This window comes from Rhodococcus sp. DN22 (assembly GCF_036669995.1).
Lineage (GTDB): Bacteria > Actinomycetota > Actinomycetes > Mycobacteriales > Mycobacteriaceae > Rhodococcus_F > Rhodococcus_F erythropolis.
In genome coordinates this window covers 5,412,272-5,469,942 of the sequence record NZ_CP133326.1, presented here as the reverse complement: position 1 = coordinate 5,469,942, position 57,671 = coordinate 5,412,272, and the positions used below count along the sequence as shown (strand labels likewise).

The 57,671-nt window shown below is 62.0% G+C and carries 53 protein-coding genes (2 of these 53 running past the window's edge); 32 read left to right on the top strand and 21 right to left on the bottom strand.

Features of this window, described 5'->3' with window-relative positions; all coding sequences use genetic code 11:
- The 3 genes from RA302_RS25070 to RA302_RS25060 all read left to right on the top strand — a co-directional run.
- On the top strand, positions 1-441 hold the 3' portion of the coding sequence (locus RA302_RS25070; RefSeq protein WP_007732778.1) for an SDR family oxidoreductase. Its footprint begins 363 nt before the window's first position; 441 of the gene's 804 nt are visible here — the last part of the coding sequence; its start codon lies beyond the left edge, outside the window; the stop codon is at positions 439-441.
- A gap of 55 nt (positions 442-496) precedes the next feature.
- Positions 497-1,618, top strand: a complete 1,122-nt coding sequence (locus RA302_RS25065) for a DUF5938 domain-containing protein (protein ID WP_003940189.1) — start codon at positions 497-499, stop codon at positions 1,616-1,618.
- A 73-nt stretch (positions 1,619-1,691) separates the two neighbouring features.
- On the top strand, positions 1,692-3,212 hold the full coding sequence (locus RA302_RS25060; RefSeq protein ID WP_030536954.1) for an AMP-binding protein: 1,521 nt from the start codon (positions 1,692-1,694) through the stop codon (positions 3,210-3,212).
- Between the two features lie 2 nt (positions 3,213-3,214).
- On the opposite strand, the gene RA302_RS25055 is transcribed toward RA302_RS25060, so the two are convergent.
- Together RA302_RS25055 and RA302_RS25050 are read right to left on the bottom strand one after the other, a co-directional pair.
- Positions 3,215-4,771, bottom strand: coding sequence for an alpha/beta hydrolase (locus RA302_RS25055; protein ID WP_030536955.1), 1,557 nt, complete (start codon positions 4,769-4,771; stop codon positions 3,215-3,217).
- A 78-nt stretch (positions 4,772-4,849) separates the two neighbouring features.
- Entirely contained in the window at positions 4,850-5,617 is a 768-nt protein-coding gene (locus RA302_RS25050; protein WP_030536956.1) for a MerR family transcriptional regulator, read from the bottom strand.
- A gap of 175 nt (positions 5,618-5,792) precedes the next feature.
- Here RA302_RS25050 and RA302_RS25045 point away from each other — a divergent pair, with 175 nt between their 5' ends.
- From RA302_RS25045 to RA302_RS25030, 4 genes are all read left to right on the top strand, one after another.
- On the top strand, positions 5,793-6,743 hold the full coding sequence (locus RA302_RS25045) for a TauD/TfdA family dioxygenase (protein ID WP_030536957.1): 951 nt from the start codon (positions 5,793-5,795) through the stop codon (positions 6,741-6,743).
- A gap of 142 nt (positions 6,744-6,885) precedes the next feature.
- Positions 6,886-8,016, top strand: a complete 1,131-nt coding sequence (locus RA302_RS25040) for an ABC transporter permease (RefSeq protein ID WP_030536958.1) — start codon at positions 6,886-6,888, stop codon at positions 8,014-8,016.
- A complete protein-coding gene (locus tag RA302_RS25035) occupies positions 8,013-8,699 on the top strand; it encodes an ABC transporter ATP-binding protein (protein ID WP_003939803.1) in 687 nt (228 codons plus the stop codon). The genes RA302_RS25040 and RA302_RS25035 overlap by 4 nt, the downstream gene beginning before the upstream one ends.
- A 27-nt stretch (positions 8,700-8,726) precedes the next feature.
- On the top strand, positions 8,727-9,278 hold the full coding sequence (locus RA302_RS25030) for a TetR/AcrR family transcriptional regulator (protein WP_007732757.1): 552 nt from the start codon (positions 8,727-8,729) through the stop codon (positions 9,276-9,278).
- A 9-nt stretch (positions 9,279-9,287) separates the two neighbouring features.
- On the opposite strand, the gene RA302_RS25025 is transcribed toward RA302_RS25030, so the two are convergent.
- Complete coding sequence (locus RA302_RS25025) at positions 9,288-9,662, bottom strand: hypothetical protein (protein WP_030536959.1); 375 nt, start codon at positions 9,660-9,662, stop codon at positions 9,288-9,290.
- A 110-nt stretch (positions 9,663-9,772) separates the two neighbouring features.
- On the opposite strand from RA302_RS25025, the gene RA302_RS25020 reads away from it, so the two are divergent.
- The 7 genes from RA302_RS25020 (at position 9,773) to RA302_RS24990 (ending at position 16,145) form a co-directional block, all read left to right on the top strand.
- Entirely contained in the window at positions 9,773-10,447 is a 675-nt protein-coding gene (locus RA302_RS25020; protein ID WP_030536960.1) for a TetR/AcrR family transcriptional regulator, read from the top strand.
- Between the two features lie 198 nt (positions 10,448-10,645).
- Complete coding sequence (locus RA302_RS25015; protein WP_030536961.1) at positions 10,646-12,118, top strand: aromatic amino acid ammonia-lyase; 1,473 nt, start codon at positions 10,646-10,648, stop codon at positions 12,116-12,118.
- Between the two features lie 99 nt (positions 12,119-12,217).
- Entirely contained in the window at positions 12,218-13,333 is a 1,116-nt protein-coding gene (locus RA302_RS25010) for an ATP-binding cassette domain-containing protein (RefSeq protein ID WP_003940114.1), read from the top strand.
- Positions 13,330-13,980, top strand: coding sequence for an ABC transporter permease subunit (locus RA302_RS25005; RefSeq protein WP_003940005.1), 651 nt, complete (start codon positions 13,330-13,332; stop codon positions 13,978-13,980). Before RA302_RS25010 ends, RA302_RS25005 begins: the two co-directional genes overlap by 4 nt.
- Positions 13,953-14,717, top strand: a complete 765-nt coding sequence (locus RA302_RS25000; protein ID WP_230359093.1) for an ABC transporter permease subunit — start codon at positions 13,953-13,955, stop codon at positions 14,715-14,717. Before RA302_RS25005 ends, RA302_RS25000 begins: the two co-directional genes overlap by 28 nt.
- A gap of 11 nt (positions 14,718-14,728) precedes the next feature.
- Positions 14,729-15,637, top strand: a complete 909-nt coding sequence (locus RA302_RS24995; protein WP_030536963.1) for an ABC transporter substrate-binding protein — start codon at positions 14,729-14,731, stop codon at positions 15,635-15,637.
- 238 nt (positions 15,638-15,875) lie between these two features.
- Complete coding sequence (locus RA302_RS24990) at positions 15,876-16,145, top strand: hypothetical protein (protein ID WP_030536965.1); 270 nt, start codon at positions 15,876-15,878, stop codon at positions 16,143-16,145.
- Positions 16,146-16,158: 13 nt separating this feature from the next.
- Here RA302_RS24990 and RA302_RS24985 read toward each other — a convergent pair whose 3' ends face one another.
- From RA302_RS24985 to RA302_RS24930, 12 genes are all read right to left on the bottom strand, one after another.
- Complete coding sequence (locus tag RA302_RS24985; protein ID WP_155277930.1) at positions 16,159-16,317, bottom strand: hypothetical protein; 159 nt, start codon at positions 16,315-16,317, stop codon at positions 16,159-16,161.
- A gap of 121 nt (positions 16,318-16,438) precedes the next feature.
- On the bottom strand, positions 16,439-17,407 hold the full coding sequence (gene hutG / locus RA302_RS24980; RefSeq protein WP_030536966.1) for a formimidoylglutamase: 969 nt from the start codon (positions 17,405-17,407) through the stop codon (positions 16,439-16,441).
- A 23-nt stretch (positions 17,408-17,430) separates the two neighbouring features.
- Positions 17,431-18,621, bottom strand: a complete 1,191-nt coding sequence (gene hutI, locus RA302_RS24975) for an imidazolonepropionase (protein WP_030536967.1) — start codon at positions 18,619-18,621, stop codon at positions 17,431-17,433.
- Between the two features lie 37 nt (positions 18,622-18,658).
- Positions 18,659-20,332, bottom strand: coding sequence for a urocanate hydratase (hutU, locus tag RA302_RS24970; protein ID WP_007732742.1), 1,674 nt, complete (start codon positions 20,330-20,332; stop codon positions 18,659-18,661).
- 42 nt (positions 20,333-20,374) lie between these two features.
- Positions 20,375-21,811 (bottom strand): cytosine permease, encoded by a 1,437-nt coding sequence (locus tag RA302_RS24965; protein WP_003940251.1) that lies wholly within the window; start codon positions 21,809-21,811, stop codon positions 20,375-20,377.
- A gap of 204 nt (positions 21,812-22,015) precedes the next feature.
- Positions 22,016-23,380 (bottom strand): FAD-linked oxidase C-terminal domain-containing protein, encoded by a 1,365-nt coding sequence (locus tag RA302_RS24960; RefSeq protein WP_030536968.1) that lies wholly within the window; start codon positions 23,378-23,380, stop codon positions 22,016-22,018.
- Between the two features lie 16 nt (positions 23,381-23,396).
- Positions 23,397-24,470 (bottom strand): histidinol-phosphate transaminase, encoded by a 1,074-nt coding sequence (locus tag RA302_RS24955; RefSeq protein ID WP_030536969.1) that lies wholly within the window; start codon positions 24,468-24,470, stop codon positions 23,397-23,399.
- Positions 24,467-26,035: a histidine ammonia-lyase gene (gene hutH, locus RA302_RS24950; protein ID WP_007732730.1), complete on the bottom strand. Its 1,569-nt coding sequence runs from the start codon at positions 26,033-26,035 to the stop codon at positions 24,467-24,469. The genes RA302_RS24955 and hutH overlap by 4 nt, the downstream gene beginning before the upstream one ends.
- A 109-nt stretch (positions 26,036-26,144) precedes the next feature.
- Positions 26,145-26,936: an IclR family transcriptional regulator gene (locus RA302_RS24945; RefSeq protein ID WP_007732728.1), complete on the bottom strand. Its 792-nt coding sequence runs from the start codon at positions 26,934-26,936 to the stop codon at positions 26,145-26,147.
- A gap of 91 nt (positions 26,937-27,027) precedes the next feature.
- Positions 27,028-27,690 carry an IclR family transcriptional regulator gene (locus RA302_RS24940; RefSeq protein WP_030536970.1) on the bottom strand — a complete coding sequence of 221 codons (663 nt, stop codon included), beginning with the start codon at positions 27,688-27,690 and terminating at the stop codon, positions 27,028-27,030.
- A gap of 37 nt (positions 27,691-27,727) precedes the next feature.
- Positions 27,728-28,870, bottom strand: coding sequence for a CoA transferase (locus RA302_RS24935; RefSeq protein WP_003940060.1), 1,143 nt, complete (start codon positions 28,868-28,870; stop codon positions 27,728-27,730).
- A gap of 11 nt (positions 28,871-28,881) precedes the next feature.
- Positions 28,882-30,051 carry an acyl-CoA dehydrogenase family protein gene (locus tag RA302_RS24930; protein ID WP_030536971.1) on the bottom strand — a complete coding sequence of 390 codons (1,170 nt, stop codon included), beginning with the start codon at positions 30,049-30,051 and terminating at the stop codon, positions 28,882-28,884.
- A gap of 234 nt (positions 30,052-30,285) precedes the next feature.
- Between RA302_RS24930 and RA302_RS24925 the strand changes: the two genes are divergently transcribed.
- The 6 genes from RA302_RS24925 (at position 30,286) to RA302_RS24900 (ending at position 40,148) form a co-directional block, all read left to right on the top strand.
- Positions 30,286-34,932: an NAD-glutamate dehydrogenase domain-containing protein gene (locus RA302_RS24925; protein WP_230587598.1), complete on the top strand. Its 4,647-nt coding sequence runs from the start codon at positions 30,286-30,288 to the stop codon at positions 34,930-34,932.
- A 109-nt stretch (positions 34,933-35,041) separates the two neighbouring features.
- Positions 35,042-35,797 (top strand): histidine utilization repressor, encoded by a 756-nt coding sequence (gene hutC, locus RA302_RS24920; protein ID WP_024487384.1) that lies wholly within the window; start codon positions 35,042-35,044, stop codon positions 35,795-35,797.
- Between the two features lie 217 nt (positions 35,798-36,014).
- The gene (locus RA302_RS24915; protein ID WP_230587599.1) at positions 36,015-37,409 is read left to right on the top strand and encodes a serine hydrolase domain-containing protein; all 1,395 of its coding nucleotides are present in this window, start codon (positions 36,015-36,017) and stop codon (positions 37,407-37,409) included.
- A gap of 97 nt (positions 37,410-37,506) precedes the next feature.
- A complete protein-coding gene (locus RA302_RS24910) occupies positions 37,507-38,586 on the top strand; it encodes a dipeptidase (RefSeq protein WP_007732718.1) in 1,080 nt (359 codons plus the stop codon).
- Positions 38,587-38,618: 32 nt separating this feature from the next.
- The gene (locus tag RA302_RS24905) at positions 38,619-39,554 is read left to right on the top strand and encodes an alpha/beta hydrolase (RefSeq protein ID WP_030536974.1); all 936 of its coding nucleotides are present in this window, start codon (positions 38,619-38,621) and stop codon (positions 39,552-39,554) included.
- An 87-nt stretch (positions 39,555-39,641) separates the two neighbouring features.
- Positions 39,642-40,148, top strand: coding sequence for a ClbS/DfsB family four-helix bundle protein (locus tag RA302_RS24900; protein ID WP_030536975.1), 507 nt, complete (start codon positions 39,642-39,644; stop codon positions 40,146-40,148).
- Here the strand turns inward: RA302_RS24900 and RA302_RS24895 are convergent.
- On the bottom strand, positions 40,139-40,717 hold the full coding sequence (locus tag RA302_RS24895; protein WP_030536976.1) for a GNAT family N-acetyltransferase: 579 nt from the start codon (positions 40,715-40,717) through the stop codon (positions 40,139-40,141). The genes RA302_RS24900 and RA302_RS24895 overlap by 10 nt on opposite strands.
- A 214-nt stretch (positions 40,718-40,931) precedes the next feature.
- Between RA302_RS24895 and RA302_RS24890 the strand changes: the two genes are divergently transcribed.
- Entirely contained in the window at positions 40,932-41,729 is a 798-nt protein-coding gene (locus RA302_RS24890) for an SDR family NAD(P)-dependent oxidoreductase (RefSeq protein WP_030536977.1), read from the top strand.
- 1 nt (position 41,730) lies between these two features.
- Here the strand turns inward: RA302_RS24890 and RA302_RS24885 are convergent, their stop codons facing one another.
- From RA302_RS24885 to RA302_RS24870, 4 genes are read right to left on the bottom strand one after another with little or no spacing between them, the layout of a single operon-like run.
- Entirely contained in the window at positions 41,731-42,189 is a 459-nt protein-coding gene (locus tag RA302_RS24885; RefSeq protein WP_030536978.1) for a nuclear transport factor 2 family protein, read from the bottom strand.
- A 51-nt stretch (positions 42,190-42,240) separates the two neighbouring features.
- On the bottom strand, positions 42,241-43,029 hold the full coding sequence (locus RA302_RS24880; protein ID WP_020909164.1) for an SDR family NAD(P)-dependent oxidoreductase: 789 nt from the start codon (positions 43,027-43,029) through the stop codon (positions 42,241-42,243).
- Between the two features lie 30 nt (positions 43,030-43,059).
- The gene (locus RA302_RS24875) at positions 43,060-43,356 is read right to left on the bottom strand and encodes a hypothetical protein (protein ID WP_003940353.1); all 297 of its coding nucleotides are present in this window, start codon (positions 43,354-43,356) and stop codon (positions 43,060-43,062) included.
- Positions 43,334-44,497: a Rieske 2Fe-2S domain-containing protein gene (locus RA302_RS24870; protein ID WP_003940257.1), complete on the bottom strand. Its 1,164-nt coding sequence runs from the start codon at positions 44,495-44,497 to the stop codon at positions 43,334-43,336. Before RA302_RS24870 ends, RA302_RS24875 begins: the two co-directional genes overlap by 23 nt.
- A gap of 237 nt (positions 44,498-44,734) precedes the next feature.
- Here RA302_RS24870 and hsaA point away from each other — a divergent pair, with 237 nt between their 5' ends.
- The 7 genes from hsaA to RA302_RS24835 all read left to right on the top strand — a co-directional run bounded on the left by hsaA (position 44,735) and on the right by RA302_RS24835 (position 50,674).
- Entirely contained in the window at positions 44,735-45,901 is a 1,167-nt protein-coding gene (gene hsaA, locus RA302_RS24865; protein WP_030536979.1) for a 3-hydroxy-9,10-secoandrosta-1,3,5(10)-triene-9,17-dione monooxygenase oxygenase subunit, read from the top strand.
- Positions 45,902-45,939: 38 nt separating this feature from the next.
- Entirely contained in the window at positions 45,940-47,232 is a 1,293-nt protein-coding gene (locus RA302_RS24860; RefSeq protein ID WP_030536980.1) for a glutamine synthetase family protein, read from the top strand.
- Between the two features lie 65 nt (positions 47,233-47,297).
- Entirely contained in the window at positions 47,298-47,657 is a 360-nt protein-coding gene (locus RA302_RS24855) for a metalloregulator ArsR/SmtB family transcription factor (RefSeq protein WP_030536981.1), read from the top strand.
- On the top strand, positions 47,650-48,111 hold the full coding sequence (locus RA302_RS24850) for an SRPBCC domain-containing protein (RefSeq protein WP_030536982.1): 462 nt from the start codon (positions 47,650-47,652) through the stop codon (positions 48,109-48,111). Before RA302_RS24855 ends, RA302_RS24850 begins: the two co-directional genes overlap by 8 nt.
- 81 nt (positions 48,112-48,192) lie before the next feature.
- Positions 48,193-49,074 carry an SMP-30/gluconolactonase/LRE family protein gene (locus RA302_RS24845; RefSeq protein WP_030536983.1) on the top strand — a complete coding sequence of 294 codons (882 nt, stop codon included), beginning with the start codon at positions 48,193-48,195 and terminating at the stop codon, positions 49,072-49,074.
- A 1-nt stretch (position 49,075) separates the two neighbouring features.
- Entirely contained in the window at positions 49,076-50,092 is a 1,017-nt protein-coding gene (locus tag RA302_RS24840; protein ID WP_030536984.1) for a TIGR03617 family F420-dependent LLM class oxidoreductase, read from the top strand.
- Positions 50,093-50,122: 30 nt separating this feature from the next.
- Entirely contained in the window at positions 50,123-50,674 is a 552-nt protein-coding gene (locus RA302_RS24835) for a pyridoxamine 5'-phosphate oxidase family protein (protein ID WP_030536985.1), read from the top strand.
- A 79-nt stretch (positions 50,675-50,753) separates the two neighbouring features.
- On the opposite strand, the gene RA302_RS24830 is transcribed toward RA302_RS24835, so the two are convergent.
- Positions 50,754-52,286, bottom strand: coding sequence for an FAD-dependent oxidoreductase (locus RA302_RS24830; protein WP_030536986.1), 1,533 nt, complete (start codon positions 52,284-52,286; stop codon positions 50,754-50,756).
- Between the two features lie 153 nt (positions 52,287-52,439).
- On the opposite strand from RA302_RS24830, the gene RA302_RS24825 reads away from it, so the two are divergent.
- The 4 genes from RA302_RS24825 to RA302_RS24810 form a co-directional block, all read left to right on the top strand.
- Positions 52,440-53,066, top strand: coding sequence for a TetR family transcriptional regulator (locus RA302_RS24825; RefSeq protein WP_030536987.1), 627 nt, complete (start codon positions 52,440-52,442; stop codon positions 53,064-53,066).
- Between the two features lie 192 nt (positions 53,067-53,258).
- Entirely contained in the window at positions 53,259-54,422 is a 1,164-nt protein-coding gene (locus tag RA302_RS24820) for a steroid 3-ketoacyl-CoA thiolase (protein ID WP_030536988.1), read from the top strand.
- A 34-nt stretch (positions 54,423-54,456) separates the two neighbouring features.
- On the top strand, positions 54,457-56,637 hold the full coding sequence (locus tag RA302_RS24815) for an acyl-CoA dehydrogenase (protein ID WP_007732680.1): 2,181 nt from the start codon (positions 54,457-54,459) through the stop codon (positions 56,635-56,637).
- Positions 56,638-56,644: 7 nt separating this feature from the next.
- Positions 56,645-57,671, top strand: the 5' portion of a protein-coding gene (locus RA302_RS24810; protein ID WP_003940027.1) for a lipid-transfer protein. Its footprint extends 176 nt past the window's final position; 1,027 of the gene's 1,203 nt are visible here — the first part of the coding sequence; the start codon lies at positions 56,645-56,647; its stop codon lies off the right edge, out of view.

The following is a 57,671-nucleotide window of genomic DNA, read 5'->3' as shown; positions in this document are numbered from 1 at the left end:
CTCGGAACCAAACACGGACTGCGCAGCATGCGTCCGGGTGGCGTAGCCGGAACCGGCGGTTCCGTCATCAACATCTCTTCAGTGGCCGCAACCATTCCGTTTCCCGGGATCAGTGGATACTCCGCGACCAAGTCCGCGGTCGATCGCTTCACCAGAGTTGCCGCCGCCGAGTCGGGCAAGCTCGGCTACGGAGTCCGCGTCAACTGCATCTACCCGGGTCTTGTCGCCACGGAGATGGGTCTCGGACTCGCGGCGGACATGGAGAAGCTCGGTCTCTGGCCCAGCGCCGAAGCAGCAGTCGGAGACGTCATCGGCCTCACCCCGCTCGGCCGCCTCGGTGAAGTGAACGACATGGCTGACGCCGTTGTGTTCTTGTCCTCCGACGCCGCGCGATTCATCACCGGAATCGGCCTACCGGTCGACGGTGGCATGGGCATGTAACTCGCCCTTCATTCGTACGTACACCCTTCTCACGTCTTCGAAAGGTTCCACGAACATGTCCGAAAAGAAGCCCGTCATCGTTTACGGCGTCTCCGGGTACACCGGCCGTCTGGTGTGTGAATACCTGCGCGAGTTCAACATCCCGTTCATCGCAGCCGGCCGCGACGCCGCTCGCATCCAAGAGGTCCTCGACAAGATCCCTGGTTTGGACACCGTCGATCACGAGGTCGTCGAGGTCGAGCACACGGTCGAGGCTCTCACCGAATTGTTCACCGGTGCACAGGTTGTCAGCAACATGGTCGGGCCGTTCATCAAGCTCGGCGGGACCGTCGTCGAGGCTGCGTTGAATGCCGGTTGCCACTACATGGATACCACCGGTGAGCAGGACTGGGTACTCGACGTCCAGGAGAAGTTCAGCGACAAGTATCAGGAGAAGGGCCTGCTTCTCTCGCCCGGTATCGCGCAGATGTACACCACCGGTGAGATCGCGGCCAATATCGCACTGGAAACGCCGGGCCTCGATACGCTCGACATCCTCGTGCTGTGGAAGGGATTTCCCACCTACGCGTCCACTCAGACGATCTTCACCATCCTCAAGGCAAACTGGTACTACCTCGAGCAGAACAAGTACGTGCAGTGGGCGCCCGGCCAGACTTTCGACGTCGTCGTTCCGGGCCAGCACGAAACTGCGCTTGCATTGCCGTGGGGCGGAACATGCCACCCGGTGTGGTTCAAGAACGATCCGCGAGTTTCCAACGTCAAGGCTGCGGGCGGAGTGTTCGACCGCACCGTGATGGAAGGCGTTGTCGCGACGCAGAAGATCGTGGAGGAGCAGATCAAGACCCTGCCCGCCGACGAGCAGGAAGCCGCCTTGGCCGAGATCGCCGGATCGGTTCAGGCCGGTATGCCCCCTCGTGAAAATCCGCGCATCAACACCTCACTCGACTCCGTCTACGCGTCGGGCCCGCTGGGTCGCTCGCACGTCGTGATCCACGGAAACTGTAACTACAAGCAGACGGGCCTCCTGCACGCCTATGCAGCGCATTCTCTGCTCCAGCAGGCGCCGAAGCGGACCGGGCTTGCCTCGGCTTGCCAGGCGTTCGGCCATCGCGAACTGCTCGGCGCGCTACGTAGTTTCGGGCTGGCTCTGGAGCCGGAAGTAACCATCAACGCCTAACTCGTCGTCCTCGTCATCATGTTCACGGCTCCCGGCGTGTAGCGCGCCGGGAGCCCCGCCCTGGAGGCTCCCCATGCGTTTGACCGACTATCTCGACAAGGGAGCCTCTCTTGGTTCCACTGCACCGTGTTTGACGATGGGGGAGCGCACTCTCTCCTACGGCGAGGTGCAGCAGTTCAGCCGACGCTTCGCAGCTTCGCTCGCGGCTTCGGGCATCGCGGCGGGCGAAAAGGTCGCGATTTTGTCCGGCAACGACCCGATCTCGTTCTCCTGCGTATTCGGTATCAGTAGGGCTGGCGCAGTCTGGTGCCCGATCAACCCTCGCAACGAAGCTGCGGAAAACCGAGACCTGTTGGATCTGTTCGATTGTCGCGCTCTGTTCTTCCAGAAGTCCTATGCGCCGCTCGTCGACCAGATCAAGGATGCTCTTCCCCAGTTGGTGACGCTCGTCTGTATCGACGGCGAGTGGGATTCGGCACAGTCCCTCGAAAGCTGGCTCGGGGAAGACGAACTCGACGCCGCGGCGCCCGACGACGTCACCATGCTGGTCGGCACCGGTGGTACAACTGGACGGCCAAAGGGAGTGATGTTGACCGGGCACAACATCGAGACGATGACCGCACTCACCTTGATGAGTTATCCGTTCGAGGGGCGCCCGGTGTATCTGGCGCTGGCACCGTTGACTCACGCCGCCGGTGTTCTGTGCTTCCCGATCATGGCCCTCGGCGGCGAAGTGGTGATCATGCCGAAGCCCGATCTCGGGTACTTCCTCGCGAACGTTCAGAAGCACAAGGTGACTCACACCTTCCTGCCGCCGACGCTCATCTACATGCTGCTCGAGCACGAGGCCCTGTCTGCCACGGATCTCAGCTCGCTGCAATGCTTCTGGTACGGAGCGGCGCCGATCTCCCCGACCAGACTCGCGGAGGCGATCGACAAGATCGGCCCGGTCATGGCTCAGCTGTTCGGGCAGAGTGAAGCCCCCATGATGATCTCGACGATGTCACCGAAGGAGCACTTCGGCTCGGACGGCACTGTCGCAACGTCACGACTTTCGTCGGCGGGTCGACCGTCGCCGTTGGTGACCGTGGGGATCATGGACGACAAAGGCGCGCTGCTCGGACATGGCGAGCGTGGTGAGGTGGTGATTCGCAGTTCGTTGGTGATGGCGGGTTATTACAAGAACCCCGACGCAACCGCGGAAGCGTCAGCCCACGGTTGGCATCACACCGGCGATATCGGGTACCTGGACGACGACAATTTCCTGTTCATCGTCGACCGCGCGAAGGACATGATCATCACCGGCGGTTTCAACGTCTATTCGGTCGAGGTGGAGCAGGCGCTCATGGCGTATCCGGGGATTCAGGACTGCGGAGTGATCGGGTTGCCGGATGACAAGTGGGGCGAACGCGTTGTGGCAGTGGTGCAACCGCACCTCGGCGCCGACATCGACGGCGCCGAGGTGATGGCTTTCGTGAAGGCTCGCATCGGAAGTGTGAAGACTCCGAAGCAAGTCATCGTCTGGGACGATCTACCTCGCTCCAAGGTCGGCAAAGTTCTCAAGAACGAGATCAAGAGCGAGCTGACGGGCTGAGGTCACGACTCGCACACCACGTCTTCGGCCGGCAGTGAGCCGTCGAGCAGGTACGAGTTGACGGCGGCGTTCGCGCAAGTATTCGCGTAGCCGGGGAACACCGCATGAGTGCGGCCTGGAACTGTCACGAGCCGTGAGCCTTTCATCGCTTCATGCATGCCGAGGCCTTCGTCGTACGTCGTGCGGGTGTCACCGGTTGCCTGGATCTGCAAGGTCGGAACGTTGTTGTCGATGTCGATCCGCGTAGGGGCCTCACTGCGCCAGAACGCGCACGGCATGATCGTGTTGTGTGTGCCGGCAAAGATCGGCTGATCATCACGGTGCTCCTCCAACTTGTTGCGGTACCACTGGGGATCGCTCGGCATCGATACGTCTCCGCAGACGATGGCGATTGTCCCGGCATAGTCAGGACCGGTTCCCAGTTCGGTCTGGAACCATGCCTGCATCAATCCCGTCAGCTGGGGATGGATGTTCTCGACGGTCTTGCCTGCGGCGAGATCGCGCAACTGAACCAATACCTGTGCGAATGCCTCGCTTTCCTTCTCGGTGTCGCCGGTTCCGTTGACGTACATCAGGAATGGAAGGACGTGATCGTCGACGGCATGATCACCGATCTGTATCGGAGTGGTGGCCGCGTCCGAGATCAGCTTCTCGATGAGGGCGCGAACTTCGGCGGGCGTCGATCCGAGTGCATAGGTCGAGTTGTGTTCTGCTGCCCACTGCGAGAATCCGTCGATCGCTTTCTCGTTGGCCGGGCCCATGTCCTGGAACATCTCGTATCCGTATTTCTTCGGATCCGGTGCACTGTCGAGAACCACACGGTCGATCCTGTCCGGGAACATTTGAGCATAGGTTGCACCAAGGTATGTGCCGTACGACCACCCGAAGTACGACGCCTTCTCCTGGTCGAGGGCGCCACGAATCACGTCGAGGTCGCGGGCGATGTTTTGAGTATTGATGTGTGGCAGATAGTCCGGGTACTTGTCCCAGCATGTGTCAGCGGCCTCGCGTGCGAGCGCAACACTTTCGTTCCATCCCTCGTCCGTGGTGCCAGGCGAACGCATCCATGTCATCTGTTCGACGCCGCAGTCGATCGGTGTGCTCTTGCCGAGTCCTCGGGTATCCATGCCGATGACGTCGTATGCCGCTGCGACTTCCGGTGTCATTCCCGAATTCAGAATCTCGGGCAATCCCAGTCCTCGGCCACCCGGCCCACCAGGGTTGGTGAGCAGGATCCCGCGTCGCTGTGCGGGGTCGGTGGACGCGACCCGCGAGATCGCCACTTCGATCGTTTTGCCGTCAGGGACGGAATAGTCCAAAGGTACTGTGAACATGGCGCATTCACTTGCGGTCGACGTTCCGGTATCTGTGGCGCATGGCCCCCACTCGAGATCCTGTTCGTAGAACGCGCTGAGATTCGATTGTGGATCTTCCTGCGGAGTAGCAGGATCCGAGCACGCCGCCAATGCAGGTACGGCGAGCGCGGCAGCGGCGATTGTGGTAGCCAGCCACCTTCGTGGTCGAGGCATGCGTGATCTGGGCATGGTGAATCCAGTCATTGTCGTGTCCTTGCGTTGAGCCCATTTTCGGGCAGTGTTGGTCACCCCACTTCGAATGTGGGGGTTGATCAGGGTTTTTCAGAGGCGGGATTGACGGGCGGCGAACTCCGCGGCCACAGCCTTCGCGAATCTTTCCTGGGTGACGGTTCGTCGATCCGCTTGGTGTTCGCGCAGTACCGCTACCAGCCGGGTGGGGGAAGCGTCCTCCGGTGCAGCCTGTTCGGGTAGCACGCTCTCGGTGAAGTCGCAGAACTGAATGGCAAGGGCCGCAATCGTGTCCGCGTCAGCCGGTGCGTCGGCGAGGGCATACATGCGAGTTATCAATTCGATGGCCTGCTCGCGGTTCGGCTCGGCCAATACCCGGCGATGGGCGGACAGGAGTGAATCGCAGACCTCGGGATCGCCCCCGGAGACCGTGAGTGCGAGGATCAGAAGTTCACGCTCGTTGTCGATCCACGCTGTCGGCGCACCGGCAACGACGTACTGTGCGAGCACTTCCGAAAACGCGTCGGGTAGTTCAGGATCGGCATTGCGGCGTAGCGACTCGATGTGCGCACGCTGAACAGCGATCTGTTCGGCCTTCGTCGCCAATTCCTTGTCGAGGGCATCGAGTGCGGTCCGAGTGTCGTGAGCGTCGCCGTCGAGTAGTTCGGCGATCTTGGCAACAGGAATCCCCAGATCGCGCAGGCGGCGGATGCGACTCAGTCGTGCCAGGTCCACCGCCCGGTACATGCGGTAGCCGTTGGGTTGGCGTTGTGGTTCTTCGAGAAGGCCGTTCGAGTGGTAGTAGCGCACGGATCTGACGGTGGTGCCGGCCAATTTGGCCAGCTCGCCGATGGTCATCATCGCCCTGCCCTCCCGTGATCGAATCGGATTCCGTCTGTGAAAACCATTCTCCAACCTTGACGCGGCGTCAGGGTCAAGATTCGCGCCGGAGAACGTGACCGTTGACACTTTAAGGAGGCGGACTTAATCTGACTTTTGTCCTTTACGACATCGTCGATTTCGAGGAAGTGCCCTGATGGCTACCCCTTTTTCTGCGGCAACAATCTTTCCGATCCCCACCGACCCGCTTGCTGCGTACGGTCCACTCGTTGCTCGCCGGAATCCCGAGTCGGTAGTTCCGGCACCGTACGAACACCTTGCGGTCAAGGCGGTCGCGCCGACGATCGGAGCGGAAATCTCCGGTATTCGACTCGGCGGGGGTCTGTCTGATGCCGTGATTGCGGAACTCCGCCGAGCTCTCCTCGAATGGAAAGTCCTCTTCTTCCGCGATCAGGACCTCGACCGAGCGGAACATCGAGCTTTTGCCGAGCGTTGGGGCGATCTCGAACAGCATCCGTTCTTCAAGTACACGCAGCCCGGGCAGACGGACGTCGATGTCACGACACTGGCGAAGGATGCGATGGTCGGCGGAGTCGAGAACAACTGGCACAACGACGTTACGTGGCATGAGTTTCCTTCGTTCGCAGCAGTTCTTCGTGCGGTCGAGGTGCCAGAGGTGGGTGGTGACACTTTGTGGGCCGATACTGCAGCTGCCTACGATCTGCTTCCTGAAGACATCAAGAAGCGTATCGACCCGCTTGTTGCAGAACACGATTGGATCAACTCGTTCGGCAGGTCGATGCCGGTGGATGCGGTCGAGATGTTGCGTCCGAAGTTCCCCGCTGTGCAGCATCCGGTGGTTCGGATCATTCCGGAAAGTGGCAGGCGGGTGTTGTTCGTCAACATGACCTTCACGCAACGGATCTTGGGTGTGTCAGAAGAAGAATCGAACGAACTTCTCACGATGCTGTATCGCCACGTCAATCGTCCGGAATTTCAGGTCCGTTTGAAGTGGGAGCCGAATACTGTTGCCTTCTGGGACAATCGGACCTGCCAGCACTACGCGGCCAGTGACTACTTCCCGGCTCGTCGTGTGATGGATCGAATCTCGATTGTCGGGGATCGACCGGTGGGCGTCGGGGGCTGATACGACGCTCAGCGCCTCGAGTGTCTACTACGGGAAGTAGTAACGCACCTCACATAGTTTTTCGACGCCTTGTCGATATGATTTCGACAAGGCGTCGATAAAAGTCGGCGTGACTCGTATCGACGACTTTGGAGCTTCCCGAATGTTCCTCGCCCTGCGTGAACTGTGGTTTGCGCGAAATCGATTCCTCTTGATGGGTGCCGTGGTTGCCCTCATCTCGATCCTGATGGTGATTCTGTCCGGCCTCTCGTCCGGACTGGTCAATGATGGTGTGTCCGCGTTGCAGCGGACGCCGATTCAGGCGTTTGCCTTCGCGCCGGACACCAAAGCCGACTCGGCGTTTTCGCGCTCGGTCGTCACCGAGGAGCAGGCGCAGGCATGGCGCATGCAACCCGATGTCCAAGACGCCGAGCTCTTCGGCAACATGATCGTCAATGCAAAAACTCGCAGTGGCACGCCTGTCGATCTCACGCTCTTCGGCATCGAACCTGGCTCCTTCCTCGAGCCCGTCTCCGCCGACGGGAGGGGACTGCAAGCCGACACGGACATCATCGTCAGCTCTACCTTCCGTGACGACGGTGTTGCGATCGGTGACACCGTGATACTCGATCGACTCGGTACGGAGCTGACAGTTGTCGGATTCACCGAAGACAAGCGCACTTTCGGTCACGTCGACGTCGCCTACCTGCCCCTGCGTACTTGGCAGGAGGTTCACGCCGGTGCCAAGATCGGCGAAACCGCCAATGCCAGTGCCTATTCCGAAGCAAGTGTTGTTGCGATTCGGGGCATTGGTGGCGCGTTACCGGATCTCGTGTCGGGCGATGCGGCGGCGGGAACGTCCGCAAAGACGCTCGAGGAATCTTTCGACTCCTCACCAGGGTTCTCCGCGGAAATGATGACTATGTCGATGATCAAGGCGTTTCTGTACGCGATTTCGGCCCTGGTGGTCGGTGCATTCTTCAGTATCTGGACGGTTCAGCGCGGTCGTGAACTCGCAGTGTTGCGCGCGATGGGAGCCTCTACCGGCTTCCTGCTTCGTGACGGCATGGCGCAGGCACTGGTAGTGCTGCTTGGTTCCATCGGCCTCGGTGTGTTGCTGGGCTTGGGGCTCGGTTCGGGGCTCGAAGGCGGGGGGATGCCGTTCGCCCTCGAGTCCGGCCCAGTCGTCAACGGCGCAGTGCTCTTGGCGGTACTCGGGCTGGTCGGCGCAGCCGTTGCCATCGTCCGTGTTACCCGTGTCAACCCGCTCACCGCATTGGGAGAAAACCGATGACCACAGTCGAAAAGACCACAACCGGATTGGTATTGACCGCTGTCAGTCTTCGATTCGGTGACGGTGACTCCACCGTGCTCGCCCTCGACAACGTGAACCTGGAGGTCTCGTGCGGCGAACTTGTCGCGATCGTCGGACCGTCAGGCGCTGGAAAGTCGAGCTTGCTCGCTGTGGCCGGCGGACTCGGTCGGCCGTCGAGTGGAACGATTGTCATCGACGGCGTGGACGTGTCGGCGATGCCGGCCCGTGCTCTCGCCAAACTTCGACGAGACAAGGTCGGCTTCGTCTTTCAGTCCGGCAACCTGATTCCAGCGCTGACGGCGCGCGATCAGCTTCGGCTGATTCCCAAGCTCACGGGGCGGCCGGGTCGCGATCCCGAGGAGTTGCTCGACTCGGTCGGTATGAGTCACCGTGCAGATCGTCGACCCGGTCAACTCTCCGGCGGTGAACGCCAGCGCGTCGGTATCGCTCGGGCATTGATGAGCAATCCCTCGCTACTGCTCGTCGACGAGCCGACGGCTGCTCTCGACCGCAAACGCAGCCATGAGGTGGTCGAACTGCTCTCGCGCGAAACTCACGAGGCAGGCGTCGCTACGATCATGGTGACCCACGATCACGACGTGCTCGGGCACTGCGACCGCATCCTCGAAATGGTTGACGGTCGGTTGCGTCAGAGCGAGTAAGCCCGCGAGGGGACTGGAGGAGATTCGGTGCCGAGGATCGATGCGCCCACTGTGGTCGAGCATCGTGCTGCTCAGCGCCGTGCCCTCCTCGACGCTGCACACGCTCTTCTGTCCGAGGCCCCGGACCGGCCGCCGGGGCTCGGTGAGGTGGCAGCGAAGGCAGGGCTCGCCAGGTCGAGTGCCTACCACTACTTCCGGTCCCGGGAAGATCTCCTCAGTGCCGTCGTCGAAGACATGTTCCCGCGCTGGAACGACAAGATCGTCGAGGCGATGGCAGGCGCAGACGATCCGGTATGGGCGTACGTCGAGGCAAACCTCCAGCTGGTTGCCGACGGGGAGCATGCGATAGTCGGAGCGCTGGCGACGCTGACCCCGCAAACGTTTCGAGATTCGCGGATCATGGAAATGCACGACAGTCTTGTGCTTCCGCTGGTCGAGGCCCTTCGCCTCCGTGGCGTGTCGGACCCGAAGCTCACCGCCAAGTTGATCAACTCGCTGGTGCATACGGGTACTGAACTGATCGAATCCGGTTGCAGCATGGACGAAGTCAGGTCCGCCGTGCGTGAGGTCCTCGCGTGACGGGCAGCCTCAGGCAGTAATCAGGTCCATCCGAAGATACTCGGTGATGCGGAGCAGCCTCGGAGGCTCGGACACGTCTGAGGAAAGTGCTTGAAATGCTTCGCCTTTCGCGACGAGGCGCGGGGAGCCAAGGCTCACCTCCGTCTCGTCGACGGACAGTCGAGCGCTTCCCGCTCTCAAGACGTTCTGCACCCAGTCCGAGCCTGATCCGTACACCAGAATGAAGACGTAGCCACCCTCGACCGGATAGGCGTCGAGGGGCGTCCGGTAGGTCGTGCCGGATGTGCGTCCGACGTGAGTCAGTACCGGCCATTTACCGCTCGAAATTGCACGCGGGTTGAACACTCGTTTGTTGACATGTCCCCACCATCTAGGCATCGGCATTGTGATCTCCTCTCTCGATCGCCTTACGAGCGTAAGGCGGGCTTACACCTGTAAGGGTGACTTACGTATGTAAGGTTGTCAACGTATTCGTTCCGCCGAGGGGAGTCTGTGTGTCACGGCAACCGCGACAGTCGCTGAACAGGACTCGCGTAATCGAGGGTGCGATCCGCGTTGCCGACGCGGGTGGTGTCGAAGCCGTCACGATGCGACGGGTGGCCCAGGAGCTGGGCATCGAGGCGATGTCGCTCTACCACCACGTGCCCAACAAAGATGCGATTCTCGACGGCCTCGTCGATGCGGTCTTCGAGGCGATCGACCTGCCCGACAGTGAGTGTGCGGATTGGCGAGATGCAATCCGTGGACGCGCCTTTTCTGCTCGCACAGTCCTGTCGCAGCACCGTTGGGCTCTCGGTCTGCTGGATTCGCGACGCAACCCTGGCTCGGCGACCCTGCGTCATCTCGACGCTGTGCTCGGAGTGCTCCGGAAGGCCGGGTTCACACTCCCGATGGCCGCCCACGGAGCCTCGCTGATCGACAGCTACATCGGCGGATATGTTCTCCAGGAGGCGAATCTGCCGATCAGCGGGCCCGTCGACGTCGAAGAAGTTGCGAGTGACATCCTCGGGCACCTTCCGGCTGAAGAGTTGCCCTTCCTTCACGAGATGATCGTCGATCACGGTCTGAGTCCGGCTTACGACCACACGAGTGAGTTCGCCTACGGTCTCGATCTCATCCTCGATGCGCTCGAGGCGCGTCGCGCATCGGCGGCACCGGTCCTCGAATAGCAACGATTCGTGCCCAGTTGCTCACTCGTACTGGGGTGACGCAAGGTGTGTGCACGCGGATGAGCTGCAGTGTCCCTATTGACAGGTGGCTGTATATACAGGACTATACATTCATCAAAAGTGACCCAAGGCACATTACGTAGATGATGTGATGCACGCCGACCGCGGTGGCCGAGTCCTTCGATCGATGGAGTTCTGATGACTGAACGTCTTCCTGGAGAAGACCGGACGGAAGACGACAATGTCCTGCTCGACGGGAAAGGGTTGTCGGTTCACCGGGTGAACGAAATCGCGCGAGAGCCGGCCGTGATTCGACCTGCCGACGCGGCTCTCGAGCTCACACGGCGGTCATGGGAGACCGCGGTTCGGGTTTCCTCCCGTCAAGCGGTGTACGGGCGCACTACCGGGGTAGGCGGGAATCGCGAAACATCTGTCTCCGACGGTGTGCAGCAGGATCTGAGGCTTCTGAGAAGTCACGCAACGGGATCGGGCCCCAGACTCCCTGACCGGTTGGTGCGCGCCGCGATCGTCATCCGCACCAACCAGATCCTCAACGGCGGCTCAGGTATGCATCCCGACATCATCGACGGTCTGGTTGCTGCTGTTGCTTCACAGAACCTGCCGACAGTGCACGCACGCGGTGCGATCGGAACGGGTGACCTGAGTGCGTTCTCCGAAATCGCCATGGGGCTGATCGGTGAGAGCCCGCTTCGCGACGGACGCACCGGAATCGGTTGGACTCCGCACCACGGTGATGCGCTTCCGTTCATTTCCACCAATGCGATGACGGTGGCGATCGCCGGCGACACCAGTATCGAAGTCGCGGGGTGGCTTCAGCACTGCTTGGTTGTCAGTGTTCTTTCCGTGCTTGCGTCGCGTAGTTCTGTCGAACCGTTTGCTGCACAAGTACAGTCGGCAAGAATGCACTTCGGTCAAGCGGAAGTCGCAGAGCGGGTTCGCGATCTGCTGGCACCACACGACATCACACCCGTGAGAGTTCAGGACTCGTTCGGGTTTCGCGCCCTACCGCAAATCTTGGGTGCCACCTGGCAAGCGGTGCATCGACTGCAGAACACGCTGAGTATCGAGATGAATTCGTCTTCGGAGAATCCGCTGGTGTCGGTCGAAGACGACATGGTGTTCCACAACGGAAATTTCCACGCAATGCCAATAGCCCTTGCAGTCGACGAGGCGAAGTTGGCGGTCGCCAGTGCTGCCCTGCTCTCGCAATGTCGGCTCGCCAACCTCTCCGACCCCGCAGTCACCGGCCTTCGTGCGTTCCTTGCAGACGGTCCCGACGGCAGCAGCGGAACCATGCTTCTCGAATACACGACTTCTGCTGCCATTGCCGAGATCCGCTCGTCGGCGGCACCGGGGTCGTTGGGCCACACGGTAATTTCGCGCGGCACCGAGGATCACGCAAGTTTCGCATCCCAAGCTGCAACTCAATTGGCGGACATTCTTGCCCAATCTCGATTGGTGCTGGCGTGTGAACTGATCTCGGCAGTTCGCGCACTCTCGCAACAACAGCGTGAGCTGGATCCGGCGACCGAGCTCGGCGCGTACCTCGCGCGTGCGCGTTTGGTGCTGGACATGAGGACCGAAGACCGGCCACTCAGTGCAGATCTGAGTGCCGCCGTGAACTTTCTTTCTCAACCGCTCGACCAGTAAGCAGGTGGACCGAATCACAAGTAGGTGTGTGCTCGAACGGAACTCGACCATTTCTCCTGGGTGCGTCCGGACTCAGGTCGACACGAAAGTAGTTCGTAGATGATCAAATTCGACAAGGTCACCAAGGCGTATCCAGACGGAACCATTGCCGTCGATGCTCTCGATCTGGAGTGCCCGACGGGAAAGATCACCGCGTTGGTGGGTCCTTCCGGCTGCGGCAAGACGACCTCACTCCGCATGATCAACAGGCTGATCGAACCGACGTCAGGCACGATTTCGCTCGACGGCGAGTCCACGGCGGGAATGGATCCGGCCCTTCTGCGTCGACGCATCGGGTACGTGATCCAGCACGCGGGTCTCTTTCCCCATCGCACCATCGTCGACAACATAGCGACCATGCCTCGATTGCTCGGTGCGAGTAAAAAGGAATCTCGCACTCGCGCTATGGAATTGCTCGAAACGGTTGGTCTGACGACCAACTTCGCCGACCGCTATCCGTGGCAGCTCTCCGGAGGGCAGCAGCAACGAGTCGGTGTTGCGCGAGCATTGGCTGCGGATCCGTCATTCATGCTGATGGACGAACCGTTCAGCGCCGTTGATCCGGTTGTTCGCGGCCAGCTGCAAGACGAGTTTCTCCGTCTGCAGAAGGAAATCGGAAAAACGATCATCATCGTCACCCACGACATCGACGAAGCGCTGAAACTCGGGGATCAAGTGGTGGTTCTGCGTACCGGCGGCATTCTTGCGCAGGCGGCGACGCCCCTCGAATTGCTGACTCAACCTGCCGACGAATTTGTTGCCGACTTCGTCGGACGTGACCGTGGGTACCGATCGTTGGGGTTCACGACATTGGACGGCGACCTACCGACGGTGTCAGAACCCGTTGCGCATCTGGGCGATTCCGCTGCGGCGGCCCGCGCACTCACCGGCGATACGTGGCTGTTGGTAGTGGATCCCGCGAACAAGCCGCTCGGATGGGTGAGGCCGGACGCGCTCACGGATTGTATCCGCCCGGATGACTTGAATCTCAGTGGAACACTTGCTGATTCCACCGGGACGATGCGCGCTCTGCTGGATGCGGCGCTGTCAGCGCCGAGCAAGCGGGGCGTTGTCGTGGACGACGCCGGACGCCTGGTGGGAACCGTCACTGCGCATGCTGCAGTGGAAGCCATCGAGGCTGCCGATCTGGCTGACGCGGGGAGGGCGCTTCGATGAACTTCGAATGGCTCGGACGTCAGTCCGACCGGATCATGGACTTGGTGGGATGGCATGTTCTGCTGTCGTTGATTCCCTTGGTGATCGGCTTGGTGGTCGCGTTGCCGATCGGCTGGGTCGCCTATCGCAGTCGTCGGTTGCATCCCTACGTGGTGGGGACGGCCGGATTGCTCTACACGATCCCTTCGCTCGCGCTCTTCGTGCTCCTGCCTCCAATTCTGGGTACCAAGATTCTGGATCCGATGAACATCATCGTGGCGCTCACCGTGTACACCGTTGCTCTGCTCGTGCGGGTAGTGGCCGACGCGCTCGATTCGGTTCCGCCGGAGACGGTTCTGGCAGCGACGGCGATGGGTTACCGGCCGTATCAGACGCTGTTGAAAGTACAGTTGCCAGTAGGAGTTCCGGTGATCTGTGCAGGTTTGCGCGTCGCAGTCGTCTCGAACGTCAGTCTTGTCTCACTCGGCGCACTCCTGGGTATTCCGCAGATAGGTTCCTTGTTCACCCAGGGATTTCAGTTGCGTTTCTACACGCCCATCATCGCGGGTATCGCTCTGTGTCTGGTGCTGGCGTTGATCCTTGATCTCCTCATCATGTTGGCGAATCGGCTGTTGACGCCGTGGACCCCGAAAGTGACTACATCATGATCAGCTTCCTTCTCGACGGATCCCACTGGACCGGGCCGGACGGCATCCCCACCCTTCTCGTTCAGCATTTGATGTACACATTCGCCGCGCTGGCGGTGGCTGCGGTTATCGCGATCCCGCTCGGTCTCTACATCGGACATACGGGCCGTGGCTCCGTTGTTGTTGCTGGACTGGCCAACTCGCTACGAGCGCTGCCGACCATCGGTCTGCTGATCCTACTGGTTCTCATCATCGCGCCGTCATTCCCGAACAAACTCGCGTATCTGATCCCCAGCCTCATCGTCCTGGTGCTTCTCGCGATCCCTCCCATTCTCACCAACACGTACGCCGGAGTTCGAGCGGTCGATCAGGCTGCAGTCGACGCCGCGCGGGGGATGGGATTTCGGTCGATGCGGATCTTGACCGAGGTCGAGATTCCATGTGCCCTACCACTCATGTTGTCCGGCATCAGAAGTGCCGTGCTTCAGATCGTCTCCACTGCGACTGTCGCCGCTTACATTTCTTTGGGCGGACTCGGCCGGTTGTTGATCGACGGAAAAGCTCAGAGCGATTACGGCCAGATGGCGGCCGGAGCCGTACTGGTATCGCTGATTGCCCTGGTTTTCGATCTCGGAATCGGAGCACTGACTGCGCGGGTCGTTTCGCCTGGCCTGACCAGGCGCGATCGGAAGAAGAAGACCGAGAAGACCGCCGCCCCCTCACAGCGCACCGCTGTGCCTGAGCCCGCACCGATCTGAGGACGTTCGACATGAAGAAGGTATTGATCGCCGCGTTGGTCGGCGTAACAGCGGTTGCGTTGTCCAGCTGCGGAATCGGCAAGGACCCCTTGGCTACGGACGGCGGCGGTAGTGCTGAGGGCGCCATCGTGATCGGTTCCGCCGATTTTCCCGAGAGCCAACTGATTGCGACCATTTACGCCGAAGCGCTTCGTGCCAACGGTATCGACGTTACCGAGAAGTTGAACATCGGTAGCCGAGAACTCTATGTACCGGCACTGCGCGACGGTTCCATCGATCTGATCCCCGAGTATTCCGGCGCCTTGTTGCAATATCTGGACAGCAAGACAACGGCGACGGCTTCAGATGAAGTATCCGCTGAAATCGATGCGAAATTGCCCAAGGGTCTGGTGGCTCTCGAGCCCTCGCCCGCAGAGGACAAGGATGTACTTGCCGTCAAACAGGAGACGGCGGAAAAGTATTCGCTGGAGACCGTCGAGGATCTGGTGCAGCATGCCGACGAGTTGACTCTCGGCGGACCGCCGGAATGGAAGACGCGCGAAAACGGCGTCGCCGGCTTGAAGACCAAATACGGCCTGACATTCCGGGAGTTCCTGGCACTCGATGCAGGTGGACCCCTCACGCTCAATGCGCTTCTGAGCGGGCAGATACAGGTTGCCGATGTCTTCAGTACCGATCCTGCGATGCGCTCGGAGAACTTGGTTGCACTCGAGGATACGAAGCACCTCTTCCTCGCGGAGAACATCACACCGATCATCAACGAGTTGAAGGCTCGCGATGACGTCCGATCCGTGCTCGCGGGGGTTTCGGCGGCGCTGACCACCGAAGATCTCATCGAGATGAACCAGCGCGTTGCCGATCTCGACGACATGAGTGACATCGCTCAGGACTGGTTGCAGGAGAACTCCCTGGTGCCATGATCGAAGGCCGGGGTGGCGTCCTTGTCGTCGGCCGAACAGACGATATCGATTCGACCCCGCTCGGGGTAGCGTCGCGAAGTCAGGCATGCCTCGACCTCGCGGCGAGCCGTTCCGACCAAGGATGCCGACATGCCGAGAAGCCGACCGCGCACACCCATTGGACGAGTTCGGAACGGCGCAGCCACTACAACCACGGTTGTAGTGGCCGGCGTGTGTCTGGCATCAGGCTGGAACGCCCATGCAGTTTCCGAGTTGCGCTGTAGTTCCGTTCACGACGCCTGGTGGCACCGGACGGGCAATTCTCACCAGCGAGGGCGTCACCGTCATCGAATCACCGCCGGGAACGCTGACTGACCGCGGCGTCGGTGACGGCTCACCGTGGCTCAAATCGAATCGGCCTACGGCAACGATCATTCGACACGGACGATTCAGACTGAGTCAGGCCAATCGATCTTCGTCACCACCGGTGATCCGGGGCAAGTCGGTAATGGCGACCCCGGAGGGTTGATCGGCTTTTCGATTCACGACGGTACGGTCGGGCCTCCTGTGATCGGTGGTGTCCCCGGCTTCGAGTACTGCTCGGGCAATTCGTCGACTTCGACTTCACGATTGCCGACGGCATCCACATCCGAGGGGTGCGGAACGATCACGTACCCCGAGACAGGCGTTGTCGCCGCCATCGGCAATCTGCAAGGCGGCATCACTTGTGAGGTGGCAAAGGACATAGTTTGGAGTGCTCGGACAGAACTCGTGGAATCAGTTTTCAGGCAGTCCCGTAGATCTGCTGGAGGCGCGCCGAGGCTAGCGCTGAACCGGCACGTGCTTCGTGACTATCCGGTGGATCAGACGAGCAGCCGTTCGGGCAGTGCGATTGTCGACGTCGAGGCTCGGGTTCAGTTCGGCGAGATCGAGAACCGCGAGTTTTCCGCTGGACGTGACTCGGTCACATACGTATTGGATGGTTTCGAGGCTGACTCCGTAGGCCGCAGGTGCGCTGACGCCCGGCGCCACAGCTGCAGGCAGGACGTCGAGGTCGATGGTCAGGTAGACCAGATCGACGTCGTCGAGGAAGTCTGCGAGGAACTGATCCACGACGCCTCGGCCGATCGCTCCGCATTCTTCGTCGAGCAGATAGCGAACACCGAGGCGGTGAGCCGTGTCGAACAGTGCCGTGGTGTTGCTCGGTTGGCTGATTCCGATCACGCTGTACTGATGCGAGGTGCCTGCCGCGGCTTCGTCCTCGGCGATCTGACGAAAGGGTGTGCCGGAGCTGGGTATCGGATCGCCCCGCAGGTCGAAGTGCGCATCCAAGTTGAGGATTCCGAGTTTGGCTCCGGCGGTTCGCAACTCGGAGCCCGCGACGCCGAGGTATGTACCGTAGGCGATTTCGTGTCCTCCCCCGAGAACCACGGGGAAGTGTCCCGAATCAAGCGCAGCGCTGACGGCGTTCCCGAGTGCGGCCTGACCGGCCTCGAGTTCTTCACCCGACACGGCAACGGTTCCCGCGTCCTGAATCTGCAGTGGTTCGGCCAGCGCCATGGAAGCCAACCCGGCTCGCAAAGCGTCGGGGCCATCCGCGGCACCGCGGCGGCCCTTGTTGCGGCGGACTCCTTCGTCGCTGGAGAATCCGATCAGAACACAGTCGCCGGGAGCTGTTTCGGCTGAATACGGTTGCACGGCATGATGCCACCGCAGATGCTCGGCAGTGGTGCCGTCGGAGCGCCCGGTCCACGGCTTGGGTTCGATGTCGACTGCGATCTGATGTGCCACGACGGCCTCCCGGTGAGTGTATTTCAGTAGCTTGTGGCGAGTGCGCCGTTTTTCCAGACCTCGCGCACCAGAGGGACGCCCGGGCGGTAGGCGAGGTGGAGGTACGACGGTGCATCGAGCGCGATGGCGTCGGCACGTGTTCCGAGAGAAAGGGTTCCGACGTCGGTGCGCTGCAGCGCCCGGGCGCCTCCTGCAGTGGCTGCCCAGACTGCCTCGGCGGGTGTCATGTGCATGTCTCGCACCGCAATTGCTATGCAGAACGGGAGGCTGGTGGTGTAGCAGGTGCCGGGATTGCAGTCGGCGCCGAGAGCTACGGTGACGCCGGCGTCCAGCAGTGCGCGGGCGTCGGGGTACTTGTTGCGGGTGGAGAAGTCGGCACCTGGCAACAGTGTTGCGACGGTGGAACTCTGAGCCAGGGCGTCGATGTCCTCGGCGGTGACGTAGGTGACGTGATCGACGGATGCGGCTCCCATCTCGACGGCGAGTTGAACTCCTGGCCCTTCGCCGAGTTGATTGCCGTGGACGCGGGGGATCAGTCCAGCGGCGACGCCTGCGCTCAGGACTGCATGTGCCTGTTCGCGGTTGAACGCCCCTCGTTCGCAGAAGACGTCGATCCACTTCGCGTGTGGCGCACAGGCAGGGATCATCTCGTCGCACGCCATGGCGACGTAGTCATCGACGCGGCCGGCATATTCGGGTGGTGGAACGTGGGCGGCCAGCAGTGTGACCTCGTCGGTGAACTGTCCGGCGATCAGTGCGCTGCGTAGTTCGCTCTCGGTGTTCTGCCCGTATCCGGTCTTGCATTCGACGGTTGTGCTGCCCGAGCGCAGGGATTCGTCGAGTAGGCGTCGAACATTGGCCTGCAATTGTTCGTCGGTGGCCGAGCGCGTCGCTTCGATGGTGTTGCGAATACCGCCCGCCGCGTACTTCTCGCCCGCCATGCGAGCTGCGAATTCCTCGGCCCGCTCGCCACCGAACACCAGGTGCGAGTGACTCTCCACGAATCCGGGGAGCAGGGCCCGACCGCCGATATCCTGACCGATATCGGCAGCCGGGGCGTCGGCGGAATCACCGACCCAAGCAACAACGCCGTCCTCGAAAACGATTGCCGCGTCGTGTCGTACGCCGAGCTTGCCCTCACCCAGAGTCGGGTCATTGGTGACGAGGGTTCCGATGTTGGTCAGAACGGTGGTTCGAGAACCATTCGTGGTCAATGTAATTCCTAACTCAGGGTGAGGTGGTGGGGCTGTTTCAGTTCTCGGTCATCGGGATGCGGACGCCGCGGGTGGCTGCCGTGTCGATGGCGTGGTCGTATCCTGCATCCGCATGCCGGATGACACCCATCCCGGGATCGTTGGTGAGAACTGCTTCGAGCTTCTTGGCTGCGAGTTCGGTGCCGTCGGCGATGCACACCTGTCCCGCGTGGATGGAGCGCCCCATCCCGACGCCGCCGCCTTGGTGGAGTGAAACCCACGAAGCGCCGGACGCGGTGTTGACCAGGGCGTTGAGCAGCGGCCAGTCGGCGATCGCGTCGGACCCGTCGATCATCGATTCGGTTTCGCGGTACGGCGAGGCGACCGATCCGGAGTCGAGGTGATCGCGGCCGATGGCGATCGGTGCGGAGAGCTCGCCCGAGGCCACCATCTCGTTGAACTTGAGGCCGGCGAGGTGGCGCTCACCGTATCCGAGCCAGCAGATGCGAGCCGGAAGGCCTTCGAAGGCAACCTTTTCGCCGGCCATGGTGATCCAGCGGCGCAGGTGCTCGTTCTCGGGGAAGAGTTCGAGGATGGCCTTGTCGGTGGCCTCGATGTCCTTGGGATCACCCGAGAGCGCTGCCCAGCGGAAGGGGCCGAGGCCTTCTTCGAAGAGCGGACGGATGTAGGCGGGAACGAATCCGGGGAAGTCGAATGCACGGTCGTAGCCGGCCTTGCGGGCCTCGTCGCGGATGGAGTTGCCGTAGTCGAATACCTCGGCGCCGGCGTCCATGAATCCGACCATGGCCTTGACGTGTGCGGCCATCGCGTTGCGGGAATCTTCGGTGAACTTCTGCGGATCCTTCTCCGACATGGTCTTCATGTCGCCGAAGTCGATGCCGATCGGCAGGTAGGCGAGGGGATCGTGCGCCGAGGTCTGGTCGGTCACGATGTCGATGGGGGCCTTCATCTCCAGCAGCGCCGGGAAGATCTCTGCCGCATTGCCTTCGAGGCCGATGGAGAGCGGCTTCTTGGCATCGCGTGCCGCGGTCGCCAGTTCGAGCGCGTGCTCGATGCTGTCTGCCTTGGTGTCGAGGTACTTGTGGGCGATACGACGGTCGATGCGGGTGATGTCGCAGTCGACGCAGATCGCGACGCCGTCGTTCATAGTGACGGCGAGAGGCTGAGCGCCGCCCATGCCGCCGAGACCCGCAGTGAGGGTGATCGTTCCGGCGAGTGAGCCGTTGTAGCGCTTCTTCGCGATGGCGCCGAAGGTCTCGTACGTACCCTGCAGGATTCCCTGGGTGCCGATGTAAATCCAGGAGCCTGCGGTCATCTGGCCGTACATGGTCAGGCCGAGGTCTTCGAGACGGCGGAACTCTTCCCAGTTCGCCCAGTCACCGACCAGGTTGGAGTTGGCGATCAGCACTCGCGGTGCCCACTCGTTGGTGCGGAAGACACCGACCGGCTTGCCGGACTGCACCAGCATGGTCTCGTCGTTCTTCAGGGTCTTCAGCGTGGCGACCATGGCGTCGAAGGCAGCCCAACTACGCGCTGCGCGACCGGTTCCGCCGTAGACGACGAGGCTGTCCGGGTGCTCGGCAACATCGGGGTCGAGGTTGTTCATGAGCATGCGCAGGGCACCCTCCTGCTGCCAACCGAGCGTCGTGAGCTCGGGGCCGCGGGGAGCGCGGACGGGGCGCGGCTCGTGGCCGGGGGTGCTGATTTCCATTGTGTTCTCCTAGCTTGCTGAAGTTCGAAAGACGTTGGGGGATCAGACGCGAGAGTCGGTCATCGCGGTGTGATCGGGGTAGATCATCGACGAGGGTGGATTGCTGGTGCGCTTGGCGAGTGGGTAATAGATCAGCCCGGTGAACACGATGCCGACCAGCCACGAGATGTCGGCGCCGCCGAGCATGTCCGTGACGGGGCCGGTGTACATCTTCTGGGCGAGGAACGGGATCTGGGCGAGAACGCCGGCGGCGTAGCAAGCCAATGCGGTGAAGTTCCATGCTCCGTATCGACCGTTGACGTCGTACAGCGCCGGAATGTCGATGCGTTCCTTGGAGATCAGGTAGTAGTCGATCAGATTGATCGCACTCCACGGCGTGAACACCATCAGCAACACCAGGACGAAGTTCTTGAAGTTGTCCAGGAAGTCGGCGCTGGCGGCGATGGCGATCAAGACCGAGACCGCAGTGAAACCGAGGATGTAGAGGGTGCGCGCGGTGCTCGAGATTCGCGACTGTCCGTTGAAGGCGGTGACGGTGGTCAGGATCGACATGAATCCGCCGTAGGCGTTGAGCACGTTCACCGTCAGCTTGCCGACCAGGATGACGAAGTAGATCAGGAAGGCGATGGCAGCGGGTCCGGCCAGATCTCCCATGAAGCCGACCTGGTTACCCAGGAACGCGTCGCCGGCGCAGGCCGCGACGAGAGCGCCGAAGGTCATGGACCACTGCGATCCGATGACACTACCGAGGAACGTCGACCAGAACGTGGTGCTCTCGGAAGTGCTGCGCGGCAGGTAACGCGAGTAGTCGGCGACGTACGGGCCGAAGGTGAGCTGCCAACCGGCACCCAGCGAGATCGCGAGCAGGAAGGTGACTATGTCGAAGCCCTTGATGCCGACGTACGAGGCGACGTCGTACTCGAGGAACAGTCGAACGGCCAGGTAGGAGAATCCGACGATGCCCACGACGGTGGCGATCCTGCCGACGATGTGGATCAGCTTGTAGCCGGTGACCGCGACGAATGCGGTGAGGAGACCGAAGACGACGATGCCGACGGTGGGGCTGTCGATGTGCAGGATCTTGTTGACGGCCTGTCCGGCCAACACGGTGCCGGTGGCAGCGAAGCCGAGGTACATCAGGATGACGAGAACAAGCGGTACGACTGCTCCCTTGACGCCGAACTGGGCGCGACTCGAGATCATCTGGGGGAGACCCATACGCGGGCCCTGTGCGGAGTGAAGCGCCATGACAGCGCCACCGAAGATGTTGCCGATCAGAAGTCCGACGATCGCCCAGATGGCGTCCGCGCCGAATACGACGGCGAGAGCGCCGTCGACGATTGCAGTGATCTGCATGTTGGCGCCGAACCAGAGAGTGAACTGGCTGCGCGGGGTGCCGTGTCGTTCTGCATCCGGGACGACGTCGATAGTGCGTCGTTCCGGAGTGAGGATGACCTCGGCCGGTCCATCGTGAGTCATAGGCCTGTCTTTCTGCTGCGAGCCCGTCGAGCGACGGAATCGACGTCGGGGGTATTGCCCACCTTCTTCGTGCTTGGTGCTTTGCGCCTTGTGCTTTGTGCGCTGGGTCACTGTCACTGCGGATAAATGTATATGCCTGTATATACAGGCGTCAATACCCGGGACCCGTTTTCGCGTAAATGCTGTGTAACACCACGCGAGAAATCAGAAACCCTTACCCGGGTTGAGGATTCCGAGCGGGTCGAAGGCAGCCTTGATCGATCGGTGCAGTTGCATGCTGTCCTCGCCGAGCTCGAGAGAGAGCCAGCGACGCTTCAGAACGCCGACGCCGTGCTCTCCGGTCAGAGTTCCGCCGAGTTCGAGAGCACGCCGGAAGACCTCGTCCGCGGCGGTCCACACGGCTTCGGGGACCGAGCCGTCGGCAGTGCGGTCGAAGACGAAGGTCGGATGGACGTTGCCGTCACCAGCATGCGCGACAGTCATGATCTTGACCATGTACTCGGCGGCCGCTCGGTCGATACTCTCGAGCATGTCGGGCAGTTTCGACCGCGGGACCCCGACGTCTTCCACGAGACATTGCCCGAGTCGTTCGGAAGCCGGATAGGCGAGTCGGCGAATCTCGAGTAGCTGTGCGGCTTCTGTCGCGTCCTGCGAGACGGCGACAAAATCGGCGCCCGCCCTCTCGAAGTGTTTCTGCATCGCCGCGGCTGCTGCGTCGGCATCGACCCCGTCGGCCTGTGCGATCAGCATCGCGGCGGTGTTGTCTTCCAACCCGATTCGTTTCCAGTCGTCGACTGCGCGCAGCGTTGCTCGATCGATCAGCTCCAGCAGGCTCGGTCCGATCCCGTCGCGAACGACCGCGGCAACTGCGTCCGCTGCGGAGCGGAGAGAATCGAAACTGCCGACGACGGTGACCGGTGCTCTCTTGGGCTTGGGCTGCAACTTCAGCGTGGCACTCGTGACGACTCCGAGTGTTCCTTCCGAACCGACGAGAAGACTGGTCAAGTCGTATCCCGCAACACCTTTGACGGTCCTTCGGCCTGTCCGCACGATCCGACCGTCGGCGAGCACAACCTCGAGACCCAGGACTGAATCGCGGGTGACGCCGTACTTCACGCAACGCAGTCCACCGGCGTTAGTGGCGATGTTTCCGCCGATCGTGGAGATCTCGAAACTGCTCGGATCAGGGGCGTACATCAGCCCGTACTCGTCTGCTGCTCGACTGATGTCGGCGTTGATCACCCCGGCTTCCACGACAGCGAGTTGATCGTCCGGATTGACCTCGAGAATCGAGCGCATGCGAGTGGTCGAGATGACCAGGCAGCCCTCGACGGCTGCCCCGCCGCCCGCCAAACCGGTTCCCGCACCGCGGGTTACCACCGGGACACGGTGAGCAGTAGCCCATTTCAGCGCCTCGGAAATGTCGGCCGCAGTTTCGGCGAGCATGACGGCCGCCGGATGGCCGGATTCGGCGAGATGGGCCTCGTCACGGCGGTACGAGTCCATTACCGCAGGGTCGGTGATCAGGCGACTCGAACCGATCGACCGAGCAAGTTCGTGGACGGACATTCTTTTCTCCAGTCGGTCAAAGGTTGTGTGCGAGTGCATCCACAGCGGCGATCACGGCGTCTTCTGCTGCCCGCTCACCTACGGTCACCCGCACACCCTCGCCGGGGAACATCCGGACCGAGACACCCTGCGCGACGCAGGCCGCTTCGAGTGCAGAAGCTCTCTTGCCGAGAGGAATCCACACGAAGTTGGCACCGCTCGGGACCGTCTCGACGCCGCGCAGAGCCAATTGCTCACGTAGGTGAGAGCGACCCGCGGTCACCGTTTCGACTATCGAATCGGTGTGTGCCGGATCGGTCAGGGCCGCGCAGGCTGCGGCCTCGGCAACGGCGCTGAGCCCGAAGGGCGGTGCAGCGCTGCGAAGATCCGCTGCGATCGCCGAGTTGGTGACGGCATAGCCGGCACGAAGTCCGGCCAATCCGTAAGCCTTGGAGAAGGTTCGGAAGACGACGATGTTGGGAAAGGCTCGAAGCAGGTCGACGCCGTCGACGTCGCTGGTCGCGAACTCCCGGTAGGCCTCGTCCAGGAGGATGAGGACGTCGCTCGGGATTGCACGGGCGAACGCGACGAACTCGGCGGTCGAGAACTCGCTACCGGTCGGATTATTGGGGTTGCAGACGAGTACCGCGCGGGTTTGCGGGGTCACCGCCGCCGCCATTGCACTCAGATCGTGCCGATGTTCGGAATCGAGTGCGACGGGGACACCGCTCGCCCCGGCGATTCCGATCAGTATCGGGTACGCCTCGTAGCTGCGCCACGGGTAGACGACCTCGGTGCCCGGACCCGTGTACGCAGTCAATACCTGCTGGAGCAGTGCCAACGAACCGGCGCCGACCAATACCTGGTCGTCGCCGACGCCCAGGCGGCCGCTCAACCGAGCGATCAGCGTGTCGCCGAACAGCGACGGATACAAGTGCGAGTGTGAGGCCGCGAGATTGACGGCCTCGAGAATGGCCGCCGAGGGTGCAACCGTCGACTCGTTGCTCGACGCCCGCCACCGAACCTGCTCGAGGCCGGCGGCTTTGGAGTATCGAGGGAGTGCTTCGATTTCGGGTCGGGGGCGAGGCCTCAGCGCACCGGGCGCGCTCATGCCAGGGCGCCGATCGCGTTCTCCGCGGCCGCAACAAGTGCACCCGATGCCGCCAAGTCCACCGCGGCCTCGATCTCGGGGGACAGGAAGCGATCGGTACCCGGCCCCTGCACCTTCTCGCGCAGGGTCCGAAGGACGGCTCCGGTGGCGGGGGAGGGCTCGAGTGGGGAGCGCAAATCGATTCCTCGTGCTGCAGTCAGTATCTCGATCGCGAGAACTCGGGTGAGACCGTCGATGGACCGGCGGAGCTTGCGTGCACCCGACCATCCCATGGAGACGTGATCTTCCTGCATGGCCGAGGAGGGAATCGAATCGACACTGGCCGGGCTCGCGAGTCGCTTGAGTTCGGACACGATGGCAGCTTGTGTGTACTGCGCGATCATCAGTCCGCTGTCGACACCGGGGTCATCGGCGAGGAAGGGGGTCAGACCGTGATTGCGTGCTACGTCGAGGAAGCGATCGGTGCGGCGTTCGCTGATACCCGCGACATCCGCGGTCACGATGGCGAGGAAGTCCAAGACGTAAGCCACGGGAGCTCCGTGGAAGTTACCGTTGGATCGAACCCGTCCGTCGAGAGTGACGACGGGATTGTCGACAGCACTGGCCAATTCGCGCCCGGCGACGAGGCGGGCGTGATCGACGGTGTCGCGTGCGCCGCCGGCGACCTGCGGTGCGCACCGCAGTGAGTACGCGTCCTGAACTCTGGTGCAGTCAGGGCCCGCGTGGCTGGCGACGATCGGGGAGTCGGCAAGCAAGCGCACCATGTTCGAGGCGGCCGCGCCCTGTCCGGGGTGGGGGCGAAGCGCCTGAAGATCGGCGGCGAACACTTGATCTGTGCCGAGCAAGCCCTCGACGCTCATAGCGGCAGCGATGTCGGCCAACTTGAGCAGATGATCGAGATCGGTGATCGCAAGGGCCAGTTGGCCGAGCATCCCGTCGGTACCGTTGATCAGTGCGAGGCCTTCCTTCTCGGCCAGAACCACCGGTTCGAGGCCATGGGCAGCCAATGCCGTTGCCGCATCGGTGAGTTCACCGTCGGCGGTGCGGACGGAACCTTCACCGATGATTGCCATCGCCACATGCGCCAGTGGTGCCAGATCTCCCGAGCATCCGAGGCTGCCGTATTCGTGCACCACCGGGGTGATGCCTGCGGTGAGTAGGTCGGCGTACGCCTGTGCGACTACAGGGCGCACTCCGGTCCGCCCGGTGGCGAGCGTCGACAGACGCAGAAGCATCAAGGCCCGGATCACTTCGCGTTCGACTTCCGGTCCCGAACCTGCCGCATGTGAGCGGATCAGGCTGCGCTGCAACTGTGTCCGCAGATGCGCCGGAATGTGCCGGGTGGCAAGTGCGCCGAATCCGGTGGAAACTCCGTAGACCGGTGTGGGGTCTGCGGCCAGCGCTTCGATGCGTGCACGACTTTCGGCGATCGCGGCCAGTGATTCCGCGGTCAATGCAACGCCGTATCCGTTGCGCGCGACGTCGACGACGTCGGCGATGGTGACAGCGCCGATTCCGACCTCGATGGTTCGGGTGGCTGTCTGGGTGGCAGGGGTGGCGTTCATGGGACTCCAATGATGATGCGTGGCTATCTAACAAAGTCTTGTATACGAGACTCTAGTCTTGAATATGAGACGAAAACAAGGCCCGCAAAGTACGGAACGGAGGAATTGGCTACATGTCTGCGGTCGGGGTCTCCACCATTCGATCTCCGAGATCGGCGGAGAACTCGGCGCTGACGGCGCGCACTCGGTCGGCGATCAGGGCACTCTCCTCGGCCGATTTGGAGCCGGAGAGGAAGGTGACGCCGAGAGCTGCGACCGGACGACCGTCCCGTGTGATCACGGGGCTGGCGATGCAGTTGATCCCGGATGTCGTCGCATTCTCTTCGACCGCATATCCGCTCTCACGTGCTGCGGCGAGCAGTTCTCGCAGTTCGGCGAGCGTCGACGGACCCGTTCCGGTCCGCGTCGGCCAGGTGTACCCCTCGTAGAGCGCGCTGATCTGTTCCGCATCCAGACGGCTCAGAATCGCCCGCCCGACTGCGGTGAGATGCGCCGGAAGGCGGGTCCCGATCTCGGTCACCAACCGAACGCCGGGCTTCAGAGGTTCACGTTTGTCGAGGTAGATGACGTCAGAACCCTGAAGTACCGCCAGATGGGAGGTCTCGTCGGTCGACTGAGTGAGTGCCAGCATGAATCGTTGGCCCTCACGGTGAAGTGGGCCGGACCGCATGTACGACGCACCGACTTCGAACGCCGAGACACCCAGGGTCCAGGCGCGTTGATCAGCCCAGTACGAGACGAACCGTCGATCCCGCATGACATTGAGGAGGTGATGCGTCGTACTCTTCGGCAGCTCGAGGGCGCTGGAGATTTCTGCCGTCGCCAGCGGCACACCCCGGCGGGCCAGGAGATCGAGCACGTCGAGCACGCGCTCAGCAGATTTCACGCGGCTCGTCGTCATATGGGGTGTGTCCTTACGGGTAGGGCTGAGGTGGGAGCGGGGACCCACATTGTCTCGGATACGAGACTGAATCGCCAAGTGCTCGGGGTGGTCAGGGAGTCTGGTTGCCGAGTTCCGCGGACAACCGGGCGCAGTGCTCCACCAAGACGCGGCCGTGGCTGGCGCAGACCTCGTCCGTCAGACGGAAGGTCGGGCCCACGACGCTGAGCGCTCCGGCTATCTGACCGACCGCGTTGTAGATCGGCGCGGCAACTCCGGTCGAGTGATCCTCGATGGTGTCGTGCGCAATGGCGTACCCGCTCTCGCCTACCTTGCCGCTCAACGCTGCGCCGACGGCGGTGCCGTCCAGGGGAACGCTCTGGCCCACCCACCCCATGTGGCGGATCGCGTGCGTGCCCTCGATCTGATCGAGATACAGCGCAGTGTCTTTCGGTCCCTTCGTCGACAGGTAGGTCGACTCTCTCGTGGTTTCGGCGATGGCCTTCATCGCGGGCCGCGCTCTCGGCAACAGTTGATTGTCACCGAGTGCGCGAGCCCCGATCTGTAGTAGCCGCGGGCCGACGCGATAGACGTTGTCCTCGCCGCGGACGACGAACTCGGTTTGTTCGAGGCTTCTGATCAGGCGAAGCGCGGTACTGGTTGCCAGATCGGTTGCCTTGGCGGCGTCGCCGAGCGTCAACCCGCCGTGCTCGACGATCGCACCGAGAAGTTCGAACGTGCGATTCGCGCTGCGGGTCACGTCGCCGGGGGCCATGTCCTACTCCAAGTGCCGAGGGATGTCTGCGCTGAATCTATCGCGAGCCCGGCAGTACCTCACCGTGGTGCTCGTCCAGCAGGGGACTGCGGCGGACATCGGGGCGTCGGCTATCACCGAACACGACGGGTTGTCGTACGTAGGAGATTTTTCCTGCTACCGGGTGCTCGAACGATTCGACGACTCCGCGATACTCGGCCTGCGCGGAGGTGAGTGCCTGCTGGACGTCCCAGATTTCCGAGCCGGCGAGGCCCGCGTCGCCGAGAATACCGACCACGTCGGCGACGGTCTTTCCGGCAGCCCAGTTTTCGATCTCCTTGCGCAGTGCCGGTTCGTTCTCGGTCCGGGCGGTGTCGTCGGCAAATCGGGGATCTGCGATCAGGTCGACGCGATTCATCGTCTGCGCCAGCTTCTCGAAACCCGACTGGCTCGCAACTGCGAGGACGAAGAGTCCGTCGTCGGCCTTGTAGGTGTCGAACGGTGTTGACACCGGATGACGGTTGCCGACGCGTGGGGGAGTGAGCCCGGTGGATTGCAGTTGGCTGTGTGCTGTCGGCAGCATGGCGAGCATGCTGTCGAACATCGCGACATCAAGGTGCTGCCCGAGTCCGCTCGCCCGTGCACTCAGCAGGGCGGTACTGATTCCCCAGGCGGCGAACAGCCCGGCGACCAGGTCTCCGAACGACTCACCCAACCGTGTCGGCCCGGATTCCTCCGAACCGGTGATGCTCATGATTCCCGAAAGAGCCTGGACTACAAGGTCGTAGGCGGCGGCTCCGGACATGGGCCCGTCCTGTCCGAAACCGGAGATGGACGCGTACACGATGCGCGGATTGCGAGCCCGCGCAGCCTCGTAGTCGATTCCCAGGCGCTTGGTGACGCCGGGGCGAAAGTTTTCGACGACGACGTCGGCGGTCTCGATGAGCGTCAGCAGCGCCTCACGGTCCTCGTCGTTCTTGAGGTTGAGTGCCACCGAACGCTTGCCACGATTGAGCACGTTGAAGTAGATGCTCTCGCCGTCGCGGAACGGGCCGAGGTGCCGAGAGTCTTCACCGTGTTCGGATTCGATCTTGACGACGTCCGCACCGGCGTCGGAAAGCAGTGCGGTGCAGTAGGGTCCGGCAAGGACGCGCGAGAGGTCGATGACCCGGATGCCGTCGAGTGGGGGAAGTGCAGTCATGTCCGCGCCTTTCAGAACTCGGTGGAACGCGGCGACGGAGCATTGCCGGCAATGGTGAGCAACTGGATCTGCGAGGTGCCCTCGAAGATGCGGAGAATGCGGCAATCGCGGTACAGGCGTTCGATTTCCGATTCGCGCATGAAACCTGCGCCACCGTGGATCTGTACGGTTTGATCGACGATCGAGAAGCAGGCTTCGGTGGCGACGTACTTCGAAATCGATGCGGCGCGGCGGATGTCCTGACCGGCGTCCTTGACGTCGGCGGCCCAGTCTGCGGTGACGCGTGATGCGACAAGTTGCGCGTCGCAGCCACCGAGGAGTAGCTGGATTGCCTGGAAGTCGAAGATCGGCGTGCCGAACTGCTTTCGCTCCGTTGCGTACTCGCGTCCCAGTTCCCAAGCGCGCAGAGCGATGCCGTTTGCCATTGCCGCTACGTCGATGCGTGCTCGGTTCAGGGCGGTCAAGGCAATGTTGCCGCCGCGACCTTCGGTGCCGATCACGGAGTCGAGCGGCAGAACGACGTCGTCGAGGTAGACGGTGTACGTCGGGGCCGAACGAATTCCCATCTTGTCCTGCGGCTCCGAGTAGCTGATTCCCGGAGTTCCCTTGGGGACGACGAAGGCGGTGATGCCTCGGAATCCTGCGCTCGGGTCCGTCTTGGCGAAGAGCACGACCAGGTTGGCTTCCTTGGCGTTGGAGATGTACGTCTTCGATCCGGAGAGATGCCAGCCGTCGTCCTCGCGTCGGGCGACGGTACGCATCGAGGCGATGTCGGAGCCGGCATCGGGTTCTGTGAGTGCAAAGCCGGCCAGTAGTTCGCCCGACGCGAGCTGGGGCAACCAGCGATGCTTCTGCTCTTCGGAGCCGCCGACGAGAATCGGCTCGAGGCCCAGGTAGTGGGCGGTGTAGATCGATGCCAGCGCGGCGTCGGTGCGTGCAACTTCTTCGATGGCGACCAGTTGGGTTCGTGTCGACAGACCCAGCCCGCCGAATTCCTCGGGCACGGAAATGCCCATGAGGTCCTGCTGCCCGAGGCGCTTGACCAGCTGCGCCGGGAACTCCTTGGACTCGTCGCGTGCGGCTGCTCCTGGGTGGATCTCGGCGTTGGCGAAGGCTCGGACAGTGCTGCGGAACTCTGCGAGATCGACGCTGTCGGTGTCGGGCGCGGTCTGGGTAGTCACGGGGGCTCCTTCGAGGCGGAATAGTTACGAATTTCATCTAATGAAATCTAATTGCCACTAGTTGGCATGGACTGACTATGGCCGAGGGTGGCGAATTTGTCCAGGGGTGAAGTTGTTGTGTCGCGGCTCACGTTCTGCAATGATCAACTTGTCTAAGCCTGTATAGACAAGTTGATTGCGGATCGAACCCACTACAAGTCGGAAGCAGCGTGGCTTTCGACGGAAGGTGCTGACATGAGCCTCGTTTCAGTCGACACGACACCGGACTCCGAGAATGTGAGGAGGGTGTCCAGTACGTATTTCGAGGGCTTGTCGGCGGATCGATACGCTGCGCTCGCCGAAGACCGCAAGCTGGCGATTGTCGCCGCGCACATGGACCTTTCGCGTCGACGAGGACACAACTCGTCGATCTCGCGACTCGCGCCGGCCGGGGAGTTAGGGGATGGCCCCGCGATTCAATACGTCGGCGACGACATGCCGCAGCTCGTCGAAGCGGTCTTGGCGACACTTGCCCGTGCCCGCGTGGAACCTGAATTCGTGGTGCACCCCGTGCTTCGCACAGCCGTACAACCGGCGCACAGCACCGAAGACGCCCGGGCCGGGGAGCGCACCGAATCATGGATCCACATAGGACTACCCGCACACTGTTCGGACGCGCAGGCGCAGGTGATCGCGGACGACGTCGCCGGAATCCTCGACCGTATCGCGCGTGCCTTCCGCGATTCCGTGCCCCTGCGGGACCTCGTCGACGAGGCGCGCGAGCAACTGGACTCGAACGGCTACGCCGAAGAAGCTGACTTTCTCCGGTGGTGCAGCGCCGGAAACTTCAGTGTCATCGGTGGTGCGCGAACTGTCGACAGTGACGAGCCGTACGCCATCGGCGTGCTCCCCGATCCAACCGGCTCTTCGGATTCGAAAGCGGCGCCCCTCGCGATTGCAGTGGTGTACCTCCGGCAAGGGTTCGGTGGATCCGAATACGCCACCGAGATCGACGTGTCCGTCGGCGACCGTGCGTACCGATTCGTCGGGTTCTTCACCGCGACCGGTATCGTCGCCGACGTCAGGCGAACCCCGCTCGTGCGAGGACGCGTCGCAGACATCTTCGAGGCCTCAGGATCCACCGTCGATTCGTTTGTCGGACAATCGATGCTGGCAGTGATTCAGTCGATTCCGGTCACAGTGCTCCTGGCGGCCGAGCCGGCCCGAATCGCGGACGCGCTGGACGAACTCACTTCCGTGGACGGCCGCACATCGATCCATCTGTTCTTGCAACCGGTGGGAAGTTCCCCGGTCACAGGGCGAGATCAAGAGTTGTCGGCTTTGCTCTTCGTTCCGCGCGAGAAATTCAGTACGACGATCAGAACAACGGCCGAGTCGGTACTCGCCGACGCACTCGGTGCTCACAATATCGAGTTCTCCAGTCGAGTCTCGGAATCCCCCTTGGCCGTCGTACATTTCACGGCCACAGTCGGCGGCGGCGCGAACTTCGCGTCGGCGCGACAAGCACGGGAGATTCGGGACCTCGTCGTCGACGCGTGCCTGACGTGGGACGAACGATTCGTTCTGGATGCTTCGCACTACGACGAGCGGCGCAGGCGTGCTCGGTTCGCCGAGCGAGTTCCGGCGGCATACAAGCAGGATTTCGACGCTGTCCGAGCCGCCGAGGACATGGCGGTGTTCGAGGGCCTCGCGCCCGGAGAAGTAAGTCCACGGTTGGCCCGATCTGTCGACGGACCGGGTACTCACCGTCTCGGGCTGTACGTCTCGGGTGATCCGCTCTCTCTGGGCGAGGTGCTGCCCGTATTGCAGAGCCTGGGCGTCGAAGTGGTCGACGAACGTCCGTACGAGATCGCACCGGTGGGAACCGAACAGTCCAGGATCTACGAGTTCACGCTCTACTACCCGAGTGCTCCGGTCGAAGGCTTCGACAACTTTGCTGCGCGATTCGGGGCGACGTTTGCCGCGGTTCGAAACGGTGACGCCGAGCCGGACTCGTTCAACGAATTGGTCGCGATCGCGGGACTCGGCTGGAAACAGGTAGTGGTGCTGCGGGCGTACGCGGAGTTCTTGCAGCAAGCGGGATTTCCTTACAGCACCGGTCGCGTCGCCGAGGTACTTGCCGATCATCCCGAGATCGCCGGCAGATTGTGCGAATTGTTCGAGAGCCGTTTCGATCCTGACGTCGTCGACGGAGATCGAGGTGCACGTGCAGCAGCGGACGTGGAAACGGCCGTGGCGCAGGTGCAAGGACTCGACGCCGATCGGATCCTGCGCGCGTTGTCCGAACTGGTCCGTAACACGTTGCGTACCAACTATTTCGTGTATCCCACTGAATCGCTCGGCGCGCTCTCGTTGAAGTTCGATTCGGAGAAGCTGTCCGTATTGCCTTTCCCTCGACCGAAGTTCGAGATATTCGTGTACTCACCCGATGTAGCAGGTGTGCACCTTCGTTTCGGTACGGTGGCTCGCGGCGGCTTGCGCTGGTCGGATCGGAAAGAGGACTTTCGCACCGAGGTACTGGGATTGGTGAAGGCGCAGGCAGTCAAGAACGCAGTCATCGTGCCTGTCGGAGCGAAGGGCGGATTTGTCGTCAAACGCCCACCGGTTCCAGGGCTGGGCGCAGACGCAGACCGAGAAGCTGCGTTGGCGGCCGGGATCGATTGCTACCGATCCTTCATTCGCGGACTACTCGATCTGACCGACAACGTCGACAAGCAGAGCGGGGCCGTTGTCGCGGCGCGGCGGGTCGTTCGCCACGACGGAGACGACACGTATCTTGTTGTCGCCGCGGACAAGGGAACTGCGAAGTTCTCCGACATCGCGAACGAGGTTGCCGCGGAGTACGGATTCTGGCTCGGCGACGCCTTCGCGTCCGGCGGGTCGGTCGGCTACGACCACAAAGCCATGGGTATCACGGCGAAGGGCGCCTGGGAAAGTGTCAAGCGGCACTTCCGTGAGCTCGGCGTCGATACCCAGCACGATGACTTCACCGCGGTGGGGATCGGAGACATGAGTGGCGACGTCTTCGGCAACGGTATGTTGTGCAGCAAGCACATTCGCCTGATCGCGGCGTTCGATCATCGGCACGTGTTCGTCGATCCGAACCCGTCGCCTGAGCGCTCGTACGACGAGCGATCACGTCTCTTTGCGCTCCCCCGATCCTCGTGGGCCGACTACGACCCGACCTTGATCAGTGCCGGCGGCGGAGTGTGGGAACGCTCGGCGAAGCGCGTTCCGATCAGTGACGAGATACGAGAGGCGCTGGGCCTCGAGGACGACGTCACCGAACTGACTCCACCGCAACTGGTTCGGGCGATTTTGCGGTCCCCGGCAGATCTGTTGTGGAACGGCGGCATCGGAACATACGTCAAGGCCTCCGGTGAGTCCGACCTCGAAGTCGGCGACAAGAGCAACGACGCCGTTCGGGTGAACGGCAACGAAGTGCGTGCCCGAGTGATCGGTGAAGGAGGCAATCTCGGCCTCACCCAGGCCGGACGGATCGAATACGCACGCGGCGGTGGACGGATCAACACAGACGCCCTCGACAATTCGGCCGGAGTCGATTGTTCCGACCACGAGGTGAACATCAAAATCCTTCTCGACTCCCTGATCAGCTCAGGCGTCGTCACGGACTCACGTCGTGACGCACTACTCGAATCGCTGACCGACCAGGTCGCAGAACTCGTTCTCGCAGACAACCGTTCGCAGAACGAACTGATGGGTACCACGCGGGCGGATGCGGGGGCGATGATCGGTGTGCACGGCAGAGTGATTTCCAACCTCGAATCGCGCGGGATCGTCGACCGTGTCATCGAAGGGTTTCCGACCAAGAAGCAGTTCGCCGCGGCTGAGAAGTCGGGAACGGGGCTGACGTCGCCGGAACTCGCCACACTGATGGCCCACGTCAAGCTCGATCTGAAATCCACGCTGTTGGCGGGAAGCTCGATCGACAACCAGATCTACCGCAAGGCGCTGGTGAACTACTTTCCGGAGGGCGTTCGAGTTGCAGGGGGCGACGCCCTCGACCGGCACCCACTGCGGCGCGAGATCGTCGCGACCGTGCTGACGAACAACGTCATCGATCGGGGCGGCATCACCTATGCATATCGGCTCGGTGAAGAGGTCGGCGCTGATCCGGAAGACGCGGTACGTGCCTTCACCGTGGTTTCCGAGGTGTTCGGACTGTGGAAGTTGTGGCACGACATCAGCGAAGCCTCGATCTCGACCGCCGTATCCGACGAGTTGATCCTGCTCACCAGGCGACTGCTCGACCGGGCGTCACGGTGGATGCTGACACGTCGTCCGCAACCGCTGGCCGTCGGGGCCGAGATCAGCAGATTCGGTGATCGCCTCGCGGAGGCGTCGGCAGAGCTCGATGGCTGGCTGGTAGGCGCAGATCAGCGGAACCTGGCTGCGCGAACGGTCCTCATCACGGACAAGGGCGCGCCGGAGAACCTGGTCAGGCGAGTGGAGATATTGCTCGATCAGTTCGGACTGCTCGACGTGGTGGAGATCGCGGACCTTGCCGATCGGACGATCTCGGAGACCGGCGAACTCTATTTCCGGCTCGGTGAGCATGTTGGGCTCGTCCCGATGCTCAATCGAGTGTCGGCATTGAGCAAGGACGGAAAATGGAACGCGTTGGCGAGGTTGTCGTTGCGGGACGAGTTGTACTCGACGGTGCGGGCCCTGACCCTCGACGTCTTGGCCGACGCGGAAGCGGGTGACACGACAGCGGAAAAACTCTCGAGGTGGGAAGAAAGGAATGCGTCGAGAATCGAGAGGTCCACTCTCGCGCTCGCAGAGATCGAGGCGTCCGGGCAACACGATCTTGCTGCGCTTTCGGTTGCGACGAGCCAATTGCGGCGCATGGTGGGTTAGGTCCGGCGCGGACGCTCGCGGATGGATCGGAAAGGTGCACGAGGCGGATAGACTTCGGAGGCCGAACGGGAGAACCGACTCGGTGGTTTTCGACGAACGGGTGGTGGCGATGGCGATTGCCGAAGTGGACGCAGAACTCGCCGTGCTGTTCAACGAGGCAGGCGGCGAGTCCGCCCCTGCCTACGAACGGGTCAAGAACCTCGTGGTCTCGCAGATCAACTCGGGTCGGTGGACCGAAGGCGATCAGCTGCCTTCGGAGAATCAACTGGTCAGTGCGCTGGGGTTGTCACGAATGACGATCAATCGAGCGCTTCGCGAACTCACCAGCGACGGTCTGATCGTGCGGATGATGGGGGTCGGTACTTTTGTCGCCGCCACGAAGACCGCGTCCCCGCTGTTCGAAGTCAAGAACATCGCCGACGAGATTCAGCGCCGCGGCCACCGTCATCGAACCGAGGTCGTCTTCGTTCGTGAGGAAGAAACCGACCACGGGCAGACGTTCCTTCGTGAATCGGTGGGCAAACGGGTGTTCCATTCGCTGATGGTGCACTTCGAGGACGAAACTCCGATTCAGGTGGAAGACCGATTCGTGAATCCGAACGAGGCGCCCGACTATCTGCGCCAGGACTTCACCGCGATCACCCCCAACAACTACTTGAGTGACGTTGCGCCTCTGGTTCGCGGCGAGCATGTCGTGGAAGCGGTGTTGGGTAGCCCGGACGAATGCGAGCTGTTACGCATCGATCGCGGGGAACCGTGCCTGCTGATTCGCCGCCGCACCTGGTCGGCTAACGGATTGGTCAGCGCGGCGCGCTTGATCCATCCGGGTTCACGCAATCGCTTGGAAGGAACCTTCGAGCGCTGATCGTTTCGAATGGCGAATCCTGAACACTCGCTCGTCCGATTGCACCATTTTCGGGGCCGACTTCGGTGCAATCGACCAGGACGTGACTGCGAGCACACTGAGATCATGGGTGGACGGTTATTGCTTCCGCAACCTCACTTCCCGACGAGTGAGACCTGAGCGGATCCCAGCAACGCCGTCTACGCCGCTCGCTTCCATGATCGAAGGAGTTCGACCTGTGACCGACTTGCCCAAGGACCTACTTGTCGCCCCGAAGTGGCAGGAACGACTCGACGAACTGGCAGCCAAGCATTCGGTACCGGGCGCGCAGGTCGGTGTGATCGCGCTGGGCGAAGACGGCGCGGCGGACATCCGTGTCATCACCACCGGAGTGACGAGCCTGAACACGCGCGTCGACGTCGACGCAGACACCCTGTTCCAGTACGGATCCGCGAGCAAGATCTGGACGACGACGCTGATCATGCAGCTCGTCGACGAGGGCAAGCTGACGCTGGACACCCTGGTGGTGGAGGTGCTTCCGGAGTTCACGATCGCGGATCCTTCCAACACGAAGGAAATCACGATCCGCCAGTTGCTCACGCACACAAGCGGTATCGACGGAGACCTGTTCAACGACACCGGTGACGGTGACGACTGCGTCGAGAAGTACGTAGACGAACTCGCGACCGCGATCAGCGTCACCGAGCCCGGCGGGCATCTGAGTTACAGCAACGCGGGTTTTGCCGTTGCCGGCCGCATCGTCGAGGTCCTTCGTGAGATGACGTGGGACGAGGCGTTGGTCGAATATCTCTGGAAGCCACTCGGATTGACGCACATCATCACCAAGGCCAAGGACGCGCCGCTGTTCCGCACGGCCGTCGGCCACGTGGCCAACCCGGATCGGACGTCGCCGGACAAGGTGATTCCGACCAAGCAGTGGCTGCTTCCGCGCGGTATCGGTCCGGCCGGGATCATCACCGGATCGGTCAGCTCGCTCCTGACCTTCGGTGCTGCACACATGCGTGACGGACTCGCATTGACGGGTGAACGCATTCTGTCCGAAGAATCCGCGCGCCTGATGCGCACTCCGCAATTCGACCTGACCGCGGTCTCGAGCGTCGATCAGGCCTGGGGTCTCGGCTGGATCCTGTCCGACTGGGGTGGCGTGACGTCCGCGCAGCACGGTGGTGCGACGATCGGCCAGATCACTCGTTTTCACACCTTCCCCGAGCTCGGTCTCGCCATGGCCGTGGTGACCAACTCGCGTGGCGGCGGCGCCCTGGCCCACGACATCGAGAAGGAGATCGCCCAGGAGCTCGATCTCGTTCTGCCGGAGCCGAAGTCCGAGCCGAATGCGGAAGACATCGACCTGTCGCACATTCTCGGAACCTATGAATCGACAACCGTGCGAATCGAACTCACGCGCGGCGAGGACGGCGGATTCCAGGTGCAGAACTTCGCCAAGGTCGAGATCGACGGCGAGCCGCCGGCTCCGCCCACCAAGGTCGTGCCTCTGTCCGCCTCCCGGTTCTCGATCAGTAACGAGAGCGCTTCGGGTGAGATGGCTCATCTCACGATCGATGGCGAGCAATATCTCTACATGACAAGGCTTTTCAAGAAGATTTCCGACTAGTCGCGGCGAGATGATTCTCTCCGCTGAATGAAATCTCGGGCAGGTCGAAGGCGATGAGGGCCCTCGACCTGCCCGCACTACTTTTCGAGGAAAACTCATGATGAAACCTCTCGCTCCTTTTCCGGACGTGAATCACCCCGCGGCACTCGATGCTTACGGCCTTGCGCCGGTCATCGACGGTCACAACGATCTGGCCTGGACGGCTCGCGAAACTGCCGCATACTCGGTGGAGAATCTCGAGAAGGATTCCATCTTCCAAACCGACATCGACAAACTCGGTCGCGGCGGCGTCGGTGCGCAGTTCTGGTCGGTCTACACCCCGTGTGACCGGACGGAGCCAGAGGCGGTTCAGTACACACTCGAACAGATCGACTACGTGTACCGGATGATCGAGCGATATCCGGATACTTTCGAATTCGCGCGTACAGGTGACGACGTGCGTCGCATCTGGAGCGAGGGCAAGGTCGCGTCCTTGTTGGGCGCGGAGGGCGGTCACAGCATCGGCAGCTCGCTCGGTGTCCTGAGAATGATGGCGCGCCTTGGTCTTCGGTACATGACGCTGACGCACAACGACAACACCGGGTGGGCGGACTCCGCGACGGACACTCGAGTACACGGCGGGCTGACCGACTTCGGTCGCGAGATCGTGCGCGAAATGAATCGGCTCGGCGTACTCGTCGACCTGTCGCACGTCTCGGTGGAAACGATGAGAGATGCCATCGAGACGTCGTCGGCGCCGGTGATTTTCAGCCATTCGTCGTGCTCTCAGCTATGCGGTCACCCCCGTAATGTTCCCGACGACGTCATGCGACTGCTCGCGGACAACGGCGGGGTCATCATGATCGCCTTTGTACCCATGTTCCTTTCTGCCGAGTACAACGAATGGTTCAAAGGCGGGCGAGTCGGCCCACGACCGGCGATGACAGTGGACCATCTCGCCGACCACGTCGAGCATGCCCGAGACGTCGCGGGCATCGACCACATCGGTTTGGGCAGTGACTACGATGGGTTCGACGACTTTCCGGACGGTATGCAGGACGTATCCGGTTTCGCGGTGTTGATAGACCGTCTGGCGGAACGCGGTTGGTCCGCGGAGGACTTGGCAAAGCTGATGGGCAACAACGTGTTGCGTGTGCTCGACGAGACCAGTGCGGCCTCGATGTCGAGCCTTTCCTAGCCGTATCGACGCCCGAGAAGATGAGGATGAGAATGAAGAAGATTCGTACCTTTGCACTGAAGCTGGTTGCTTCGGTGTCCGTAGTTCTGGTTGTGCTGGTATCGATAGCGCTCGTATTCAATGTCGGCTCCAGCAAAGCGAGCGTTCCGGCCGGGGAGACGGGCAACCAGTTCGTGTCCGTCGACGGAAAGAACATGAGCTACTCGATCCGCGGCAACGGCGATCAGACCATAGTGCTGTTACCCGGGTTCGGAACGTCCGCACCGATTCTCGACTTCACACCGCTTGTCAACGAGCTCGCACCCGACTACCGCGTCGTCACGATCGAGCCCTTCGGTTACGGCTACAGTGACGGAACGGACAAGGACCGCACGACTGCGAACATCGTCGAAGAGATTCATACGGCAGTACAGTCGCTGGGAATTGACGAATACATCCTCATGGGGCACTCGATCACTGGTCTCTATGCGCTGGACTACACCGCGAAGTACCGTGACGAGGTCACCGCATTCGTGGGTATCGACAGCAGTGTTCCAGGGCAGCCGAACATGGATACCAAATTCCCGATCGACGCACTCCGAGTTGGAAGGCAATTGGGCTTGGCGGAATTGCTGTCCAAGGTCGTCGGTGGTGAAGCCTCGGACGAGTACCTCGATCCCGCCGCGAAGGACGAGATGCGACAGTTGACTGCGAAGAACAACTTCAGCGATACCTATCTCAACGAGATGGATCATCTTTCCAGTAACTTCGCTGAAGCAATCGGCAAGACGTTCCCAGCCGATCTTCCGATTCTGTTGTTCGCCGTGAACAATTCAGAAGTTCAGGGCTGGACAGAGCTGCACGAGGGGCAGGCAGCCTCCGTCGACCACGGAGAGGTGATCTTGCTGGACGGAGACCACTACCTGCACCACACCAGGTCGAAGGAAATCGCCGAGAACCTCGGAAGGTTCTTGGGTGAGCTGAACTGAATCCGGGAGGACGTTAAAGTTGGAGGCGGGGCCATCGAGTCGAGATGGTCCCGCTTCTTTCTTCTCCACTGATCGTTCGGAGGCATTGTGGCGCAGACCTGGTCACGCGAAGAACTGGTGAGCGAGCTGGACTCGGCGTATTCGAAACTTGAAGCGTTACTCGACGGCGTCGCCGAGGCCGATGCGTTCGACGCCGTTGCCGTCGACGCGTGGACGGTGCACGACGTACTCGCTGTGCGTGTCTGGTGGGCAGAGGCCGTCGCAGAGTGGATAGGTGCCGGGCTGCGAGACGAGGCTCCGCAGACGCCGGCGGCGGGTTACAAGTGGACGCAAACACCCGCACTGAACCAGTCGGTTGTCGACGCGAGCATCGACATTCCGGCTCAGGAGCTTCGTGACCGCTTGGGAGCTGCTGTTGCGATATTGCGCAACTACATCGAGACCCTTGACGACGATCAACTGCTGTCGGTCGGGGTTTTCTCGTGGGCCCGGACGTGGCCGGTCTCGAGGTGGATCGCCGTCAACACGATCACCCAATACGCGTCGTTGTCGAAAATGATTCGGCGAGTGCTGAAGTCGAACAATCAGCCCTGAAGTCGATGCATCCGCCATACGTCCGGTCCGTCGGGGAGCGAGGTCTGGCCGACGATCGTGAAACCGAACCGTTGGTACAGCGGTAGATTTCGTTCGGTCGACGTATCGAGCCAGCAATTCTGTTCGGTTCGATCCAGTTCCGCCAAAGCATGTTTCAGTAGCGCAGAACCCAATCCGGTTCCGCGTGAGCGCGGCGTCGTACCGATCGTTGCCAACGACCACGCGTTGTCGGGGACGGGAAGCGCAGACAGTTGTTCGTCAGCCTGAAGAACGCGCTCGAACCGATCTCCGTGCAGTTCGACGATCTTCTCGACGGTCGCTTCATCAGGCTCTGGAGCGTCCGGCGGCAGGACTGCGATGACGCCGTTGCCGGAATCGTCTATGTAGGAACGCCCGAACGGTAGTGCCAGGTGTTCGAGGTAGATCCGTTGCAGAGTCGCGACGCGTTCCACGTGGGAGTCTTCGGCGACGCACCAGTTCGTCCAGGGGTAGTCGGCAAACGCCTCGCCGAGAACCTCGGCGGCACGGTCGAGGTCGTCGATGGACAGCGGTCGAACAGAATTCTGCATAGTGCCACTTCAGCACAGTGAGGTCTTCCGTCGCCACTCGATTTCGGCGGTGTAGCAGGTGCGCGGGCCGTGGTCACGTACTTGTGAGTTCATTCAAGAAAGTTGGACGAGGCTGTCGATCCTGCGTTGACTGGTAGTGATCGGGCAATCGCCGAGCTGTCAACTCCGGGCACGTGAGATCCGGGTACGGCGATTCTCCGCGAAAGGAACAGATATGAACAGGCTCGAAAGCAAGAGTGTAGTGATCACAGGCGCCGCCAGTGGAATCGGGCGTGCAGCAGCACAACTCATGGCGGCAGAGGGCGCCAAGGTGTTGGTCGCCGACCTCGATCCTGCGCGTGCAGAGGAAGCGGCGGTGGCGATTCGCGAGACCGGTGGCAATGCACTGGGTTTCGGCGTCGATGTCATGAACGAGGACTCTCTGGCAGCGATGATCGAAAAGGCGGTCGCCGAATTCGGCGGCATCAACGTCCTGTGTAATCACGTGGGCGGTAGTAACCCGCGCAAGGATCTCGACCTGCTCCGGATGGACTTGGACGAGTGGGATCGCGTGATGTCGCTCAACGTCCGCAGCACTGTCGTCGCTTCACGACTTGCCATTCCGCACATGAACAGTGCCGGTGGAGGATCGATCGTCAACACGGCCTCGGTAGGTGGATTGATCGGGGATTCCCTGCAGTCTGCCTACGGATCCGCCAAAGCGGCAGTCATTCGTCTGACGCAGTACATCGCAGTCCAGCACGGAGCAAACGGTGTTCGGTGCAATGCCGTAGCGCCGGGCGCGATCATGACACCCGCTCTCGTCGTGGACAACATCCCCGCTGATGTCATCGACGGCATGAAGCAGGCAAACGCCCTGCCTTACCTCGGCGAACCCGAAGACATCGCGCATGCCATGGTCTACCTGGCTTCGGACGAATCTCGCTACATGACGGGGCAGACCCTGGTGGTCGACGGCGGACTCACCAGCAAGAGTCCGCTCGCGACCGGCCGTTCGTCGATGTTGAGCTGAATCAGCTCCGCCAACCGCTGGGGCCGGCGCCCAGAACCTCGATGGATCCCTGACTGGCGTGTGAATGCTTGGTGCGGTGCGTCATTCGCCACTTTCCGTCGATCCGCGCCCATGAGTCGTGGTAGTCGCCGAGGGTGAAGAAGTTCAGGTGAGCCTTGCTCCCGGTGCCCACATGCATGTCGCTGACATAGGAGCGGCTGGTGGCGAGATCGCCGACCACCTCGACCAGCACGTTACCGATCAGATGTTGGGTGGGACCGCACTCGTCGAGGAACGAGCGGATGGACGCCACTACCTCGGCGGGTCCGCACAGAGTTCCGGTGCCCAATTCTGCCGTAGCGTCCGGCGTCATGATCCGGTGGAGTTCATCCCACGCTCGCGCATCCATGGCTCGGGCGAACTCGAAGATGGAGCGGGTGATCTCGCGTTCGTCGAGAAGAGTGGTGATGTCGATGCTCATGCTGTGCGCCTTTCTTAACGTCGGGGGGTTAATAAAGGCGCACAGCAGATGTCAGCGGTTGAGCAGCTTGCGCATCGCTTCGGCAGCGCCCTTGACCATCTTGTCTCGGGGGAAGCCACTGCGCTTCTTGGCGCCTTCGTAGTTTCCTGCAGCCACCCAGATCGGGCCGTCGGCAAGGTGTTCGAGACCTTCACGTGCAACATCTTCGGGCTCTGCGACGTTCATGCCCGGGATGTCGAAGTTCAGTCCCGCGCGAATCATAGCGGGTGTGCGAGTGACACCGAGAATGAACTCGACGACGTGAACGCCGTACGGCTGGAGTTCGAGCCACAGGCTTTCGGCGAAGATGCGCCCGAATGCCTTGGACGCCGCGTAGATGCTCTGGTGCTCGGAGCCCATGAATCCGGCCAGCGAACCGAGCAGCATGATGCCGCCGCGTCCGCGATCCTTCATCAATCCGCCGAAGTGGTGCGAGAGTTCGAGCTGCTTGTTGATGTTCAGCTCGATGACTCCGGCAAATCCCGTCAGATCTCCGGTGACGAACTCGTGGCCGTAGCTGTTGGCGCCGGCGTTGAAAATGAGGAGACCAACCTCGACGTCGTCGGTGACTGCCTTGATCTGATCGAGCGCGTCCGGAACGAGCAGATCCAATGCGAGAGTGCGTACTTCGACGCCGTTGGCGCGTGCCTTGGCCGCGGTCTCCTCGAGCGGGCCCGGCTTGCGGGCGATGAGAACGAGGTTGATGCCGATCTTGCTGAGCTCGTCGGCGAACCCTGCGCCGACACCTTCTGAACCGCCGGCGATGACTGCCCACGGGCCGTAGTACTGAGGATCGATCATTACTACCTTCTTCGAAAGATGTTGGCTTGACTAGTGAAACGGAGTCGGTACGGGTTCGCTGTCGTCGACGATCGGCTGAGGCACCGGCTCGTCGTTGAGGATCTCGAGTTCGCCCGCTGTTGCAGCGTTCACGATGGACGCGATCAAGGCGCCGCACTGCTTGCGAGGGGCACCGGGTCGTCCCTCTCGCTGCCCGAATTCACGGTCGTCGGCGATTTCGAGGCACTGGGCGCGGGCCTGGTCACTCCACTGAACGGTGGTGTGTTCCCAACTGTTCTTCTGGACCAGGACCTGAGCCTTGCACTCAGCGCACTGAAGAGGCTGCATCTTCGTCTGCCTTCTTTGCAGCGAGGTTGTCTTCGACTTCCTTCTGCCAGGCTGCGACGGGTCGCGCGGTGTCGAGTTCGAATTCGAAGCGCTCGGTCATCTCGGGAGCGATGTCCGCGACATCGACGTAGAACTGTTCGTACCAGCGACGGAGCTGGTAGACCGGGCCGTCTTCTTCGCACAGGAGCGGGTTCTCGATGCGAGTCTTGTTTTTCCAGATCTCGACGTCCTGCTCGAAGCCCTTGGCGATGAACGTGCCGAAGTTCGCGGCCATCGCGTCGGCGGCTTCACCCTGGAAGCGATCCGACTTCTTGACGATGATGCCGTACTGGAGCACGAACTTGTCAGCGCTGACCGGGTAGTGGCAGTTGATGAGCACAGAGTCGACGTTGTAGTCCTCGTACTCGTAGGTCAGGTCGTCGACCATGAAGGAGGGGCCGAAGTACGTGGCAACCGAGTTGCTGCCGACCATCTTCGGGGTGCCGGCTGCGTGGGGACGCATGTCCGAGCGAGCGACGCCGCGCATGTACTGCGTTGCGGCGTGGCCTTCGAAGACGTTCTTGAAGTACGTCGGGAAGGAGTAGTGCACGTAGAAGAAGTGCGCCATGTCGACGATGTTGTCGACGATTTCGCGGCAGTTGGTGTCGACGGTCGTGGTGTACCAGACCCAGTCGCTCCACTCGTCGCTGAGCGCGCCTTCGATGCGGGGGATAGCCACGTCGTCGGTCGGCGGGTTGCCCTCGGGGTCGTGCCAGACGAAGAGCATGCCGTCCTGGTCGAGGGTTTGCCAGGCGCGCGTCTTGGCCAGCGGGGGGACGCGGCGTGCGTACGGAATCTTCTGGCACTTGCCGTTGCCGCCCCAGCGCCAATCGTGGAATGGACAGGCAATGGCGTCGCCCTTGATGGTGCCCTGGCTCAAGTCGCCACCCATGTGACGGCAGTACGCGTCGAGGATCTTGACGTTGCCTTCACTGTCGGCGAAGACGACCAGTTTGGTGCCGAACGCCTCGATGGAGTGCGGCTGGCCGTCCTTGAAGGACTCCGTGAGTCCAATGCAGTGCCATCCACGCGCAAAGCGTGTAGGCGCGGTTCCAGCTTGGATCTCGCGAACCTCGTCGTTGTCGGACTGAGTGATCGTCACGATGAGTCCCGTCCTTTCCAGGGGCAGTGTCGACGCCCGACGCTAGGGGAGCGTGAATTGCCTCTGGGGTCTCGTCTCACTGGCCGGGACCATCGGCGAACGCGAGGATCCGGCGGCTGATCCCGGCCTCCGGGACTTCCGATCACCGGAACGCGTGACCGACATATCGTGACGGGGCAGCCGTTATGTCTATCTGCCGATCCGCTCCCTCACGGTTCGGTGCGAGGAGTGTCTCCCATGGTCAACAAGGTTCTGAGTTCAGTCCGTGATCTGCTCCCGAAGATCGCGGCCCGCGCTCAGAAGGTCGACGATTCGCGCAAGATCTCCGAACGGACCATCCGGGAGCTGTCCGAAGCCGGCGTCTTCTCCATGCTGGCGCCGAAAAGATACGGAGGTGCCGAGAGCGACCCGGTTCAGTTCTACGAAGTGGTCAGGGCCATCTCGGCTGCCTGCGGCTCGACCGGTTGGGTCGCGTCGGTGGTGGGGGTGCACCCGTGGCACCTTGCACTTTTCGACGACCGAGCGCAGGCCGACGTGTGGGGAGAGGATCAGACGACGCTCATCTCGTCCGCCTACGCGCCGGTCGGTCGACTGACGGCGGTGGACGGAGGCTACGAGCTATCGGGCCAGTGGGGTTTCTCCTCCGGTTGCGACCACGCGAGTTGGGCGTTGCTGGGAGCGATGGTGGTCGGCATGGATGGTCGTCCCGTCGATTTCATGACGGTGTTGGTGCCGCGCACCGATTACGAAATCCGTGACGTGTGGGATGTCGTGGGGATGCGGGGCACCGCGAGCAACGAGATCGTGGTCGTCAAGGCATTCGTTCCCGAGCACCGATTGAAGCGCAACTACGAGACCGCACAACTTCGCGGCCCAGGCCAAGCAGTCAATCCTGGTCCGCTGTACAAGCTTCCGTTCGGGAGTATCTTCACCTCGACGGTTGCCGCTCCGTGTGTGGGCATCGTCGCCGGTTGTTACGAGGGGTACCTGGACGTGATGCGTGAGCGCGTCCGTCTGAGTTTGGGTGGCGGACGGTTCAGTGAGGATCAGTTCGCTCAGGTCGCCGTCGCACGTGCGTCGTCGGAGATCGATGCTGCGATTCTGCAGATGGATCGCAATATCCGGGAGATGTACGAACTTGCTGTGGCCGGTCAGGAGCTCCCACTCTCGATGAGGCTGCGTGCGCGTCGTGATCAGGTTCGTGCGACGGAACGCTCGGTGGAAGCGATCGACATGCTTTTCAAGACGGCAGGCGGGAACTCCCTCTCTCGCGGAAACCCGATCGAGCGTGCGTGGCGTGACGTTCATGCGGGCAGCGTTCACGTTGCCAACGAACCCGAGCGCGCGTTGGCGCTCTACGGCCGGGCGGCGTTCGGACTGCCGGTGGAGGACAACCTGATCTGACGGGTTGGCGCGTCACCGGGTGGGGTATTTGCCTTTGGATGAGGGAAGTACCGGCTCTGACCATCGGCTCGATCGTCGACATGGCGGGTGTCGCGCGCGCGAAGGTGATGCCGGCCGGCCGAACCGGTGTCTTCGAGAAAGCCGGTGCGGGAGTCTCACCGAGCTGGAACGTCTTCTGTAGCGACGATCGGATTGCCTTCACCGATTCCTTTTCCGTCGTGGGTGATCTCCGGTTGCGTATCGACCGCTCCGACCTCCGTGATCTCGGCGGGGGCGTGTCGTGGGCGCCGGCGACGTTGCACGAGCAAGACGGTGCGACGGCTGCCGTGTGTACTCGGTCCGCACTCACTGCCGTCGTGGCGCGGCTTGCCGCCGACGGACTGGAAGCTCGGGTGGGTCACGAGATCGAGTTCACTCTTTTCGGTGATGCGTGCGACGGTGCGTGGTCGGCGTACGGGTTAGGTGCAGTCCTGCGCCGCGAGGACTTCCTCAAGGACCTTCTGCGCAATGCCGAACGCGCACAACTTCATATCGAGCAAGTGCATGCAGAGTACGGACCGGATCAATTCGAGATCTCCATCGCTCCGGCAACTCCTGTTCAGGCTGCCGACCTGGTGACACTGGCCCGGATCTTGATCAGCCGCACTGCCAGAGCTCACGGATTGGCGGCCTCGTTTTCACCGATACCTACGGTCGGAGGTGCAGGGAACGGTGCACACCAGCACTTTTCGTTGAACTCAGGTGGGCGGCCCGTCTTCTCCGGTGGCGGGCAGGAGTACGGGATGACCGACAAAGGATCATCAGCTTTGGGTGGAATCCTCTCTCACCTCACGGAATTCACGGCCGTCTTTGCGTCCTCACCGCTCTCCGGGGTCAGGCTGCGACCGGACAATTGGTCGGGGGCCTACGTCTGTTGGGGGCTCGAGAACCGGGAAGCGGCACTGAGGTTCTGCGCCGAGTCACCGTCGAATCCACACGGCGCCAACGCCGAAGTGAAAATCGTCGATCCATCGGCCAACCCGTATCTGGCGACCGCTGCGATACTTGGCCTTTCGCATATCGGTATCGGCAATGCCTCGCCATTGCCGCCGGAAATTGGGGTGAACCCGTCGACTCTCACGGAGGCGGAACGTGATGAGCGCGGGGTGACCCGAGTCCCCACCGATCTGCGCGAGATAGTGCAGAAGTTCAACTCCTCCTCGGTGGCGAAGGAAATCTTCGGGGAGTCGATCATCGAAGCGATGGTGTCGGTGAAGGGAGTTGAGCGCGAGACTTTCTCCCAGATGGACGAGGCGACAACCGTCGAGCGGCTTCGATATACCTGGAGCTGAAAGGGTTGACGCGCAAGATGTCGAGTCCTATGTTTAAGCTATTCCTTAATTAAGGAGTTGCTTATATGGACGAGCGAAGTGGCCGACTCGATGCAGTGTTCAGCGCATTGGCCGACCCGACGAGGCGTGAAATGCTCTCTCGCCTCACTGATGGTTCGATGACCGTCGGTGAGTTGGCCGAGCCGTTCGAAATGAGTCGACCCGCCATCTCTCAGCATCTGAAGGTGCTCGAGCGAGCCGGTCTCATCGAACGAACCACCACCGCGCAATGGCGCACGTGCACCCTTCGCGCAGAGGGTCTCGACGACGCCAGCGCCTGGGTCGACGAACACCGGCGAGGCTGGAACGAACGCTTCGACCTCCTCGACGAGCGTCTACGTGAGCTGAAACAACGTCGACCGAAGAAGGAGAAGGACAATGAGTGACCGGAATGCCGATGCCACTGCAGAATTCACCATCACCCGGATCTTCGACGCGCCGCGCGACCTTGTCTGGCAGGCGTGGACCGACCCCGACGAGGCGGCGCGCTGGTGGCATCCGAAGGGTGTCAGCAGTCCCCGTGAGCATGTCACGATCGATCCCAGAGTTGGCGGAACGTACCGCTACCTGATGATCAACGACGAGAACGGAGCCGAGTACCCCACCGGCGGAACCTATCTCGAGGTCGACGAGCCGAAGAGGCTGGTCTTCACCTGGGGAAATCCGAGTGATCCGGTGGATGCCGCACCTCGGATAACGGTCACGCTCGCAGAACGGGGTGACAAAACCGAAATGACCTTCCACCTGGTAGGAATTCCGGGATTCAAGGGTGACGGGAATGTGTACGACGGATGGGAATCCGCTTTCGACGTGTTGGACGAAGTTCGCGCCGGCGACTAGTCGGGAATCGGACACCGCGACAGCGGTGCCGGTGATTGAATGGGGCTGATAGTCCATTCTTCACCGACGCAGGAGAGCCCGATGGCACCAGAAGTTGCGGTAGTTCTCGAGGGATACACCTACTTCGAATGCCCGCGCTGGCACGAGAACCGGATCTGGGTATCGGACTTCTACACCTACCAGGTGATTTCGGCCTGCGAGGACGGGACAGACATACGCGTCGAGGCGGAGGTTCCAGGGCAGCCGTCCGGGCTGGGGTGGCTTCCGGACGGCAGATTACTGGTCGTCTCCATGCGGGACCAGAAGATTCTGCGGCGAGAATCCGATGGCGAGTTGGTGGTGCACGCAGACTTGTCCGGGTACGTCAGTGCCAACGTCAACGACATGCTGGTCGACGCACAGGGACGAGCGTACGTGGGCAACTTCGGGTTCGATCTGATGAACCTGGCCCCCGTCGAGACGGCAGATCTCCTCCGCGTCGACCCCGACGGATCGGTGCACGTCGTCGCGCGAGATCTCCACTTCCCCAACGGAATGGCTCTGACGTCGACCGGAGATCTGCTCGTGGACGAAACGCTGGGAAATCGAATCAGTGCGTTTGCCGTCCAGGCCGACGGCTCTCTGGGTGAACGCCGCGACTGGGCGTCGTTCGGGCCGGTGCCTGGTGGACCCGAGATGGAGACCACCCTCGCTCAGATCGTCGTTGCGGCGGACGGGTGTTGTATCGACGGAGACGATTCGATGTGGGTGGCCGATGCCCTCGGAAGCCGTGTTCTTCATGTGGGCGCCAGCGGGGAGATAGTCGACGAAATTGCCTTCGACAGCGGTGTCTTCGCTTGCGGACTCGGCGGTTCCGACGGTCGTACCCTGTTCGTTTGTGCCGCCCCGGATTTCAATGAACACGCTCGCAAGGTGGCTACCGAAGGAAAGCTGCTGTCGATTCGCCTGGAGCCTTTGAGCTGATATGGAATTGGTGACCTCGCTACCTGCCGACACTCCGCTGCGGCAGGTAGCTCAGCACGTCCGACGCATCGAGAACCTTGGTTTCGACACGGTGCACATCTCCGAAACCATTCGTGATCCGTTTGCGGTGGCGGCCCTGGCCGTCGAGCACAGCAGTACTCTCGCTGTCCGGACGTCGATGGTTGTCGCGTTTGCGCGCAGTCCCATGGTGACGGCTTTGGCTGCCTGGGATCTTGCGGGTTTCTCGGGTGGACGATTTCAACTGGGGCTTGCGACGCAGGTGCGTGGGAACATCGTCGGGCGGTACTCGATGCCGTGGACGGATCCTGTTGCGCAACTGCGTGATTACGTCAGCGCTGTACGCGAGATCTTCCGAGTGTTTCAGGAGGGCGGTGAACTCGACCATGCCGGAACGCACTACACCTTCGACCGGCTGCAGCCCTACTTCAATCCCGGGCCGCTCGATGTTCCGGCTCCGGAGATCTGGACCGGGGGAGTGAACTCGCGCATGTGCTCACTGGCGGGAGCCGTCGCCGACGGTTTTGTTTCTCACCCCACCAGCTCCCATCCGAAGGTGCTCGCGGAGAGGATCATTCCATCGTTGACGGCAGGAGGAAGGAAGCCGCGACTGATTGCCGTTCCGAAGATGATCACCGGCAAAGATCCTGCCGCGATACTTGCTCAACGAGAAGCGGTGCGCAGTGAACTTGCCTTTCTCTACTCCACTCCGGCGTACCGAGTCGCGCTGGAGGTCCTCGGATTATCCGAGGTCGGGGAAGAACTGACAGTGATGGCGCGGGCAGGTGATTGGGCTCGACTACCTGACGTCCTCACCGACGATGTTCTCGACAGGCTGGTCACGCAATGCACCTACGCCGAACTCCCCGAGGTGCTGAGTTCGAAATACGCGAGTCTCTGCGACGGCATTGAACTGGCGGTGCCGGCGAATCCCGCCGACGACCGCGTCTTCGCAGCGATGTGTGAGGAGATTCGAGCCGCCGCAGCGTCTGCCCCGTGACGTCCAGTCGGCGCGAACTACACTCTCGACATGGGGCGCGTCTACGAAGGCATCGATGAAAAGCTCACCACGTGGTTGCAGGCTCAACCGCTGTTCGTCGTTGCCACCGCACCGTTGTCTGCTGACGGGTTGGTCAATTGCTCACCCAAAGGGGGAGTCGGATCGTTTGTGGTGCTGACATCCAACCGGGTGGCGTACCTCGACCTCACCGGCAGCGGTGTGGAAACCATCGCGCACGTGCGCGAGAACTCCCGAATAACACTGATGTTCATGGCGTTTGACGGACCACCGAAGATCGTACGACTGCACGGTCACGGACACGTTCTGCTTGCAGGGTCGGAACCGTTCAACGAGCTTGTCGGTAGGTTCCCTGAGCACCCGGGGCTGCGGTCGATCGTCGTGGTCGATCTGACGCGCATTTCGGATTCGTGCGGATTCGCAGTACCGCTGATGGACTACCAATCCGATCGTGACGTGCTCGACCGCGTAGCGGAGAAGAGGGGGCCGGAGCGGCTCATCGCCTATCGCGCCGAGAAGAACGCGAAGAGTGTGGACGGGTTGCCCGGTATCGACCTGGAGTGATACAAAATCGCGTCGCCGTGCGAAAGAGTGTGGGGCAGGTGATTCTGACATTGCCTGCCCCACGTCCTCGTTGTGCTGGTTACTTCGCCATGTCCTGGGCTGCTCGGTACGAGAAGACCATGGCCGTGCCGAGCGGAACGCCAGGACCGGGGTAGAAGCGGCCGCTCAGTGACGCGCTCGTGTTGCCGGCGGCGTACAGGCCGTCGATGGCGCTGCCGTCGGCACGCAGGACTCGACCGTTGACGTCGGTGACCAATCCGCCCTTGGTGCCGAGGTCACTGAGGACGATGCGGGCCGCGTAGAACGGACCGTTCTCGATCGCCGTCAGTGCCGCATTCGCGCCGCCGTTGGGTGGGCAGAAGAATGCGTCGTACGGGTCTTCGCCGCGATGGAACTCTTCGTCGACTCCCAGCTTTGCGGCGTCGTTGAACTTTTCGACAGTGCTGCGCAATGCGTCGGCCGGCAGTCCGGTCTTGGCGGCGAGTTCTTCGAGAGTGTCGGCGGCGAACCAGGTTCCGGCCTCGAGGTGCTTGGCGGGCGCCGTGTTCGGGATGCAGATGGCAGGCAGTCCGCCACCCTCGCGCGAGTCGAAGATCATGAACGACGGCACTGCAGAACCGTTGTCGTCGTGCGCATCCATGGCCCGGCCGAACTGGTCGTACGGGAGAGACTCGTTGAGGTAACGCTCGCCCGCGTTGTCGACGACGAGTCCGCCGCGAACGCCGACCATGAATGCGGCGCTGCCGTCCGGCTGCTCGACGCCGGGGCAGAACCACGCCTGATCGAGCAAAGCGGTTGCGCCACCGACAGCAATTCCGGCGGAGATCGCGTCACCGGTGTTGGCGCCGAAGGGACCCATACTCCAGATCGCTTTGCCGGGGGTGCCGGCCTGCTCACGCATCTCGGCGTTGCCTTCGATGCCGCCCGCTGCCATCAGCACACCGCGGTTCGCCTTGATTCGCTGGGTTTCGCCGCCGGATTCGACCTCGGCGCCGACAACCCGACCGTCTTCCACGATCAGGGAGGTGAGGATGGATTCGGTACGAAGTTCTGCGTTACCGGTGCTCTGGACTGCGGCCAGCAGTCGGCCGATCAGTGCGCGCCCACCGATCATCGGGCCGGGAGCATGATCCTGACCGGTGCGGTCTTGGTCGAGTTCCGGACGCACCTTGCCGGCGAGGTCACCGATGTCGGCGGGATCGAGATCGAGAGGGTTGATGGAGCGTCCCGTGTCCATCCGGCCTTCGGCCTTGTAGTAGTCGGGGAACGCACGGAACTCGAATTCGATGTGCGGGTTCTGCTCGAGTAGTGCGACGACATCGGGAGCGGTCTCGACATAGGCATCCTGGCGCTCGGACTCGGCGTCGCCGAGCAATGCGCGCAGATAGGTGCGTGCGTTCTCCGTCGAGTCGGGGAGTCCCGCACGTTCCTGTACTTGGGTTCCCGGCAGCCAGATGGATGCGCCCGAGTACGCGGAAGTTCCGCCGAAGCGATCGGTTTTCTCGAGGACGATCGTCGTCAATCCTCGAGCTGCCGCGGTGTATGCGCCGGTCAGCGCGCCGCCGCCGGAGCCGACTACCAACACGTCGCACTCGGTGGTCCAGTCCTGCATCATTGCGTCCTTACTCCAAGAGGGTGGGGTGTCCACGGAATACCGCACGGGGAGAGAAGGCCATGCCAGGTCCCACTGAGCGGGCAATATGCCGAGATGGGTGGTCGAGATGAGAGAATTGGCGAGGTCGTTCGCGACCGGGACACAGAATCGATGATGGGGGCGACGTTGCCGAGAATTGCCGAGGTCAGGGACGCTGCAGAGCCCAGTTCGGACGAGCAGCGGGCGCGCCATGTGCGGATGCTGGAAGCGGCAGCCGAATTGGGGACCGAGAAGGAACTCTCACGGGTACAGATGCACGAGGTCGCCAAGCGGGCGGGCGTGGCCATCGGCACTCTTTATCGCTATTTCCCCTCGAAGACGCACCTCTTCGTCGCTGTGATGGTCGAGCAGATCGACCAGATCGGTGCCAGCTTTGTCAGGCATCAGGTTCAGTCGGACAATCCGCAGGATGCGGTGTACGAGGTATTGGTTCGCGCGACTCGCGGGTTACTGCGTCGGCCGGCTCTCTCGACTGCGATGCTGCAGTCGTCCAGTACCGCCAACGTCGCGACGGTGCCGGACGTGGGAAAGATCGATCGCGGCTTCCGGCAGATAATCCTCGACGCGGCCGGGATCGAGAACCCCACCGAGGAAGACAACACCGGGTTGCGTCTGCTGATGCAGCTGTGGTTCGGGGTCATCCAATCGTGCCTCAACGGTCGAATCTCCATCCCCGATGCGGAGTACGACATCCGCAAGGGATGCGACCTGCTTCTGGTGAATCTCTCACGGCACTGACGTGACTTCGCCCCTCTCTGGGGAGGGTTCGTCATGTTCGCAAAATTGAAATAAATTCTATTTTTGAATCCGCATCAGTTGAGAGTTGATGTCAATCCGGACATTGCCCTGACATCATTAATAGAATAAATTACAGAAAAATAGACGGTGAGCCAGCTCACCGACCGAAAACTCCACGAAGGAGCGAACATCATGGGTCATGCAGTCATCGTCGAGGCCGCTCGGACACCTATCGGCCGTCGTCGCGGCGCCCTGGCGGGACTGCACCCCGCCGAGATTCTGGGAGCAGCGCAGCTCGGCGTTCTCGAACGGGCAGGCGTCGCACCGGAAGACATCGGACAGATCATCGGCGGCTGTGTCACCCAGGCAGGTGAGCAGTCCAACAACGTCACGCGGCAGGCGTGGCTGCACGCCGGATTGCCGTACAGCACCGCGGCAACCACTATCGACTGCGCCTGTGGATCCGCCCAGCAGGCAGTGCATTTGATTTCAGGCCTGATTTCGTCTGGTCAGATCTCGGCCGGTATCGGCTGCGGCGTCGAGGCTATGAGCCGTGTGTTCCTGGGTCAGGCAAACGCACCCGGAACGGGAAACCCGTACCCGGACGACTGGACCATCGACATGGGTGACCAGTTCACCTCCGCGCAGCGAATTGCCGAGAAGCGTGGGATCACGCGCGCCGACGTCGACGCGTTCGGTCTGGAATCGCAGCGCCGCGCAGCTCAGGCTTGGGCAGAAGGACGCTTCGACCGCGAGATCGTGCCCGTCAAGGCTCCCGTGGTGGACAAGGAAGGCGTGCCTACCGGTGAGATCGCCACTGTCACTCGCGACGGGGGACTGCGTGAGACGACGGCAGAAGCGCTGGCTGGGCTCAAGCCGGTCATCGAAGGCCATATCCACACCGCCGGCAACTCGTCGCAGATCAGTGATGGCGCGGCTGCGGTACTGCTGATGAGCGAAGAGCGCGCACAGGAACTGGGATTGAAGCCCCGCGCGCGGATCGTCGCGTCCGGCATGGTCGGATCCGATCCCTTCTATCACCTGGACGGGCCGATCGAGTCCACCCAGATGGTGCTCGACAAGGCCAAAATGACCTTGGAAGACATCGATCTCGTCGAAATCAACGAAGCCTTTGCCTCGGTCGTGCTCTCCTGGGCGCAGGTTCACGGCGCAGACCTGTCCAAGGTCAACGTCAACGGTGGTGCGATCGCGCTCGGACATCCCGTCGGTTCCACGGGCGCTCGTCTGATCACCACTGCGCTGCACGAACTCGAGCGCTCGAACAAGTCGACGGCTCTGGTCACGATGTGCGCCGGTGGCGCTCTCTCGACCGCCACCATTATCGAACGCATCTGACCCGTACTGACACTGTCGAATTGACGAGGTAGACATGACTATTGGATTGAGTGAAGAAGATCGTGACCTCCGCGACTCCGTACGGGGCTGGGCTGCGCGTCACGCAACACCCACCGTCGTCCGTGAAGCCGTCGAGGCGAAGGTCGAAACTCGCCCCCAACTCTGGAACGGGCTTGCCGAGCAGGGGCTTCTCGGACTACACGTAGCCGAGGAATTCGGCGGCGCAGGATACGGATTGGTCGAACTCGCCATCGTCGTCGAGGAACTTGGACGCTCGATGGTTCCCGGACCATTCCTGCCGACGGTAGTGGTCAGCGCTGTTCTCAGCGATGCCGGAGAAACGGACAGACTGCCGACGCTCGTGGATGGCAGCACGCTCGGAGCTGTTGCACTACAGCCGGGGTCGCTGAAGATCACCCGCGACGGCGACAACACCACCCTCAGCGGAACGTCCAGCCTTATTCTCGGCGGCCATGTCGCTGACCTGTTCCTCCTCGCGACGGACAGCGGATTCGTTCTGCTCGGACGTGACCGCCTCGAGGTCACGGACTTGGCCAGCTACGACGTCGTGCGTCGTAACTCCGAGGTCACCGTCGACGGTTTGGTGCTCACCGATTCCGAGATCCTCACCATCGATACCCAGCGTGTACTCGACATTGCCGCAACACTGTTCGCGGCCGAGGCATCAGGCTTGGCCGACTGGGCAGTCACGACGTCGGCCGACTACGCGAAGGTGCGTCAGCAGTTCGGTCGCCCGATCGGCCAGTTCCAGGGTGTCAAGCACAAGGCTGCACGTATGCTCGCGCTTGCCGAACAGGCACGCGTCTGCGCTTGGGACGCTGCGCGTGCGCTGACTCCCGCCAACGGCGTCGGTGCCGAGGAGGCTTCTCTCGCAGCAGCCGTCGCCGGAGCCACGGCCCTCGAGGCTGGCTTCTCCGTCACGCGTGACTGCATCCAGGTGCTCGGCGGAATCGGCTACACGTGGGAGCACGACGCGCACCTGTACCTGCGCCGCGCGCAGTCCCTGCGAATTCTGCTGGGTTCCACGGCATCCTGGCGTCGTCGCGTTGCCGAGCTGACCATTGCCGGAACCCGTCGCGTGCTCAGCGTCGAGCTGCCGCCCGAGGCCGAGGCGATCCGAGCCGACGTCCGAGCCGAGCTCGCTCCTGCACTCGAACTCGAAGGCGCCGCCCAGAAAACGTATCTCGCGGAAAAGGGCTACACCGCACCGCACTTCACGGCTCCGTGGGGCAAATCCGCCGATGCCGTCAGCCAGCTGGTCATCGCCGAAGAACTGCGCGCTGCGAAGATCAAGCCGCACGACATGATCATCGGCAACTGGGTCATCCCGACGCTCATCGCGCACGGCAACGAAGAGCAGCTCGCCAAGTTCGTCCCGCCGTCACTGCGCGGCGACATCGTCTGGTGTCAGCTCTTCTCCGAGCCCGGCGCAGGTTCCGACCTCGCCGCGCTGAGTACAAAGGCCACCAAGGTCGACGGTGGCTGGAAGTTGCAGGGCCAGAAGGTGTGGACGTCGATGGCACGCGACGCGCACTGGGGAATCTGCCTCGCGCGCACCGACGCCGACGCCCCCAAGCACAAGGGTCTGTCCTACTTCCTGATCGACATCAAGAACAGCGGCCTCGACATTCGCCCGCTTCGCGAGATCACCGGTGAAGCACTGTTCAACGAAGTCTTCTTCGACGACGTCTTCGTTCCCGACGAGTGCCTGGTCGGCGAGCCAGGCGACGGCTGGAAGCTCGCTCGCACCACGCTGGCCAACGAGCGTGTCTCGCTGTCCAACGACTCGTCGCTCGGATCGGGTGGCGAGGCTCTTCTGAGCCTGGTCGACGGACTGCCCGGTGGCATCGACGACGAGCAGCTGACCGTGCTCGGAAAGGTGCTGTGCGACGCGCAATCCGGTGGTCTGCTCGGTCTGCGCACCACGCTGCGCTCGCTCACCGGCGCGCAGCCGGGTGCCGAATCCTCGGTGGCGAAGCTGATCGGTGTCGAGCACATCCAGCAGGTCTGGGACGTGGCAATGGAGTGGGCCGGACCGAGTTCACTTCTGGGCGAACAGCATCGGATGTCTGCAACCCAGATGTTCTTGAACTCGCAGTGCATGTCCATCGCGGGTGGTACAACCAATGTTCAGCTCAACATCATCGGTGAGCGAATCCTGGGTCTGCCTCGCGACCCTGAACCGGGAAAGTGACCTGCACATGAGCAATCGCACCTTCGTCATCGGCGTCGGCATGACCAAGTTCGAGAAGATCGAGACCCGCGACTGGGAATACCCGGACATGGTGACCGAAGCCGTCTCGAATGCCCTGACCGATGCCGGGATCGGCTACGGCCAGATTCAGCGTGCTGCGGTCGGTTACGTGTTCAACGCGTCGACAGCAGGACAGCGAGCTCTCTACGAGACCGGTCTGACCGGCATTCCGATCTTCAACGTCAACAACAACTGCGCGACCGGCTCGACGGCGCTGATGATGGCGCGCGAGTGGGTCCAGGCCGGACAAGCCGAGTGCGCCTTGGCCGTCGGCTTCGAGAAGATGACCAAAACGGCGTTGACCGGTAACGGTGAGATGCCCAAGGTCACGACCTTGGACTCTCAGCTGAAGATCATGGTCGAGGATTACGGGTTCGCCCGATCGCCGATGACAGCTCAGCTGTTCGGTAACGCTGCCGTCGAGCACATGAAGAAGTACGGCACCACGGTCGAGCAGATCGCAGCGGTGGCGGTCAAGAATCACAAGCATTCGGTGAACAATCCGTACGCACAGTTCCGTGACGAGTACACCCTCGAACAGGTACTCGGCGACAAGATGATTCACGAGCCGCTGACACGTTCGCAGTGCTCGCCGACCTCGGACGGCGCCGGAGCCGCGATCGTCGTGAGCGAGAAGTTCGTGCGTGAGCACGGCCTCGAAGACCGGGCGATCGAAATCGTCGCACAGGCGTTGACCACTGACACCGAGGCAGCGTTCGCCGAGAAGTCGATGATCGACGTGGTCGGCGCGCCGATGACGGCAGCTGCGGCAGAGCAGGTCTTTGCGCAGGCCGGGATCACCATCGATGACGTCGACGTCATCGAACTGCACGACTGCTTCGCGATCAACGAGATCATCACCTACGAGGGCCTGGGGATGTGCGCGGTCGGAGAAGGCGGAAAGCTCGTCGAATCCGGCGCGACCACGTACGGCGGCCAGTGGGTCGTCAACCCGTCGGGTGGTTTGATCTCGA

Excerpts from the sequence above, each read along its gene's own strand:
- RA302_RS25065 (WP_003940189.1), top strand. The coding sequence starts at position 497 with ATGTCCGAAAAGAAGCCCGTCATCGTTTACGGCGTCTCCGGGTACACC.
- RA302_RS25060 (WP_030536954.1), top strand. The coding sequence starts at position 1,692 with ATGCGTTTGACCGACTATCTCGACAAGGGAGCCTCTCTTGGTTCCACT.
- RA302_RS25055 (WP_030536955.1), bottom strand. The coding sequence starts at position 4,771 with ATGACTGGATTCACCATGCCCAGATCACGCATGCCTCGACCACGAAGG.
- RA302_RS25050 (WP_030536956.1), bottom strand. The coding sequence starts at position 5,617 with ATGATGACCATCGGCGAGCTGGCCAAATTGGCCGGCACCACCGTCAGA.
- RA302_RS25045 (WP_030536957.1), top strand. The coding sequence starts at position 5,793 with ATGGCTACCCCTTTTTCTGCGGCAACAATCTTTCCGATCCCCACCGAC.
- RA302_RS25040 (WP_030536958.1), top strand. The coding sequence starts at position 6,886 with ATGTTCCTCGCCCTGCGTGAACTGTGGTTTGCGCGAAATCGATTCCTC.
- RA302_RS25035 (WP_003939803.1), top strand. The coding sequence starts at position 8,013 with ATGACCACAGTCGAAAAGACCACAACCGGATTGGTATTGACCGCTGTC.
- RA302_RS25025 (WP_030536959.1), bottom strand. The coding sequence starts at position 9,662 with ATGCCGATGCCTAGATGGTGGGGACATGTCAACAAACGAGTGTTCAAC.
- RA302_RS25015 (WP_030536961.1), top strand. The coding sequence starts at position 10,646 with ATGACTGAACGTCTTCCTGGAGAAGACCGGACGGAAGACGACAATGTC.
- RA302_RS25010 (WP_003940114.1), top strand. The coding sequence starts at position 12,218 with ATGATCAAATTCGACAAGGTCACCAAGGCGTATCCAGACGGAACCATT.
- RA302_RS25005 (WP_003940005.1), top strand. The coding sequence starts at position 13,330 with ATGAACTTCGAATGGCTCGGACGTCAGTCCGACCGGATCATGGACTTG.
- RA302_RS24995 (WP_030536963.1), top strand. The coding sequence starts at position 14,729 with ATGAAGAAGGTATTGATCGCCGCGTTGGTCGGCGTAACAGCGGTTGCG.
- RA302_RS24990 (WP_030536965.1), top strand. The coding sequence starts at position 15,876 with ATGCAGTTTCCGAGTTGCGCTGTAGTTCCGTTCACGACGCCTGGTGGC.
- RA302_RS24985 (WP_155277930.1), bottom strand. The coding sequence starts at position 16,317 with ATGGCGGCGACAACGCCTGTCTCGGGGTACGTGATCGTTCCGCACCCC.
- hutU (WP_007732742.1), bottom strand. The coding sequence starts at position 20,332 with ATGGAAATCAGCACCCCCGGCCACGAGCCGCGCCCCGTCCGCGCTCCC.
- RA302_RS24965 (WP_003940251.1), bottom strand. The coding sequence starts at position 21,811 with ATGACTCACGATGGACCGGCCGAGGTCATCCTCACTCCGGAACGACGC.
- RA302_RS24960 (WP_030536968.1), bottom strand. The coding sequence starts at position 23,380 with ATGTCCGTCCACGAACTTGCTCGGTCGATCGGTTCGAGTCGCCTGATC.
- RA302_RS24955 (WP_030536969.1), bottom strand. The coding sequence starts at position 24,470 with ATGAGCGCGCCCGGTGCGCTGAGGCCTCGCCCCCGACCCGAAATCGAA.
- hutH (WP_007732730.1), bottom strand. The coding sequence starts at position 26,035 with ATGAACGCCACCCCTGCCACCCAGACAGCCACCCGAACCATCGAGGTC.
- RA302_RS24945 (WP_007732728.1), bottom strand. The coding sequence starts at position 26,936 with ATGACGACGAGCCGCGTGAAATCTGCTGAGCGCGTGCTCGACGTGCTC.
- RA302_RS24940 (WP_030536970.1), bottom strand. The coding sequence starts at position 27,690 with ATGGCCCCCGGCGACGTGACCCGCAGCGCGAATCGCACGTTCGAACTT.
- RA302_RS24935 (WP_003940060.1), bottom strand. The coding sequence starts at position 28,870 with ATGACTGCACTTCCCCCACTCGACGGCATCCGGGTCATCGACCTCTCG.
- RA302_RS24925 (WP_230587598.1), top strand. The coding sequence starts at position 30,286 with ATGAGCCTCGTTTCAGTCGACACGACACCGGACTCCGAGAATGTGAGG.
- hutC (WP_024487384.1), top strand. The coding sequence starts at position 35,042 with ATGGCGATTGCCGAAGTGGACGCAGAACTCGCCGTGCTGTTCAACGAG.
- RA302_RS24910 (WP_007732718.1), top strand. The coding sequence starts at position 37,507 with ATGATGAAACCTCTCGCTCCTTTTCCGGACGTGAATCACCCCGCGGCA.
- RA302_RS24905 (WP_030536974.1), top strand. The coding sequence starts at position 38,619 with ATGAAGAAGATTCGTACCTTTGCACTGAAGCTGGTTGCTTCGGTGTCC.
- RA302_RS24895 (WP_030536976.1), bottom strand. The coding sequence starts at position 40,717 with ATGCAGAATTCTGTTCGACCGCTGTCCATCGACGACCTCGACCGTGCC.
- RA302_RS24890 (WP_030536977.1), top strand. The coding sequence starts at position 40,932 with ATGAACAGGCTCGAAAGCAAGAGTGTAGTGATCACAGGCGCCGCCAGT.
- RA302_RS24885 (WP_030536978.1), bottom strand. The coding sequence starts at position 42,189 with ATGAGCATCGACATCACCACTCTTCTCGACGAACGCGAGATCACCCGC.
- RA302_RS24880 (WP_020909164.1), bottom strand. The coding sequence starts at position 43,029 with ATGATCGATCCTCAGTACTACGGCCCGTGGGCAGTCATCGCCGGCGGT.
- RA302_RS24875 (WP_003940353.1), bottom strand. The coding sequence starts at position 43,356 with ATGCAGCCTCTTCAGTGCGCTGAGTGCAAGGCTCAGGTCCTGGTCCAG.
- hsaA (WP_030536979.1), top strand. The coding sequence starts at position 44,735 with ATGGTCAACAAGGTTCTGAGTTCAGTCCGTGATCTGCTCCCGAAGATC.
- RA302_RS24860 (WP_030536980.1), top strand. The coding sequence starts at position 45,940 with ATGAGGGAAGTACCGGCTCTGACCATCGGCTCGATCGTCGACATGGCG.
- RA302_RS24855 (WP_030536981.1), top strand. The coding sequence starts at position 47,298 with ATGGACGAGCGAAGTGGCCGACTCGATGCAGTGTTCAGCGCATTGGCC.
- RA302_RS24850 (WP_030536982.1), top strand. The coding sequence starts at position 47,650 with ATGAGTGACCGGAATGCCGATGCCACTGCAGAATTCACCATCACCCGG.
- RA302_RS24845 (WP_030536983.1), top strand. The coding sequence starts at position 48,193 with ATGGCACCAGAAGTTGCGGTAGTTCTCGAGGGATACACCTACTTCGAA.
- RA302_RS24840 (WP_030536984.1), top strand. The coding sequence starts at position 49,076 with ATGGAATTGGTGACCTCGCTACCTGCCGACACTCCGCTGCGGCAGGTA.
- RA302_RS24835 (WP_030536985.1), top strand. The coding sequence starts at position 50,123 with ATGGGGCGCGTCTACGAAGGCATCGATGAAAAGCTCACCACGTGGTTG.
- RA302_RS24830 (WP_030536986.1), bottom strand. The coding sequence starts at position 52,286 with ATGCAGGACTGGACCACCGAGTGCGACGTGTTGGTAGTCGGCTCCGGC.
- RA302_RS24825 (WP_030536987.1), top strand. The coding sequence starts at position 52,440 with ATGATGGGGGCGACGTTGCCGAGAATTGCCGAGGTCAGGGACGCTGCA.
- RA302_RS24820 (WP_030536988.1), top strand. The coding sequence starts at position 53,259 with ATGGGTCATGCAGTCATCGTCGAGGCCGCTCGGACACCTATCGGCCGT.
- RA302_RS24815 (WP_007732680.1), top strand. The coding sequence starts at position 54,457 with ATGACTATTGGATTGAGTGAAGAAGATCGTGACCTCCGCGACTCCGTA.